The following is a 54,738-nucleotide window of genomic DNA, read 5'->3' on the forward strand; positions in this document are numbered from 1 at the left end:
CAAGCTGAGCTGGGAAGAGTGCGAGACGGAATACAACAACGCCAAGGGTGTGGAGTGCTATGAGCGCCTGAAGGCGAAGAACGCCACCACCAAGGGAACCGCCTATCACTCGATGTCGACGGGCATCTCGTACGCGCTGGTCGACAAGACCGCCGCCGACAAGGTGCCGCTGGTGATGATGGGCTACGGCCGCACCGATGCGGTGGATGGCTCGGTGTTCCCCTATGCCTTCCCGCTGGTGACGACCTACCAGATGCAGGTGTCGGCCATCGTGAAGTACCTGGCGACCAAGAATGGCGGCTCGCTCGCCGGCAAGAAGATCGTCTACCTGTACCACGACTCGGCCTATGGCAAGGAGCCGATCGTCGCGCTGCAGGCTGAAGCCAGGCTCGGCAAGTTCAACCTGGTGGAGATCCCGGTGGCGCACCCGGGCAACGAGCAAGGCGCGCAGTGGCTGAAGATCCGCCAGGAGAACCCTGACTACGTGATCTTCTGGGGCTGGGGCGTGATGAACCAGACCGCGCTGAAGGCGGCGCAGAAGGTGGGCTTCCCGCGTGACAAGATGATCGGCTCGTGGTGGGCAGGCTCGGAAGAGGACACCGTGCCGGCCGGCGAAGCCGCCAAGGGCTATATGAGCGCCACCTGGAACGTGGCGGGCCGCGGCGTGCCGCTGATCGCCGATATCGACAAGGTGGTGTACGGCCCGGGCAAGGGCAATATGCAGGACAAGAACAAGGTCGGCTCGGTGCTCTACAACCGCGGCGTTTCCGCGGCCGTGGTGACGGTTGAAGCCGTCCGCGTGGCGCAGGAGAAGTTCGGCAAGGGCAAGCCGATGAGCGGCGACCAGATGCGCTGGGCCTTCGAGAACCTGAACCTGACCAACGCGCGCCTGCAGCAGCTTGGAGCGACCGGCTTGCTGCCGGAGATCAAGACCAGCTGCGAGAACCATGAAGGTTCGGGCAAGGTGAAGATCCAGCAGTGGGACGGCACCAAGTGGGTGGTCGTGTCCGACTGGATCGAAGGCAACAAGAACCTGATCCACCCGCTGTTCAAGGCGACCGCGGCGCAGTACGCGAAGGAGAAGGGGATCACGCCGGGGTGCATGAAGTCGTGATGCTGAACGCATCCTGACGGTTGCCTCCTCTCCCCCGAGGGAGGGGAGGCAACCAGATGGAACGCGAAGTCCCGAGTTATCGCAACGCCAATACGAGCCGTACCATGACCCTCCTCTGCGTCAACAACATCGAAGTCATCTACGATCACGTGATCCTGGTGCTCAAGGGCGTGTCGCTCGAAGTGCCGGAGGGCAAGATCGTGGCCCTGCTGGGGGCCAACGGCGCGGGCAAGACCACCACGCTCAAGGCCATCTCCAACCTGCTGCACGCGGAGCGCGGCGATGTCACCAAGGGCTCGGTCGAATACCGCGGCGACCGCGTCGACCAGCTCACACCGAACGACCTCGTCAGGCGCGGCGTGATCCAGGTGATGGAGGGCCGGCACTGCTTTGCCCACCTCACCATCGAGGAAAACCTGCTGACAGGCGCCTATACGCGCGGCCTGTCGCGTGGCGAGACGCGGGACGAGCTGGAAAAGATCTACGACTACTTCCCGCGCCTGAAGACGCGCCGCAAGTCGCAGGCGGGCTACACCTCGGGCGGCGAGCAGCAGATGTGCGCGATCGGCCGGGCCATGATGGCCAAGCCCGCCATGATCCTGCTGGACGAACCGTCGATGGGCCTGGCGCCGCAGATCGTCGAGGAGATCTTCGAGATCGTGCGCGACCTGAACACGCGCGAGAAGGTGAGCTTCCTGCTGGCCGAGCAGAACACCATGGTGGCGCTGCGCTATGCCGACTACGGCTACATCCTGGAGAACGGCCGCGTGGTGATGGATGGCGACGCCGAGTCGCTGCGCACCAACGAGGACGTCAAGGAGTTCTACCTTGGCGTGGCCGCCAACGACGCCGACGGCGCGGCGCGCAAGTCGTTCCGGGACGTGAAGAGCTACCGCAGGCGTAAACGCTGGCTCGCCTGAGAAGGGCGCATAGACCTGCTGCGCGAACCGTATCGGGCCCTGCGATGCTCGCCGTACCGATGTACGGCTGCGCTTCTCGGACCCGCTACGGCCCGCTCGCGACGGTCTCTGCATCCTTCTCGGATGCGCCTGACCATGAAAACAGACACTTGCCACTCACGGCAACCCTGACCATGCCCGAATACTTCGATTCGCTCGAAACCCGTGCGCCGGAAATCCGCGAGCAGGCGCTGCTCGCCGCGCTCTCGCGCCAGGTCGCCCATGCCAGGACGCACGCGCCATACTTTGCCGAGGCGCTGCGCGACGTGGACCCGGCCGCGCTGACGTCGCGCGACGCGCTGGCCGCATTGCCGGTGACGCGCAAGTCGGACCTGAGCGCGCGGCAGAAGGCCATGCCGCCGCTGGGCGGACTCAATGCCACGCCGATCGGCGGCCTGCGCCATATCTTCCAGTCGCCGGGCCCGATCCACGAACCGGACGGCCACGATGCCGACTGGTGGCGCATCGCGCGCGCCATGTTCGCGGCCGGCTTCCGCTCGGGCGAGCTGGTCTACAACACCTTCTCCTACCACTTCACGCCGGCCGGCATGATGATGGAAACCGGCGCGCACAAGCTGGGCTGCTGCGTGTTCCCGGCAGGCGTCGGACAGACCGAGTCGCAGGTACAGGCGCTGGCCAGCCTGCAGCCATCCGCCTACGCGGGCACGCCGTCCTTCCTGAAGCTGCTGCTGGAACGCGGCGCGGAAATGGGCACGCCCTGCCGCAGCCTGTCCAAGGCGCTGGTCTCGGGCGAGGCGCTGCCGCCTTCGCTGCGCGGCTGGTTCCAGGAGCGCGGCATCCGCGTGCAGCAGATGTACGGCACGGCCGATGTCGGCCTGATCGCCTATGAAACCGAAGGCGGCGACGGCTGGGTGGTGGACGAAGGCGTGCTGGTCGAGATCGTCGAGCCGGGCGGCACGCGGCCGATGTCGGAAGGCGAGACCGGCGAGGTGGTGGTCACGGTGCTCGGCAACGGGGACTATCCGCTGATCCGCTTCGGCACCGGCGACCTGTCGGCCATCGTCGCGGATTCCTCGCACCGCGCCAGCCCGTGCGGGCGCACCAATATCCGCCTCAAGGGCTGGCTGGGGCGCGCGGACCAGACTACCAAGGTCAAGGGCATGTTCGTGCATCCGGGCCAGGTGGCCGACGTACTGCGCCGCCATCCGGAGATCCGTGCCGCGCGGCTGGTCGTGAGCGGCACCATGGGCGCCGACGTGATGACGCTGCATTGCGATGCCGCGCGCGACGATGATGGCTTGCGCCAGGCCGTGGCGGAGTCGCTGCGCGAAGTGATGCGCCTGCGCGGCGAGGTGGCCTTCGTGGCGTCGGGGTCGCTGCCGCAGGACGGCAAGGTGATCGAGGACGCGCGCCGCTACGACTAGCGGATCAATTGCCGTGCCCGCCCGGTGCCCGGGTGGGCAGGCGCAGCATCCAGATGCTCACCGCCGCCGCGCACGCAATCAGCGCGGCAGACGCCAGCGGCCGGCCGCGCATGAACCAGGCCGTGGCCCCCATCGACGTCCACATCATCACGAGTGCCAGGCACTTCGCGCGCAGCGGGATGCTGTGATGGCGCTGCCAGTCGCTGACCAGCGGGCCGAAGCGCGGATGCTCGAGCAGCCAGCCGTGGAAGCGTTCCGAGCCGCGCGCGAAGCAGCCCGCCGCGAGCAGCACGAACGGCGTGGTCGGCAGCACCGGCAGGAAGATGCCGATGATGCCGAGCAGAAGACTGGTCGCCCCCAGTGTCACCCACAGCGCGCGCAGCAGCCGCTGCCGGCGGCTGAGTTCGACCGTGGCGGCAGGTTCGGAAGTGTCGCGCTGCAGGGATGTCAATGGCGGCAAGCGGGCTTAGCGCGCTTAGCGCACGATCCCGAGCCGCGCCTTGGCCGCGTCGTACTCGGCCTTCATGCGCGCGACGATCTCGCCGGCCGGCGGGATATCGTGGATCTGGCCCACGCCCTGGCCGGCGCCCCAGATGTCCTTCCAGGCCTTGGCCTTGGAGCTGCCGCTGGAGAAGTCCATCTTGCTCTTGTCCGCCACGGGCAGGTTCTCGGGGTCGAGACCGGCACCCACGATGCTCTCGCGGATGTAGTTGCCGTGCACGCCGGTAAACAGGTTGGTGTAGATGATGTCGGCGGCGGCCGAGTCTGTGATCGACTGCTTGTACGACTCGTTCGCATGCGCTTCCTGCGAGGCGATGAAGCGCGTGCCCACGTAGGCGAAGTCGGCGCCCATGGCCTGCGCGGCCAGCACGGCATCGCCAGTCGCGATCGAGCCCGACAGCGCGATGGGACCGTCGAAGATCTTGCGGACCTCGCCGACCAGCGCGAACGGCGACAGCATGCCGGCATGGCCGCCGGCGCCGGCGGCCACCAGGATCAGGCCGTCCACGCCGGCTTCCAGCGCCTTTTCGGCATGGCGCAGGTTGATGACGTCGTGCAGCACGATGCCGCCGTAGCTGTGCACGGCATCGATCATTTCCTTCATCGGCGCGCGCAGCGAGGTGATGAAGACCGGCACCTTGTGGTCCACGCAGACCTTGATGTCATGTTCGAGCCGAGCGTTCGACGCATGCACGATCTGGTTCACCGCGATCGGGCCGACCGGCTTGCCGGGATTGGCCGCCTGGAAGCTGGCCAGTTCCGCCTGTATCTGCGTGAGCCATTCGTCGAGCAGCTCCGCCGGACGCGCGTTCAGCGCCGGGAACGAACCGACGATGCCGGCCTTGCACTGCGCCAGTACCAGTTCCGGATAGCTGACGATGAACATCGGCGAGGCAATGACGGGAAGAGCCAGGTTTTGCAGCACCTGGGGCAGCTGTCGGGCGGCGGGCATGGAGTCTCCTGAACCACGTGCGGGCGCCGGTGGCACCCTGAAATGAACGGTCGTTCGATTATAGGGATTTTCGGATTGCGCAGGCTAGAACCCTCAATCTACGCCATTTCGGGGAATCGTCGGTTCCGACGAGGCCTGCCGGATGAGCCGGCCGCAAGAATCGCGTCAGGCACGCAAGCGGCTGCCGCTTTGCACGGCGGCCCGACAACCTCATGGAGACAGTCATGCCCGCAGCTAGCCGCCGTACCTTTGCCGTCCGATTGGTTGCCGTCTGCCTTGCCGGGATGCTGCCGTGCCTGGCCGGCGCGCAGTCCGCCGGGAGCTATCCGGCGCGGCCGGTGCGGCTGGTGGTGCCGTACCCGCCGGGCGGCCCGACCGATACCGCGTCCCGCATCATCGGCCAGAAGCTGAGCGAGGCGCTGGGCCAGCCGGTGGTGATCGACAATCGGCCCGGGGCATCCGGCACCATCGGTGCCGAAGCGGTGGCGCGCAGCGCGCCGGACGGCTACACGCTGCTGGTCATGACCAACCCGACGCTGCTGGCGCCGCACCTCACGCATCGCAAGAGCTATGACCTGTTCAGGGACTTCGCGCCGGTGGCGTCGGCCTATGACCTGCCCATTGTCATGGTGGTCAATCCGAAGGCCTTGCCGGATGTGACCACGCTGCCCCAGTACATCGCCTACGCCAGGGCGCACCCGGGCGCCAACAACTACACCAGCGCCAGCAACGGCAGCTTCGGCCATATCTCGACGGAGCTGCTCAAGAGCCTGGGCCATTTCGATGCGCAGCACGTGCCATACAAGGGCAGCGCACCGGCCATGGCGGATGTGCTGGCGGGGCAGGTGCCGATGATGTTCTCGGACATGATCGCGGCGCTGCCGCATATCAGGGCCGGCAAACTGCAGCCGGTCGCGATGGGCTCGGCGCGGCGCGTGAGCTTTGCGCCGGACGTGAAGACCATCGCGGAACAGGGCTTCCCGGGGTTCGACGCGACGTCGTGGGCGGGCATCGTGGCGCCGGCCGGCACGCCGCCGGATATCGTCGCGAAGCTCAGTGGTGAGCTGAAGCGCGTGCTGGCCGACCCGGCCGTGCAGGAGAAGCTGCAAGGCGCCGGGACGCTGGCGGCCTACATGCCGCCCGAGCAGTTTGCCGCGCGCATGCGGGACGAGTATCGGAAGTGGGGGAAGGTGATCGAGGACAACGGGATCCGGGCGGATTGACTTCAGCGCCCGCAAGGCACGACCAGCCGGTCATCGCCAGCAACAGCCCAAAAAAATGCCCCGCACAGGCGGGGCATCAATTACCACGAAGACTGATAAAAGAAGCAAGCAGTCAGGGCACCTGCCAATGCCGCAACCGCACACAAAATATAGTCGCCGATTGTGACGTTGCCATGGCAGCCTGGTGAAAACCCTGAGGTACGCTATGCAGCGGGTTGCCTATGGACGATCGCCCCATAACCTATAGCCCGTAGCGCTTGATCTTGTCGTACAAGGTTGCCTTCCCCACCTGCAGCAGGTCCGCCGCCTGGCTGACGGCGCCGCCGGTGCGGGCCAGCGCATCGGCGATGACGGCGCGTTCGAAATGCTCCATGCGCTCGCGCAGCGGTGCGGTCTCGTCGGGTGCCGCAGCGGCCGCGCCGGCCTGGCCGCCTTCGGGCACGCCCAGTACCAGCCGGTCCGCGGCATTGCGCAGTTCGCGCACGTTGCCGGGCCATGGCCGCTGCGCCAGCGCCTGGCGTTGCGACTCGGACAGGATGGGGGCAGGCCGCTGGTACCGCACCGCGGCGATCAGCATGAAATGCTCGAACAGCGGCACGATGTCCTCGCGCCGCTCGCGCAGCGGCGGCAGCGCAATGGTGACGACGTTGAGGCGGTAGTAGAGATCCTGCCGGAAGACGCCCTGTGCGACCAGCGCGTCCATGTCGCCCTTGGCGGCCGCCACGATGCGCACGTCGATCTTCACCGATGCATTGGACCCGAGCCGTTCCAGCGTCCCTTCCTGCAGTACGCGCAGCAGCTTGACCTGCAAGGCAAGCGGCATGCTTTCAATCTCGTCGAGGAACAGCGTGCCGCCCGAGGCGTGCTCGAGCTTGCCGATGCGCCGCTTGCCGGCGCCGGTGAAGGCGCCGGCCTCGTGGCCGAACATTTCGCTTTCGAAGATCGACTCCGGCACCGCGCCGCAATTGAGTGCGATGAACGGCCCGTCGGCGCGGTTCGACAGCGCATGCAGGCTGCGCGCCACCAGTTCCTTGCCGGTGCCGGTCTCGCCGTTGATCATGACCGGCACGTCGGTCGCCGCGACGTTGGCCACCAGCGCACGCACCTGATCGATCGCATGCGAGCGGCCGATGATGCGTGTGCCCGCCGCCGGGCCCGCCAGTTCGCGCCGCAGCGCCTGGTTCTCCAGTTCGAGGCCGCGCCGTTCGATGGCGCGCCGCACGGTGTCGGTCAGGCGGTCGGCGCCGAAGGGCTTCTCGATGAAGTCATAGGCGCCTTCGCGCATGGCCTGCACGGCCATGGTGATATCGCCGTGGCCGGTCACCAGGATCACCGGCACGCCGGGCGCGGCGTTGCGGCAATGCTGGAGCAGGTCCAGCCCGCTGGCGCCGGGCAGACGCACGTCGGTGACCAGCACGCCGGGGAAACCGGCGCCCAGGTGGGGCAGGGCGGCTTCGGCCGAGGGCAGCGCCAGCACGGAGAAGCCGGCCAGCTCCAGGCTTTGCGCGGTGGCCTGGCGCACCAGCGGTTCGTCTTCGACGAAAAGGACGCGCAAACCGTCTTGCATCGGATGCCTCAATGTGTCTGGCTGGCCGGCGCACCGGCTTCCGCCGGGGCGCGCGCCAGCACGATGGTGAATACCGCGCCGCCGCCATCGGCATTGGCGGCGCTCAGTTGTCCGCCGAACTCGCGCACGATCGACGACGTGATGGCCAGGCCGAGGCCCAGTCCCTGTCCGGTTTCCTTGGTCGTGAAGAAGGGCTCGAACAGGCGCGGCAGGTCTTCCGGCGGGATGCCGGTGCCATTGTCACGCACCTGGATCGTCACGGTGCCTGCCTCGGCGCGCACGGACAGGTCGATGCGGCCCTGCGCGGGCGCGGCGCTGGCGATGGCGTCGAGCGCGTTGCCGACCAGGTTGACCAGCACCTGCTCGAGCTTGAGTTCGTCGGCGCGCACGGCGATGCCGGGCAGCGCGTCCAGGCCATCCACATGCAATGCCACGCCGGACAGCCGCGGGGCCAGCAATGCGAGCACGTGTTCGATCGCGGCGCGGACCTGCACCGAGCGGCGCGGCGGCCGCGCCTTGCCGGCAAACAGCTTGAGCTGGCCGGTGATCTTGCCCATGCGTTCGGTCAGGTCGGCAATGGCCGACAGGTTGCCTTCGGCCGCGCCGAGCTGGCCGCGCTCGAGCAGCACGCGCGTGTTGTCCGAGAACGTGCGCAGCGCCGCCAGCGGCTGGTTCAGCTCATGCGTGATGCCGGCGGCCATCTGTCCGAGCGCGGCCAGCTTGCTGGCCTGCACGAGTTCGTCCTGGGCCGCGCGCAGCTCGCTCTCGGCGCGGGTGCGCTCGGCGACTTCTTCCTCCAGCTTTTCGTTGATGGCCATCAGGTCGGCCGTGCGCGCTTCCACGCGCCGCTCCAGCTCGTCATAGGCGGCCTCCAGCAGGCGGCGGCTGTACAGCATGTCGCGCGCGCGCTGGCGGCGCTGGCGCCAGTTGACCAGCAGCAGGCAGATGCAGGCATAGGCCAGCGCCGCGGCCACGGTGGCGTTGCGCGCGTTGGCCAGCACGGGGTCGAGCGGCGCCATCACCTGCATGGTCCAGTCCGCCGGGCCCACCTTGCGGCCGAGTTCGAGGTAGCGGTCGGCACGCTCGCTGCCGTCGCGGTTGGTGCCGTTGGCGCGCACGCGCACCAGGCGCGCGCCGGGGTCCAGCGCGGTGGCGGCCAGCCACTCGGTCACCGGCGAGGTCAGCGGCTCCAGCGGCAGCGGTGTCACGTCGCGGTCGTGGTACTGGCGGGTCTTGCCGAGTTCGTCGTGCAGTTCGGGCGGCAGCGGGCCCAGCGTGCGGTACTGCCAGCCCGGCACGGAAGACAGGAAGATCACCCCGTGGTCGTCGCTGACCATGAGCGGCTCGGCGCTGCCGCCGCCGGCGCGCTGGAACCACTCCAGGTTGAGCTTGACCACCGTCACGCCGATCACCTTGCCGCCCGACTCGACGGGCTGGGCGATGTAGTACCCGGGTTCGTCGCTGGTGATGCCGATGGCGTAGAAGCGCCCCATCTCGCCGCGTGCGGCAATCTGGAAATAGGGGCGGAAGCGGTAGTCGGTGCCGACGAAGCTGCCGGGCTCGCCGGCGTTGCTGGCGGCAAGCGCGATGCCATTGGTGGCGATCACGTAGGTGGCCGACGCGTGCGAGCGCCGGTTGACCTCGGCCAGGTAGTGGTTGGCCGCGGCCACGCGGGCCGGGTCGCCAGGGGCCTGCAGCAGGCCGCGCACGAACGGGTGCAGCGATACCAGCGCGGGCAGGAATTCGTAGCGGTCGAGCGTGCTTTCGAGCGTGGCGGCGTAGCGGTCGGCGCGCGTGGCGGTGGATTCCTGCAGGGCCGCCAGGCCACGCTGCACCGATACCAGCCAGGTCAGCGCGCACAGCAGCACCAGCCCGGCCGCCAGCGCTACGGCAAAGCCCCACCAGCGGCGGTTCTCGCTGCCGGGCTCGTGCGCCGCCTGGACGGCGGCGGGGTCATGTACGGCGAGGAAGTCGTCGGAATGGGGCATCGGCGCGCGCGGAGGCTGTCGCGCCGATGATACTCGCTGCGGGGCGGCCGGCCCACCGCGCCGGCCAGCCCCGCGCGCGGCGTCAGACGTTCTGTCCGGCGTCGGCGAGCTTTTCGTCATCGTCAGTGCTCTGCTGCAGCGCCTGGCGGAGCTTGACCCGGTCGAGTTCGCGTTCCCAGGCCGAGACCACCACGGTGGCCACGCCGTTGCCGATGATGTTGGTCAGCGCGCGGCACTCGCTCATGAAGCGGTCGATGCCGAGGATCAGCACCATGCCGGCCACCGGGATGGTCGGCACCACCGCCAGCGTGGCGGCCAGCGTGATGAAGCCCGCGCCGGTCACGCCGCTGGCGCCCTTGGACGTGAGCATGGCCACCGCCAGGATGGTGAGCTGCTGCATCAGCGTCAGCTCGATGCCGGTGGCCTGCGCGATGAAGATCACCGCCATGGTCATGTAGATGTTGGTGCCGTCCAGGTTGAACGAGTACCCGGTCGGAACGACCAGGCCCACCACGGACTTGGAGCAGCCCAGCTTCTCCAGCTTTTCCATCAGGTGCGGCAGCGCGGCCTCGGAGGAGCTCGTGCCCAGCACGATCAGCAGCTCTTCCTTGATGTACGCGATAAAGCGCAGGATGTTGAAGCCGGTCAGGCGCGCGATCGTGCCGAGCACGAACACCACGAAGATGATGGCCGTGAAGTAGAACGTGCCGATCAGCTTGAGCAGCGGCACCAGCGAGCCCAGGCCGTACTTGCCGATGGTGAAGGCCATCGCGCCGAACGCGCCCAGCGGTGCCACCTTGGTGATGACATGCACGATGTGGAAGAACACCTTCGACACCTGTTCGATCAGCTGCACGACGATGCGCGCGCGCTCGCCGATGGCCGCCAGGGCCGCGCCGAAGAACATCGAAACCAGCAGGATCTGCAGGATGTCGCCGTTGGCGAAGGCGCTGATGATCGTGTCCGGGATGATGTGCATCAGGAACTCGACCGTGCTCTGGCCGTGCGCCTTGGACACGTACTGCTCGATCGCCTTGGCATCGAGCGTGGCCGGGTCGATGTTGAAGCCCACGCCCGGCTTGAGCAGGTGCGCGGCACCCAGCCCGATCAGCAGCGCGAAGGTGGAGACGATCTCGAAGTACAGCAGCGCCTTGCCGCCGACGCGGCCGACCTTCTTCATGTCGCTCATGCCGGCAATGCCGGTCACCACGGTACAGAAGATGATCGGCCCGATGATCATCTTGATCAGCTTGATGAAGCCATCGCCCAGGGGCTTCATGGCCACGCCCGTCTCGGGCCAGAAATGGCCCAGCAGGATGCCGACAAAGATGGCGAACAGCACCTGCACGTACAGGATCTTGTAGAAGGGTTTCTTCATGATGTCGTCCTCGGTTTCTTGGCCATACCCACCGGCGCGGCGGGCGCACGCCGTCGCGGATGCGGCGCGTCTGGGACCAAGGGATTGCAATCGATGTGCCAGCGTGTGGACTTTCGTTAACCCATTGATTTGAAAGGGGGCAGGCTAGCGCGGGCAGGGTCCGGCACTCCGGATTTCCGGAATTCCGGAATCGCCGGCTCCGGGGATTCGGAACGGCGGAGCCGCCTGGGGTGCCCGATATGGCACATCGGTGGGCCGGTTTGGGCGCGGTGCGTGCCGGCGATGCCGGTCGGGGTCCGGATTGCCTTAGTCCTGCCCCCGACACACCGTATAATTCCGAGCTTCCACCAATGCCGCCGGACGCGTCGCAACCCCGGGCCGGTGCGGCACGCCTTTTCCCCAGCACGCATGAGCAGCTACTACCAGCACCACGTTTTTTTCTGCCTCAACCAGCGCGAGGACGGCGAGAACTGCTGCGCCCAGCACAACGCCAGGGCCATGCAGGAATACGCCAAGAAGCGTTGCAAGGAGCTGGGCATCGCCGGCGGGGAAGGCCGCGTGCGCATCAACAAGGCCGGCTGCCTGAACCGGTGTGAACTCGGTCCGGTGCTGGTGGTCTACCCCGAGGCCGTCTGGTACACCTACGTCGACGAGCACGATATCGACGAGATCATCGACAGCCATCTGCTGCACGGCAAGCCGGTGGCGCGGCTGATGGTGGACCACTGACGGTGGCACCTGCCAGTGCGGCCGCAGTGGGCGGCAGCTCCGGCATCAAGGATGTCCCCGAGGTTTTCCGGTATTTCCCGTAGCAGTGCCGCTTCAGCCCGAGCGCAGCGGCAGCGTTTCCATTGCCCCCAGTTGCATCGTCCATTGCCATCATGAACGCGCATACCCAGGTACTGACCATTGCCGGCCCGGCCGGCGCGATCGACCTCTCGGTCGACCTGCCGCAAGCGGCGCCGCGCGGCCTGGCGCTGGTGGCGCACCCGCACCCGCTGTTCGGCGGCACCAAGGACAACAAGGTGGCGCAGACCCTGGCGCGCTGCTTCGTGCAGCTTGGCTACGCCACGGTGCGCCCGAACTTCCGTGGCGTGGGCGACAGCGCCGGCGTGCATGACAACGGCGTGGGCGAGCAGGACGACCTGCTGGCCGTAATCGCGTGGATGCGCGAACAGACCGCGTGGTCGCCCGATGCCGCCACGCTGCCGCTGGCCTTGGGCGGCTTCTCGTTCGGCAGCTTCGTGACCACGCACGTCGCAAAGCGCCTGGCCGATGCCGGCACGCCCGCACAGCGCCTGGCGCTGGTCGGGACCGCCGCGAGCCGCTGGCAGGTGGCCGACGTGCCGGCCGATACCATCGTCATCCATGGCGAGCAGGACGAAACCGTGCCGCTGCAGAGCGTGTTCGACTGGGCCCGCCCGCAGGAGCTGCCGGTCATTGTCATCCCCGGCGCCGATCATTTCTTTCATCGCAAGCTGCACCTGATCAAGCAGCTCGTCGTCAATGCGTGGGACCGGTGAGGCCGGACGGCACGCCGTCCGGGGTGCCATGCCGGCACCCGCAACCGTTCTTCGCGAAACTTATCTTGTCGGAAACTGAAACATGCTGAACAGAGCCACGCCGCGCCTTGCGTCCGTCTTTGCCCCCGCCGCCATCGTCGCGGCAGCCACGCTCGCGGCCGCGCCCGCTGCCGTCCTGGCCCAGGGCGTGCCGATGCCGCAGGTGGCGGCCAAATCCTGGATGCTGTACGACGTGACCAGCGGCCAGGCCCTGGCGTCGCAGAACGCGGACCTGCGTATCGAGCCGGCGTCGCTGACCAAGCTGATGACCGCCTACCTGGCGTTCGAGGCGCTCAAGGAAAAGCGCCTGACGCTGGACCAGGCCGTGGTGCCGACCACGCTGGTGCTGAAGGTCAAAAGCGATGAATCACGCATGTTCATCGAGCCCAACAAGCCGGTCACCGTGCAGGACCTGCTGCTGGGCCTGATCGTGCAGTCGGGCAACGACGCCGCGCTGGCGCTGGCCGAAGCCGTGGGCGGCTCGGAAGAGGGCTTCGTCGCGATGATGAACCGCGAAGCCCAGCGCATGGGCATGAAGAACAGCCACTTCACCAACACCGACGGCATTCCCGACCCGAACCACTACACCACGGCAGTGGATCTGGCGACGCTGACCACGCGCCTGATCCAGGACTTCCCCGAGTACTACGGCATGTACTCGCAGAAGGAGTTCACCTATAACAAGATCAAGCAGCCCAACCGCAACCGCCTGCTCTACATCGACCCGACCGTGGACGGTGTCAAGACCGGCCACACCAAGTCGGCCGGCTATTGCCTGATCTCGTCGGCCAAGCGTCCGCTGGCCAATGTGCCGAACGGCTCGCGCCGCCTGGTGTCGATCGTGATCGGCACCACCACCGAGCAGGTGCGCACGCAGGAAAGCCTGAAGATCCTCAACTACGGCTTCCAGTTCTTCGACACGCTGCGCCTGTATGACAAGGGCCAGGTGCTGGCCACGCCCGATATCTACAAGGGCAAGAACAGCACGGTCAAGATCGGCGTGCAGAACGAGACCTTCGTCACCGTGCCCAAGGGCACGGGCGGTCGCCTGAAGCCTGTGCTCGAGCGCCAGGAACTGCTGATCGCCCCGATCGCTGCGGGCCAGCAGGTGGGCACGGTGAAGCTGATGGACGGCACCAGCAAGGTGGCGGAGTTCCCGGTCGTGGCGCTGGAAGAAGTGCCCGAGGCCGGCTTCTTCGGCCGCCTGTGGGACACCATCCGCCTGTGGTTCAAGCGCAAGTGATGTGATGGAGCGGCCCGGCACGCCATGCGTGCGCCGGGCTGCCGGAGAAACCGAAATGACAGCCGACAACCATGGCGGCGGCAAGCCGGGCGACATCCCGCCCGAGCAGTCGCTGATCGAGTACCCCAGTGATTTCCCCATCAAGGTGATGGGCGCGATGCAGGACGGCTTTGCCGAAGCCATCGTGACGCTGGTGCAGGAGTTCGACCCTGGCTTCCACGCCGGCAAGATGGAGATGCGTCCGTCGAGCAAGGGCAACTACCTTGGCCTGACCGTCACGGTGCGGGTCACCAGCCGCGAGCAGCTCGACGATCTCTACCGCGCGCTGACGGCGCATCCGATGGTGAAGGTGGTGCTGTAAGGCATCGCGCTTCCGAAGTCGATTTGTTTTCTCCTCTCTCCCGCTGGCGGGAGAGAGGCCGGGGGAGAGGGCAGGCGGGGACATACAGACGCCTGTCACTTCGTTGACACTCCGGCCCTCACCCCAACCCCTCTCCTGCCAACGGGAGAAGGGAGCCGCGCCGCAGCGTACGAACGCCGCGGCTTCGGCAAGTTTTCCCCATACCGACATGAACACCATCACCCTCAAGCCTGGCAAGGAAAAGTCCCTGCTGCGCCGCCACCCGTGGATCTACGCCACCGGGATCGCCACCACTGAAGGCCGCTGCGAGCCGGGCGCGACCGTCATCGTGCGCGCCGCCGACGGCCGTTTCCTGGCCAAGGCCGCCTACAGCCCGGAATCGCAGATCCGCGCGCGCGCGTGGACCTTCGACGAGAACGAGCCGGTCGACCACGCGCTGTTCAAGCGCCGCGTGGCAGCGGCGATCGCCTATCGCCGGCAATGGGTGAAGGACAGCGATGCGGTACGCCTGATCTTCGGCGAATCGGACCGCCTGCCGGGCCTGATCGTCGACTACTACGGCAACGGCGCCGATGGCCAGCTGGTGTGCCAGTTCAATTCCGCCGGCGTGGAGCACTGGAAGACCGCCATCGTGCAGGCGCTGGTCAGGGAAACCGGCTGCCCGAACGTGTACGAACGCTCCGACGCCGCCGTGCGCCAGCGCGAGGGGCTGGAGCTGGTGACCGGCGTGCTGGCCGGCGCCGAGCCCGATCCGGCGCTGTCGGTGACCGAGCATGGCGTGCGCTACTACGTGGACGTGCGCAACGGCCACAAGACCGGCTTCTATGTCGACCAGCGCGACAACCGCAAGCTGGTCGGCGACCTTGCCGCCGGGCGCGAGGTGCTGAACTGCTTCTGCTACACCGGTGGTTTTTCGCTGGCGGCGCTGCGTGGCGGTGCCACCTCGGTGACGTCGATCGATTCCTCGGGCGAGGCGCTGAAGATCGCCGCGGGCAATGTCGCGCTCAATGGCTTCGACGAGAACCGTGCGACCTGGCTCGACGCCGACGTGTTCAAGACGCTGCGCGAGTTCCGCGCGGAAGGGCGCCAGTTCGACCTGATCGTGCTCGACCCGCCCAAGTTCGCGCCGTCGGCCCAACACATCGACCGCGCCGCGCGCGCCTACAAGGAAATCAACCTCGTCGGCACGCAACTGCTGCGTCCGGGCGGGCTGCTGTTCACGTACTCGTGCTCGGGCGCGATCAGCATGGAGCTGTTCCAGAAGATCGTGGCCGGCGCGGTGACGGACGCGCGCGCCGATGCGCGCATCCTGCGCCGGCTGTCGGCGGGTACGGACCATCCGATGCTGTCGGCGTTCCCGGAAGGGGAGTATCTGAAGGGCTTGCTGCTGGAGAAGGTGGCCTGAAGACGGCCGGGCCGGCCGCGTTCAGCGCCACATATTGCGCATGCGGCTGGCCAGATCCACCGGCGCCAGCGTCGCCTTCGAAGGCGACGCTCCCGGCATCGGCGGAGGCGGCCAGGACCGGCTGTAGAAATTCGGCATCACCCGGTTCGGCAGGAAACGCGTGCGCGACGCATACACGTGGCGATCGCCGAACCCCGGCTGCTGGTGCACATAGAAGCGCTGCGGCACTACGACGTCCAGATGGTCCCTGGCGCGCGTCATGGCCACATACAGCAGCCGCCTTTCCTCTTCGATCTCTTCCGTGGTGCCCGTCGCCAGGTCGGACGGCATGCAGCCGTCCACGGCATTGAGCACGTACACCGCCTTCCATTCCTGGCCCTTGGCCGAGTGGATCGTCGACAGGATCAGGAAATCCTCATCGCGCAGCGGCACGCCCGATTCATCGCTTGACGCACTGGGCGGGTCCAGCGTCAGTTCCGTCAGGAAGCGCTCGCGCGAGGCATAGGTCGCGGCAATGCGTTCGAGCTGCTGCAGGTCGGCCATGCGCGCGGCGGCATCGTCGTGGATGCGCTCCAGGTGCGGCTGGTACCAGGCGATGACCTGCTCGAACTCCGACGGCCACGGCGACGCCGGCCCGAGCAGCGTGCGGGCCAGCGCCAGCAGGTCGGCCCAGGCCGGTGCGGCGGCTGGCGGCGCCTCGAATGATTCCAGCGCGAACAGCGGCTCGGTGGCGACCGCGAGCGCGTCGAGCACGCGCGCGGCGGTCTTGGGCCCGATGCCGGGCAGCAGCTGCAGCGTGCGGAAACCCGCGATGCGGTCGAGCGGATTCTGGAGCCAGCGCACCACGGCCATCGCGTCCTTCACGTGCGTGGATTCGAGGAACTTGAGGCCGCCGAACTTCACGAACGGGATATTGCGCCGGGCCAGTTCGATCTCGAGCTGGGCGCTGTGGTCGGCAGCGCGGAACAGCACCGCCTGCGCCATCAGCGCCAGGCCCGCCTCGCGCCGCTCGAGCACGCGCTCGACCACGTAGCGGGCCTGGTCGGCCTCATCGTTGACGACGACCACGCCCGGCTTCTCGGCCGACGCGCGCTCGGACCACAGATCCTTCGTGTAGCGCTCGGCGGCGAGCCCGATCACCGCGTTGGCGGCCTGCAGGATCGGCTGCGTCGAACGGTAGTTCTGCGACAGCGTGACCTGCTGCGCGGGCGGCGTGAACTGCGCGGGGAAATCGAGGATATTGCGCACGGTGGCGCCGCGGAACGCATAGATCGACTGCGCGTCGTCGCCAACCACCGTGAGGCCGCAACCGTCGGGCCGCAGCGCCAGCAGGATCGACGCCTGCAGCGCGTTGGTATCCTGGTATTCGTCGACCAGCACATGGTCGAAGCGCGCGCCCATGTCCTGCGCGATGGCGGGTTCGGTCAAGGCCTGCGCCCAGTACAGCAGCAGGTCGTCGTAGTCGAGCACCTGCTGTTTCTGCTTGGCCTCCACATAGCCCGCGAACAGCGCGCGCAGCGCATCGACCCACATGGTGTAGCGCGGGAACCAGAGCTTGAGCACGTCTTCGAGCGGCGCCTGCGTGTTGACCACGCGCGAATAGATCGACAGGCAGGTTTCCTTCTTCGGGAAGCGGCTGGCCTGCTCGGACAACCCCAGGTCGTGCCGCACCACGTGCATCAGGTCGGCCGCGTCGCCGCGGTCGCAGATGGTGAAGGCCGGTGACAGTCCCAGCGTTTCCGCATATTCGCGCAGCAGGCGCGCGCCGATCGCGTGGAAGGTGCCGGACCACTGCAGCGCGGCCCGGCCGGCGCCGGTACTGGTGCCGAGCGCCTGGTCGACGATGCGCTCCACGCGCCGCCCCATCTCCGCCGCCGCGCGGCGTGAAAAGGTCAACAGCAGGATGCGGCGCGGATCGGTGCCATTGAGCACCAGGTGCGCGACACGATGCGCGAGCGTATTGGTCTTGCCGGAGCCCGCGCCCGCGATGATCAGCAGCGGTCCGTCGCTGTGATGCTCGACCGCCGTGCGCTGCTCCGGATTGAGCCGTGCCAGGTAGGCGGGGACGTCATCGTCCGGCGAGGCTGGTTCGGCAAGGGCGGAAGGCGATTCCGCAAGGGGGGCAAGATCCAGTGACACGGGCGGGCGGTTCGGGTGTGTGGCCGCCGTCGATGGCGGGCAGGAAGACTGGCGCAAACTGTATATCCATACAGGCCATGGGCGCAAGCCGGTCGAAGCGCGCGCGGCACCGGTCCAACAAAAAAGGTGCTCGATGAGCACCTTTTCGCAGCCGTTGCCGGGAATTCGTCAGGCCGCCTGGCCCAGCGCGCCGTCGAGCAGCTTGTGCAGGGCGTCCCATTCGGGCTCGCCGACATAGCGCTTCAGGATGCGGCCGTCCTTGTCGACGACGAAGGTGGTCGGCGTCAGCTGCACATTGCCGAAGGCCTTGGCGGCGGCACCGTCCGAGTCCATCGCGACCTTGAACGGCAGCCCGCGTGTCTTGGCGTAGTTCATCACGTACATCGGCGGATCGTAGTTCATGGCCACGGCCACAAATTCCAGGCCCTTGCCCTTGAACTGCTCGTAGGTGCGGACCATGTCCGGCATTTCCTTGACGCAGGTGGCGCAGCTCGTGGCCCAGAAGTTGATCAGGTAGACCTTGCCCTTGAGGTCGCCCGTACTGACCTTCTCGCCCGAGAGCAGCGTGAAGGTGGCGGCGGGTACCTGGCTCGAAGGCGACAGCGCGCGGTAGCCGAACCAGCCCAGCGCGGCGAGTACGACGACGACCACGGCGATGGGCCACAGCTTGCGGGGTTTGGAGGTGGCGGAGGCGGCGTTTGTCATGGCAATGCGGTCCGGCATGGGCCGGGCCCGTTCAACTGGCAACAGCGCATTCTAAACCCGGGCGCGGCGCGATGCCGTAATGCTTCGCCTGCGTCAATCCGCCGCAGCCGGCGTGCTCAGCGTGCAGTGGCGACGGCAGCACGTGCCTGGCCCAGCGCCTGTTCAAGATAGGCGCCGTAGAAATCGGGCTGGAGGCCGCGCAACGGGCCGGCGGCCTGCCGCCCGTCGCGATCGAGGAACAGCACGGTCGGGGCCACGCGTACCTGGTGGGCCCGCGCCCACGCGCGCGCGGTGGTCATGGTGCCGTCGGTGTCGCGCAGCGGCGTGTCGGCGGTCATGTCGACTTCGCGCACCGCTATCTCGCCGGCCGCTGCCTGCGGGCCGAGATAGCTCTTGCGCACGGTGTCGCAGTAGCCGCAATCGGGCAGCGAAACCAGCACCACGAGCGGCTCTCCGCGGCGCGCCGCGTCGGCGGCGTGGGCGGCCAGGTCGGTTGCACGCGGCAGGTGCGGCAGGTGTGGCGTACCCGCGCCGGCGCGGCCGGCGAGCGTGGCCAATGCCAGCAGTGCGGCTGCCGCAAGACGAACGGAGGGGCGACGGGTCGGGATGAGCGGGGGCATGGTGTGAAGCGCAGCAAGCACGGGCCGGCGGCTTCCCGGATAATACCGGTTTCCGCCCGGCGGCGAGGCGCCTGCCCGCCGTCGTCCCCGGCCCAGACAATAAGCGCCGCACCGTACGGCCACGTCCCCGATGCCCCTTGCTCAGGTCTGTCAGTGGTTCTCCCGGCTCAGCGTGGTGCTGCCGGCCATGCTCGCCGTGGCCTGGCTCGGCGCGTGTTCGCCGCGCTATGACTGGCGCACGATCCAGTCGGGCGAGGGCGGCTATGCCGCGCTCTACCCGGGCAAGCCCACGAGCGCCGCGCGCGACGTCGCGATTGCCGGGCACAAGCTGCCGATGACCATGGAGGCGGCGCGCGTCGACGACATGTTGTTCGCGGTCGGCGTGGTCACATTGCCGGCCGACGATGCCGCGCTGCGCCGCGAGGCGCTGGCCGCCATGCAGTCCGGCCTGCTGGCCAACCTTGGCGTGCATGCCGGCGAGCCCGCGCGCACGCGCGCGGTGACGATCCAGTCCGCCGACCAGCCGGCGCGGCCGCTCGATGGCATCGAGGTCGAGGCGAGCGGGGTGTCGCCGCAGGATCAGTTGCCGCGCCGCCTGACCGCGCGGCTCGTGGCCGTCGGCACGCGCGCCTACCAGGCCGTGGTGCTGGAGTCGGGCGATGGTGCGCGCGACCAGCGCCACGCGGAGCAGGTGGAGCAGTTCCTGGGCGGGTTCCATCCATATTGATCCGCCCCCGATGGTTTTGTCTGAAGGAGAGAAGTGATGCGTTGGGAAGTCTGGCTGGCCTATTTCGCCGCGTGCTGGGTCATTGCCGTGTCGCCCGGTTCGGGCGCGGTCCTGTCGATGAGCCATGGCCTGTCGTACGGCGTGCGCAGGACGTCGACCACGATCTTCGGCCTGCAGGCCGGGCTGGTCATCATCCTGCTTGTCGCCGGTGGCGGGCTGGGGGCGCTGCTGCTGGCGTCGGAGCATGCGTTCGCGGCGGTCAAGACCGTGGGGGCCATGTACCTGATCTACCTGGGCCTGCAGCAATGGCGCGCGCGGGTCGAGGAGGGGAGTGCAACGAACGGCAACGAAGCCGTGCGCGTGACGCTCATGAGCCCGCGCCGGCGCTTCGCCACCGGCCTGCTGACCAACGTGACCAACCCGAAGGGCATCATCTTCATGGTCGCGGTGCTGCCGCAGTTCATCGATCCCACGCATCCGCTCGCGCCGCAGCTGGCCATCCTCGCCGCGACGATGTGTGGCGTGGATCTGGTCGTCATGCACGGCTATGCGCTGCTGGCTTCGCGCATGCAGGGCCTGTTCCGCAATGCGCGCGCCGTGCGCTGGCAGAACCGTTTCTTCGGCAGCGTGCTGATGGCGGTCGGCGCGGCGCTGTTCTTCGTGCGGCGCCAGCACGCCTGAAGCCGGCTTGCCGGGCGCGTGCTGGCGGCAAGCGGCCCGGTTTGCTTCAATGAGGAGGAAACCCTCGCCGCGGAGATCCCCCTGATGCCGACTTTCCCGCTTGTGCATGCCGGTACGTCTGCGCGCCCCGCGCATACCGTGCCGCCTGTCGACGACCCGCTGCCGCCGGGTATTCCCCCCGATCTGCCCCTGCCGCCGGAAGAGGATCCGGTGCCGCCACCCGTGGATCCGCCTGTCGGCGTGCCGCCGCGGCGCTGAACGCATCCCGGGGACATCAGCCGGGAGTGCGCAGGGCACGCCGGTACTGGATCGCCTCGCCCACGTGCGCGGTGGTGAGGACCTCGGCGCCTTCCAGGTCGGCGATCGTGCGGGCCACCTTGAGCACCCGGAAGTAGGAGCGCGCCGACCATGCCAGCCGGGCCATGGCCCCGCGCAGCAAGGCCTGGGCGGTCGGCTCCAGCGGGCAGTGGTGGTCGATCTCGCGTCCGGCCAGGTCGCTGTTGGGTTTGCCCTGCCGCGCCAGCTGGCGTTCGCGCGCAGCCAGCACGCGTGCGCGCACCATTTCGCTGGGTTCTCCCGCGGGGCCGTCCAGCATCTCGCCCTGGTCCTGGGCCGGTACCTCGATCTGGAGGTCGATCCGGTCGAGCAGCGGCCCCGAAATCTTCGACTGGTAGCGCCGGATCTGGTCCGGCGTGCAGCGGCACGCGCGCTCCGGATGGCCAAGGTAGCCGCAGGGGCAGGGGTTCATGGCGGCCACGAACTGGAAGCTGGCCGGGAAGTCGGCATGGCTCGCGGCGCGGGCGATGGTGATGCGGCCCGATTCCAGTGGTTCGCGCAGCACTTCCAATACCTTGCGGTCGAACTCGGGCAACTCGTCCAGGAACAATACGCCGTGGTGTGCCAGCGAGATCTCGCCAGGGCGCGGGTTCCCGCCGCCGCCGACCATGGCCGGCGGCGAGGCGGTGTGGTGAGGCGACCGGCATGGCCGCACGCCCCATCGCGACGGCTTGAAGCCGCCGGGTGTCAGGCTGAGCACGGCGGCCGATTCCAGCGCCTCGTCGAGCGACATGGGCGGCAGCAGTCCGGGCAGGCGCTGGGCCAGCATGGACTTGCCGGTGCCGGGCGGCCCCACGAGCAGGGCCGAATGCTGGCCCGCGGCAGCCACTTCCAGCGCCCGCCGCGCCTGCGCCTGGCCGCGTACGTCGCACAGGTCCGGGCCGGGTTCCGGCACTAGCGCGAGCGTGGCCGGGACGGCGCGGGCAATGCGCTGGTCGAGCGGCGGCGCGAAGTGGCTGCAAACCTCGCGCAGCGTGGCGGCGCCGTGGACGGTCAGGTCTTCGATCAGTGCCGCCTCGGCGCCGTTGCCGGCCGCCACCAGGAATGCGCGCGGCGTGCCGCCGCAGGCCCGGTGCACGGCGTTCTCGCGTGCCAGGCGCATGGCCATGGCCAGCGCGCCGCGAACCGGCCGCAGGTCGCCCGACAGCGACAGCTCGGCGGCGAACTCATACTGATCCAGCTCTGCCGAAGGAATCTGCCCGCTTGCCGCCAGGATGCCCAGTGCGATCGCCAGGTCGAAGCGGCCCGACTCTTTCGGAAGGTCCGCCGGCGCCAGGTTGACCGTGATCCGGCGGTTGGGGAATTCGAAGCCGCTGTTGAGGATGGCGGCGCGCACGCGCTCGCGGCTTTCGCGCACGCCGGTGTCGGCCAGTCCGACGATGGTGAAGACGGGCAGGCCATTGGCCAGGTGGGTTTCGACGCGCACGGGCGGCGCTTCGATGCCGGTGAGCGCACGGCTGTGCAGGACGGCAAGGCTCATGTCTCGAAAGTCGCTGTGACGCGGTTGTGATGGAAGCCGGTTGTGGAAACGTTAACGAAAAAGGCCGCCGTGGAACGGCGGCCTTTCGGCAAAGGGTCGGGCCAGCGGCCTGGGCGTCATGCGCCCCCGGTGGTGTCCACTGCGCCGGGGCCGGGCGGAATGCCGGCGCGGCGCTCCAGCTCGGCCACGCGTTCTTCCAGTTCTTCCAGGCGCGCGCGCGTGCGTGCCAGCACCTGCGACTGCACATCGAATTCCTCGCGCGTGACCAGATCCAGCCGGGCGAAGCCCTGGGTCATCATGCTGCGCACGTTTTTTTCGATATCCCTTGCCGGCGAGTTGCGCAGTGCCTCGCTGACCTTGTTCTGCAGGTCGTTGAAGAGATCGGTCGGTTTCATGGTTTCTCCTTCGTGCACCTTGGTGGTGCCAATGCTGGGAATGACCTGCCGTATGCCTCGCTTTCGCACAGGAATTGGGCGCCCTTATTGCGGGCGGCCCGTCCGCTGGCGTGTCGGCCGGTCATCTTCAGGCTTCGATTATCGCCCTTCAGGCACGTGGGTGAAAGGACTGGCGCGCGGCCGTTCACACCTTTTGACGCGATCTGGCTTTGCTGCAAGGCAGATTCAAGCCGGGTTTTGATCACCCTTCGTCCTGCGGGCATTCCCGGATGTCCGATTCCCGGATAGCTGGCACGGCAGTTGCAGTAGTGAGTTCGCCTGCATCACCGAAACCGAAAAAACCGAAACCCGAGCCAAAAAGGAAAAGGAGAAGGAATCCATGAAGAAGTTGGCCCTTGCAGTCAGCGCGGTCGTTCTCTGTAGTTCCGCTGCCACCGCATTCGCCCAGAGCGCCGCGGATGCGGCAGCGCCAGCCCCGGCTGCCGCTGCCGCCGAGCCCGCGTCGCCGCATACGTTCACGGCGAACGTCGCGCTGGTGTCGGACTACCGCTATCGCGGCCTCAGCCAGACCAACCGCCGTCCGGCCATCCAGGGCGGCTTCGACTACGCGCACGAGAGCGGCTTCTACATCGGCAACTGGAACTCCAGCATCAGCTGGATCTCGGACGCCGACAAGTCGGTGTCGGCACCGATCGAGATGGACTTCTACGGCGGCTTCAAGAACACCTTCAAGGCCAGCGACCTGGAGTTCAACTATGACGTCGGCGTGCTGCAGTACTTCTATCCGGGCGGCTACAGCCAGCCGCGTCCTTACACCACCGAGCTCTACGCCGGCATCGGCTACGGTCCGGTATTCCTGAAGTACTCCCAGGCGCTCACCAACCTGTTCGGCATCGCCAACAGCCAGTACAGCAGCTACATCGACCTGAGCTTCAATTACCCGCTGAATGTGTGGGACCTGACGCTGAATGCGCATGTCGGCTACCAGAACGTCCAGCACATCAGCGCGGCTTCCTACCTGGACTGGAAGCTCGGCCTGACCAAGGACCTGGGCAAGGGCTTCGCCGTGGCGGTGGCCTATATCGGCACCAACGCGAAGGACTCGTTCTACACCAACAGCTATAACCACAACGTCGGCAACAACACGGGGTGGGTGTCCCTTTCCAAGACTTTCTAATCGAGCGTCAGTCAGGGCAGGCCGCAGACGGCGTGCCCACAGGAGAAATCGATGAAACTGATCATCGCAGTCATCAAGCCCTTCAAGCTGGACGAGGTGCGCGAAGCACTGTCGGACGTCGGCGTGTCGGGCATTACCGTGACCGAAGTCAAAGGCTTCGGCCGCCAGAAGGGCCACACCGAGCTGTACCGCGGCGCCGAGTACATCGTCGACTTCCTGCCCAAGGTGAAGATCGAGGTAGCCGTGCCCGACGATGTGGTGGAACGCGCCATCGAGGCCATCGAAAAATCGGCCCGCACCGGGAAGATCGGCGACGGCAAGATTTTCGTCGCGCCGATCGAGCAGGTCATCCGCATCCGCACCGGCGAGACCGGCAGCGATGCCCTGTGACAGCACAACGACTAGAGGTTAAGCAAATGAAAACCTGGTTCAAACGAATCCTGACGGCGGGCGCGATGGCGCTGGCCATCGGCACGGCCGGTGCAGGCCTGTCCACCCATGCTGTCGCGCAGGACAAGCCGGCGGCCGAGGCGTCCGCGCCGGCCGCATCCGCTGCTCCCGCGGCGGCACCTGCAGCCGCCCCAGCCGCCGCTGCTGCCGCTGCGCCGGCCGAAGCGGCTGCCGCGCCGGCTGCGCCCGTGCCCAACAAGGGCGACACCGCCTGGCTGCTGGTCAGCACGGCCTTTGTGATCCTGATGACGCTGCCGGGTCTGGCACTGTTCTATGGCGGCCTGGTGCGCTCCAAGAACATGCTGTCGGTGCTCATGCAATGCCTGGTGATCTTCTCGGTGGTTGCGCTGCTGTGGGCCGTCTATGGCTACAGCTTCGCCTTTACCGAGGGCAACGCGTTCTTCGGCGGCACCGACCGTCTGTTCATGAAGGGGCTCACGGTTGACGCCGTGGCGGCCACCTTCAGCAAGGGCGTGGTCGTGCCGGAACTGGGCTACTTCGCCTTCCAGTGCGCCTTTGCCTGCATCACCTGCAGCCTGATCATCGGCGCCTTTGCCGAGCGCGCCAAGTTCTCGGCCGTGCTGGTGTTCGTGGTGCTGTGGTTCACCTTCGCCTACATCCCGATGGCTCACATGGTCTGGTTCTGGCCGGGTCCGGATGCCTACGCCGATGCCGCCGCGGGTACGGCCGCAACGGCGAAGTCCGGCTGGCTGTTCCAGAAAGGCGCGCTCGACTTCGCCGGCGGTACCGTGGTGCACATCAACGCCGCCATGGCCGGCCTGGTGGGTGCCTTCTTGTTCGGCAAGCGCATCGGCTTCGGCCGCGAGGCGATCCGTCCGCACAGCCTGACCTTCACCATGGTTGGTGCTTCGCTGCTGTGGTTCGGCTGGTTCGGCTTCAACGCCGGTTCCGCGCTGGAAGCCAACGGCTCGGCCGCGCTGGCCTTCGTCAACACGCTGCTGGCCACCTGCGCCGCCGTGCTGGCATGGACCTTCGGCGAATGGATCGGCAAGGGCAAGCCGTCGATGCTGGGCGGTGCCTCGGGTGCGGTGGCGGGCCTGGTGGCCATCACCCCGGCTGCCGGCTTCGTCGGCCCGATGGGCTCGATCGCGATCGGCCTGCTGGCCGGCCTGCTGTGCCTGTGGGGCGTGACCGGCCTGAAGCGCATGCTGGGCATGGACGACTCGCTCGACGTGTTCGGCGTGCACGGCGTTGGCGGCATCCTGGGTGCGCTGCTGACCGGCGTATTCGCCGCGCCGAGCCTCGGCGGCACCGGCATCTACGACTACGTAGCGAACAAGGTGGCGGACGACTACTCGATCGCCGGCCAGGTCTGGATTCAGTTCCAGGGTGTGCTGACCACCATCGTGTGGTCCGGCGTGGTGGCCTTCGTGGCCTACAAGCTGGTGGACATGCTGATCGGCCTGCGGGTGCCGGAAGAAGAAGAGCGCGAGGGCCTGGATATTACCTCGCACGGTGAAACCGCTTATGAGGTCTGATCGTAAAGGTGTTGTGCTGGAGAGCTGATTTGGGAATCGACTCTCAGGAGTTTTGCCCGGCCGCGTGCCGGGCTTTTTTCTGAGATAAAGTCAATTGTGGTGTACGGGGGGTGATCGTGGCCGGTCGTCAGGCGGCGAGTTTCTGCTGAACCGGCAGATTGTCATGCGCCGGAGTTCCGTCCTTGAAGGGAACACCCTTCAAGAGCAGTTCGATGTGTTCGGCGCCATTGATGCGGCGCCATGTTTTCTCGGCTTCCTCGATCAGCTTGAAGGCCAGGCCAAGGAAGGTTGCTCGTGACACACAATTGCGCGTGCGCGTCGTGCGGTGACGCACGGTCGCGAAGGTCGACTCAATCGCGTTCGTCGTGCGGATGTGCTGCCAGTGCTCGGCCGGGAAGTCGTAGAACGTCAGCAGGCTGTCTCGATCTTTGGTGAGTACGCCGGTGGCCTTGGGGTACTTGGCGCCGTAGATCGTCACAAAGCGATCGAAGGCGGCATAGGCATCTGCCCTGGTGGCTGCCATCCAAATCGCCTGCAGATCTGCCTTGGCGCGGCCATGCTGGGATTTTGGCAAGGCGTTCAGGACATTGCCCATTTTGTGGAACCAGCAACGCTGGGTACGCGTGGCCGGGAACACCTCCTCCAGGGCAGCCCAGAATCCCATGGCGCCATCGCCGACCGCCGCCAGCGGGCCAGCCTGCAGACCGCGGGATTTCAGGTCCAGTAGTACTTCTGCCCACGATGCCTTCGATTCCCGATAGCCGTCACCGATCGCCACGCGCTCCTTCCTGCCGTCGGGCGTGACACCGATGATCACCAGCAGGCATTGCCCGTCCGAGCCCTCGCTGCGCAGACCCGTGTGGATGCCGTCCACCCACCAATACACATAGCGCGCCGCCGACAGATCGCGCTGATTCCAGCTCGCGTGCTCGTCTGCCCACTGCGCCTTCAATCGGCTCACCACGTTGGCCGATAGCCCTTTGGCATCCTCGCCCAGCAGCACCGACAGCGCCTCGCTCATGTCGCCTGTCGAGACTCCCTTCAGGTACAGCCAGGGCAGCGCCGCACTCACCCGCGGCGACTTCCTCACATACGGCGGCACGATCGCCGAGTTGAACTTCACGCCGGAACCGGACCGGTCGCGCACCTTGGGCACCTTCACGGCAATCGGTCCAGCGCCCGTCAGCACCTCGCGCTCCGGGAGGTAGCCATTGCGAACCACGGCGCGCTGCCCGCTCAACGTCTTGACGTTACTGAACTGCTCAAGCAGCTCTGCCAGCTCCACTTCAATCGCCTCCTGGATGACCCGCCGGGCCCCGCGCCTGATCAGCTCCTCAAGCCCAAGCCCGATTTCCGATAGACCGACTGCTTCTTTCCCTTTATCCTTGCTCATGGTGGACCTTTCTTGTGCTGGTTTCCGATCTCGACAATCAGATTCTCAGCGGAAAGCTCCACCGCCCTCTACTCCGCGCCTCAAATTCCCCGTCCGTACACCAGTTTCGACTTTAGCTCCTTTTTTCTGTTGCGCCGCCAGCCCAGGCCTGGTGCGGCAAGCGGCTGCTGTTCGCCGAGTGCTTAAATCCGATCTTAAAAAGCTTCAATTGTGTTTAGGGGGGAGCGCCCTTACATTGCCATTGAGGCAGTTTCCTCCACCTGCAGAACGCTCCCCGTATCTGTCAGGCCATTTGAAGGCGCGGCAATGCCGCGCTTCTTTTTTTGTGCTGCCGCCGGGGTTTACATCGGCGGGGACGTCCCCATATCCACATCCCTTATGCTGCGCCGGGCATATCCTTATAAAGGGCGTGCCAGCAGCCAATTGGCCGTTCCTCTACAATCTGGGCGAACGATTAAGACGACCAATAGATCAACAGGATGGATATGGTCCCGCATCTCATCACCGCGCTGAACGGTCCGCTGCTCGAACTGGAGAAGAAAATCCTGGACGCCACGCCGTCCATCGAGCGCTGGTTCAGGCTGGAATGGCAGGAACATACGCCTCCGTTCTATTGCTCGGTGGACCTGCGCAATGCCGGTTTCAAGCTGGCGCCGGTCGACACCAACCTGTTCCCGGGCGGCTTCAACAACCTGGCACCCGAAATGCTGCCGCTGGCGGTCCAGGCAGCCATGGCCGCGATCGAGAAGATCTGCCCGGATGCCAAGAACCTGCTGCTGATTCCCGAGCGTCATACCCGCAACATGTTCTACCTGCAGAATGTGGCGCGGTTGTCGCTGATCATGCGCCAGGCGGGGCTGAATGTGCGCCTTGGGTCGTTGTCCGAAGAAATCACCGAGCCGACGCCGATCGAGCTGCCCGACGGGCAGACCCTGGTGGTCGAGCCGCTGGCGCGGCTGGGCACCAAGGACCGCCGGCTCGGGCTGAAGGATTTCGATCCCTGCTCGATCCTGCTGAACAACGACCTCTCGGCGGGCATTCCGCCGATCCTCGAGAACATCAACGAACAGTACCTGCTGCCGCCGCTGCATGCGGGCTGGTCGACGCGCCGCAAGACCAGCCACTTCGCCGCCTATGACGAGGTGGCGAAGAAGTTCGCCAAGCTGATCGATATCGACCCGTGGATGGTCAACCCGTACTTCGCGCGCTGTTCGGGCGTGAACTTCCACGAGCGCATCGGCGAGGAAGAGCTGGCTGACTCGGTGGAGGCCGTGCTCAAGAAGGTGGCCAAGAAGTATCGCGAATACGGCATCAAGGAAACGCCATACGTGGTGGTCAAGGCCGATGCGGGCACCTACGGCATGGGCATCATGACCGTGCGCGACCCGTCCGAGGTCAAGGGCCTGAACCGCAAGGAACGCAACAAGATGAGCGTCGTGAAGGAAGGCCTTGAGGTCAGCGACGTCATCATCCAGGAAGGCGTGCATACCTTCGAGAAGGTCAACGAGGCGGTCGCCGAGCCGGTGGTCTACATGATCGACCGCTACGTGGTCGGCGGCTTCTACCGCGTGCACACCGGCCGTGGCAACGACGAGAACCTGAACGCCCCGGGCATGCATTTCGTGCCGCTGGCGTTCGCGCCCAATGGCATTCCGGACAGCCACGCCAAGCCGGGCGCGGCGGTACCGAACCGCTTCTACATGTACGGCGTGGTGGCGCGGCTGGCACTGCTGGCGGCCTCGCTCGAACTCGAAAAGACCGACCCGAACCCGATTCTCTGACGAGCCACCATGCGCATCCTCTTCATCACCGACCCGCTGGAGACCTTCAAGACCTACAAGGACTCCACCTACGCCATGATGACCGAGGCCGCCGCGCGCGGCCACCAGCTGTTCTGGTGCCTGCAGTCGCAGCTGTCGCTGTTCGGCGACCAGGTCGAGACGGTGGCGACGCCGCTGCAGCTCACGGGCGACAGCCATGACTGGTTTCGCGAGGGCACGCCGGCACTCACGTCCCTGAAGGACTTCGACGCCGTGCTGATGCGCAAGGATCCGCCATTCGACATGGAGTACGTCACCAGCACCTGGCTGCTGGAACTGGCCGAGTCCCAGGGCGCGCGCGTGTTCAACAAGCCGAGCGCCATCCGCGACCATTCCGAGAAGCTCGCCATCGCGCAGTTTCCGGAATTCATCACGCCAACGCTGGTGACACGCGACATCGCGCGCATCCGCGACTTCCATGCCGAGCACCGCGACATCATCGTCAAGCCGCTGGATGGCATGGGCGGCATGGGCGTGTTCCGCGTCGGCGCGGACGGCATGAACCTGGGTGCGATCGTCGAAACGCTGGGCGAGGACGGCCGCCGCACGCTGATGATCCAGCGCTATATCCCGGCGATCAAGGACGGCGACAAACGCATCCTGCTGATCGGCGGGGTGCCCGTGCCGTACTCGCTGGCGCGGGTGCCGATGGCCGGCGAAGTGCGCGGCAACCTGGCCGCGGGCGGTACCGGCCGCGCCCAGGAACTGAGCGTGCGCGACCGTGAGATAGCCGAGGCGCTGGCGCCGGGGTTATGGCAGCAGGGCCTGCTGCTGGTGGGCCTCGATGTGATCGGCGATTACCTCACGGAAGTCAATGTGACGAGCCCGACGTGTTTTCAGGAGATCACCCAGCAGACCGGCTTCCAGGTGGCGGCGATGTTTATCGACGCGCTCGAACACGCCGTGGAAGCAACGGGCGCCTGAGCGGCGGAAAGCCGCCGCGACGTATTGGGCAAGAATGGTCCGAAAGCCTGCAGAAGGCGGGAGGGAGCGCGGAAGAACCGGGGGGGGCGCCTGCTACAATCGGGCCATTCCAACGCATTCACCACCATGGCAGGCATTCTGATCATCGCGCACACCCCCCTGGCTTCGGCCTTGCGCGATTGCGCCACCCACGTCTACTGCGGCAAGCCGCAGCGGCTGGAGGCCATCGACGTCCTGCCGGACGCGGATCCCGCTGTCGTCCTTGCCGAAGCCAGGGAACGGCTCGATGCCGTCTGCGAAGAAAACGGCGCGCTGGTGCTGACCGACATCTTCGGGGCCACGCCGGCCAATATCGCGGCGCGGCTGGCAGAACCGGGCCGTGTCCGGGTCCTGGCCGGCGTCAACCTGCCGATGCTGGTGCGCGCCATCTGCTATCGCGGGGAAAAGCTCGACCAGCTGGTGGCCAAGGCGCTTGCCGGCGGATCGCAGGGCGTGCTGCAGGTCGGCACAACAACCGTACAAAACCAAACAGCCAACCATCCCGACCGATATGCTGCAGAGGGACACCACCATAATCAATAAGCTCGGGCTGCATGCCCGCGCATCGGCAAAGCTGACGCAACTGGCCGGCAGCTTTGCCAGTCAGGTCAAGATGTCCCGCAACGGGCGCCAGGTCGATGCCAAGAGCATCATGGGCGTGATGATGCTCGCGGCGGGAATCGGGTCCACCGTGACCCTCGAGACCGACGGGCCGGACGAGCAGGAGGCGATGGACGCGCTGCTGGCGCTGATCGCCAACCGCTTTGGCGAGGGTGAGTGAGATCCGCCGCGCCACGACGCTTCCCTGAACGTTCCTGACGGAGCGGCACATGTCATTTGCCCTGCACGGCATCCCGGTCTCCCGCGGCGTCGCCATTGGCCGCGCCCACTTGCTGGCGCCCGCGGCGCTGGACGTTTCACACTACCTGGTTGATGAGGACCGGCTCGACGGCGAGGTCGAGCGCCTGCGTTCGGCGCGCGCCGCGGTACGCGCCGAGCTGGCCGCGCTCAAGCGCGACCTGCCGCGCGAAGCACCCGAGGAGTTGGGGGCGTTCCTGGACGTGCACACGATGATCCTCGATGACGAGGCCCTGTCGCGCGAGCCGGAAGCACTGATCCGCGGGCGCCGCTACAACGCGGAATGGGCGCTGACCACGCGGCTCGAAGAGCTGATGCGCCAGTTCGACGAGATCGAGGACGAATACCTGCGCGAGCGCAAGGCCGACATCCATCAGGTCGTGGAGCGGATCCTCAAGGTGCTGGCCGGCGCTCCGGTGCTGGCGCCCGCGCCCGTCCCGGCCCTGGCTGCCGACGGCGAGCCGGCGCCGGGCGTGATTGTGGTGGCCCACGATATCGCGCCGGCCGATATGCTGCAGTTCCGCCACACCGTCTTCCACGGCTTCGTGACCGACCTCGGCGGCCGTACGTCGCACACCGCCATCGTCGCGCGCAGCCTGGATATCCCGGCTGCGGTTGGCGTGCAGAGCGCCAGCGAGCTGATCCGGCAGGACGACTGGATCATCATCGACGGTGACGCCGGGCTGGTGATCGTCGATCCGTCGGCCATCATTCTCGAGGAATACCGCCACCGCCAGAGCGAGCGAGTGCTGGAAAAGAAGCGCCTGCAGCGCTTGCGGCACACGCCGGCGGTCACGCTGGATGGCCAGGAGATCGACCTGCTGGCCAATATCGAGATGGCCGAGGACGCCGGCTCCGCGCTGGCGGCTGGCGCCGTGGGCGTTGGCCTGTTCCGCTCGGAATTCCTGTTCATGAACCGCCGTGGCGAGCTGCCCGACGAAGACGAGCAGTTCGCCGCCTACCGCGGGGCCGTAGAGGCCATGCATGGCCTGCCGGTGACCATCCGCACCATCGACGTCGGTGCCGACAAGCCGCTGGATGGGCGCGGCGATGAATTCGAGACTGCGCTGAATCCGGCGCTCGGGCTGCGTGCGATTCGCTGGTCGCTGTCCGAACCGGCCATGTTCCTGACGCAGCTGCGCGCCCTGCTGCGCGCCTCGGCCTTCGGGCCGGTGCGGCTGTTGGTACCGATGCTGTCGCATGCGCGCGAGATCGACCAGACCCTGGAACTGCTCGCGCAGGCCAAGCGCCAGCTCGACGAGCGCGGTGTGCCCTACGATCCCGGCCTGAAGGTCGGTGCCATGATCGAGATCCCGGCTGCGGTGCTGCTGTTGCCGATGTTCCTGAAGCGCATGGATTTCCTGTCGATCGGCACCAACGACCTGACGCAGTACACGCTGGCCATCGACCGGGCCGACAATGCCGTGGCGCACCTGTTCGATCCGATGCACCCGGCCGTGCTGCAGCTGATTGCCCGGACCATCCGCGAAGCCAACCGGGCCGGCGTGCCGGTGGCGGTCTGCGGCGAGATGGCCGGCGACCCGGGCGCGACGCGCCTGCTTCTGGGCATGGGCCTGCGCGAATTCTCGATGCATCCGGCGCAGCTGCTACGGGTCAAGCAGGAAGTCCTGCACGCCGATTGCACCCGTCTAGAGCCACTCGTCGACCAGGTACTCAGCGCCTACGATCCCGACGAGCAGGAAGCCGCGCTGCGGCAACTCGCTAAGCCCTAAAAGTTGAAGGGTTTTTCAGCAAATCCGACACGCAATCGTCACTTTCAGACGAGAAATGTGCGTCAAAATCTGCTTGCAGCGAAGCGAGAGGTGACGCAAATCCCACCTTTGCACATGTGGCTTAATGGGAATTGTTATCATTTTCGATCTTTGGTATTCTGACGTTCATTCGAGCGGCATGCCGGTGCCGCCAGCTCCAAGGAGGGAGTTGTGTACGTCTGCATCTGCAACCAGATCACCGATCGTGAAATCCATGGCGCCGTTCAGCTTGGCGTCGAGACCCTCGACGAACTGGCCGAGACGCTTGGCGTCGGGACCTGTTGCGGCCGGTGCCGCGAGTGCGCCCACCAGGTGTTGCAGGAAGGCGTGGCAGCCGCGCGCAATGTGGCCGCGGCCACGATCGCGGGCATCCAGGTTGTGGAGATTTCTACCTGTTCCGTGTCCACCGCATGTACCATAATGGACACTCGGGACCCGGCAGTCGCGAACGACCAGCGTCAGGCGCTGGTGGCTTGAACGCGCCCATGAACTGAAACGCGGTTCACGGCGCGTGTTCGCGCATTCGCATCTTGATTCGACTGCAAACGGCGCCTCTGGCGCCGTTCGTGTTTTTGCGCGGGCCCGATGCCACAGGAGCCACCATGAAAGGTGACAAGAAGGTCATCCAGCATCTGAATGCCCAGCTCAAGAACGAGCTGACCGCGATCAACCAGTATTTCCTGCACGCACGCATGTATCGCCACTGGGGCCTGAAGAAGCTCGGCGACGTGGAGTACAAGGAATCGATCGGCGAAATGAAGCACGCCGACCGGCTGATCGACCGCATCCTGATGCTCGACGGCCTGCCCAACCTGCAGGACCTGCACAAGCTGCTGCTCGGCGAAGATACGCCGGAAATGCTCAAGTGCGACCTGAAGCTGGAGCAGGGCGCGCACGCCACCGTCAAGGAAGGCATTGCCTACTGCGAATCCGTCGGCGACTACGTCAGCCGCGAGATCCTCGTCGATATCCTCACCGATACCGAGGAGCACATCGAATACCTGGAGACGCAGCTGGACCTGATCGACAAGGTCGGCCTGCAGAATTACCTGCAGTCGCAGATGGAGCCGGGCGAGCAGTAAGCCGCCGCTTCCTGCCGGGCTGCCTCTTGTGGGTGGCCGGCACCCCGCGTGGCGCATCCGGGCGCCGCCGATTCGCTTGCCCGCCTGCAGTAACCCTTCTCATTCCAATTCCTTTCTCCATCCAGATCGCCGTACAGGAGCCATGACCATGGCCGAATCCATCCGTCTGACGCAATACAGCCACGGGGCTGGCTGCGGCTGCAAGATTTCCCCCAAGGTGCTCGACGTGATCCTCGCCGGCAGCGGCGCGCAGAACCTCGACCCGCGCCTGTGGGTCGGCAATGCCTCGCGCGACGACGCCGCCGTCTATGCCATCGACGGCGACGACAGCGGGCGCGGCGTGGTGTCCACCACGGATTTCTTCATGCCGATCGTCGACGACCCGTTCGACTTCGGCCGTATCGCCGCCACCAATGCCATCAGCGATATCTACGCCATGGGTGGCGACCCGCTGATGGCCATTGCGATCCTGGGCTGGCCGGTCAACGTGCTGCCGCCCGAGGTCGCGCGCGAAGTCGTTGCGGGCGGCCGCAAGGCGTGCGATGACGCGGGCATTCCGCTGGCGGGCGGACATTCGATCGATGCGCCCGAGCCGATCTTCGGGCTGGCGGTGACCGGCATGGTCGATCGCGTACACATGAAGCGCAACGACACCGCCACGGCGGGCTGCCGTCTCTACCTGACCAAGCCCATCGGCATCGGCGTGCTGACCACCGCGGAGAAGAAGGGATTGCTGCGGCCCGAGCACGCCCACGTGGCGCGCGACTGGATGTGCGTCCTGAACCGGCCGGGCAGCACCTTCGGGCGGTTGCCCGGCGTGCGCGCGATGACGGACGTGACCGGCTTCGGCCTGCTTGGCCATCTGGTCGAAATGGCCGACGGCAGCGGCCTGAGCGCCCGGCTCGACTTTGCGGCGGTGCCGGTGTTGCCGGAGATCCTGCGCTATATCGACGCCGGCTGCGTGCCAGGAGGCACCCAGCGCAATTTCGAAAGCTACGGGCACCGCATCGGCGCGCTGAGCGCCGGGCAGCGTGCGCTGCTGTGCGATCCGCAGACCAGCGGGGGCCTGCTGGTGGCCGTGGAGCCGTCGGGCGAAGCGGCGTTCCTTGAGGCTTGCAGCCGGCTGGGCCTGGCACTCGCCCCGATCGGCGAACTCGTCGCGCGCGGGGAGTTCGCGGTTGAGGTTGCCTGATGCGTGAAGACACCGACGACTTCCGGCGGCTGTTCCTGAGCGGCGCACCGATGATGGATGTGCGCGCGCCGCAGGAATTCGCGCGCGGTGCCTTCCCCGGCACCGTCAGCCTGCCGCTGATGGATGACGAGGAGCGGCACCAGGTCGGCCTGTGCTATGCACAGGCGGGGCAGCAGGCGGCGATCGAGCTGGGTCACCGGTTGGTGTCGGGCGAGGTCAAGGCCGCGCGGATCGCGCAATGGGCCGCATTTGCCCGCGCGCATCCGGACGGCTACCTGTACTGCTTCCGCGGCGGGCTGCGCTCCCAGATCGTGCAGCAGTGGCTGCGCGACGAGGCGGGTATCGCGTATCCGCGCGTGACTGGCGGCTACAAGGCCATGCGCAGCTTCCTGATCGACGTGACGGAGGATGCCGCGGCCACGCGCGAGGTCTGCGTGCTGGGCGGCCTGACCGGCACCGGCAAGACCGACGTGATTGTCGCGGTGCCGGCGGCCGTGGACCTGGAAGGGCTGGCCCGCCACCGGGGCTCCGCGTTCGGGCGCCGGGCGCAGGCGCAACCGCAGCAGGTCGATTTCGAGAATGCGCTGGCCATTGACCTGCTGCGGCGGGCCGACGCCGGCTACCGCGCACTGGTGGTCGAGGACGAGGGCCGCTTCATCGGGGCGCGCGACCTGCCCAAGATGCTGTGGCAGCGCATGCAGGCGAGCCCGCTGGTGTGGCTGGAGGCGTCATTCGAGGAGCGCGTCGAACGCGTCTTGCGCGACTATGTGCTGGGCCTGGCTGCCGAGCACATCGACCAGCTTGGTCCGGTCGCCGGGTTTGACGCGTATGCGGCGCGCTTGCGCGACGCCATGGCGGCAATCTCGCCGCGCCTGGGCGGCGAGCGCTACGCGCGGCTGTCTACGCTGCTCGAACAGGCCCTGGCGCGCCAGTCGGAACAAGGCGAAACCGGCCTGCATCGCGGCTGGATCGAAGTGCTGCTGCGCGACTACTACGACCCGATGTACGCCTACCAGCAGCAGAGCCGCGTGTCGCGCATCGTGTTCCGGGGCGACCGTGCGGCGGTGACCGAGTGGCTGCGCGAGCGCTCCGCGCGTTGATGTCGCCCGCCCGGATGTCGCGCTAGTGTCCCGAGCAGACCGGGCAGTCCGGCGTGCGCGCAAGCTGCATCGTGGTCCACTCCATCGTCATCGCATTGACCATCAGCAGCCGGCCGGCCAGGCTCTGGCCCACGCCGCTGAGCAGCTTGAGCGCTTCGGCCGCCTGCACGGTGCCGACCATGCCGACCAGCGGCGCGAACACGCCCATGGTGGCGCAGGCCACTTCGGGGGCCGGCTCGGACGGCGGAAACAGGCACGCGTAGCACGGTGCGTCGTCCTGGCGCCGGTCGAAGACGCTGATCTGGCCATCGAAGCGCAGTGCCGCGCCGGATACCAGCGGCACGCGGTGCCGTACGCAGGCACGATTGACGGCCTGGCGCGTGGCGAAGTTGTCGCAGCAGTCGAGCACCACGTCGACCTGCGCCACGAGCTGGTCCAGCTCCGCATCGCCGACGCGGGCGGCGATGACTTCCACCTGCACGCCCGGGTTGATGCGCAGCATGCCTTCGCGTGCCGATTCCACCTTCAGGCGGCCGACGTTTTCCGTGGTGTGGATGATCTGGCGCTGCAGATTGGTCAGGTCCACCTGGTCGTTGTCGACAACACTGATCCGCCCGACGCCGGCCGAGGCCAGGTATGGCAGGGCCGCGGCGCCCAGGCCGCCGGCGCCGATCACCAGCGCGTGGGCGCCCAGCAGGCGTTCCTGGCCTTCAATGCCGAGTTCATCGAGCAGGATATGGCGCGAGTAGCGCAGCAGTTGATCGTCGTTCATGGCGTCAGGGCTCAGGACAGGGCGTGCAATGTAAAAAGCGGCCCCGCAGGGCCGCTTCTGGTCAGGGTGCCGCTCAGGGCGCCTTGCCCGTCGGCGTGCCCAGTGGCTCGCCGATCGGCGCGCTGGCCGGCGGCTGCTTGCCGGGGGCCGGTGCGGCGGGCTTGGCGGCCGGGGCGCTGGGGCTCTTCTTCGCCGGCGCGGCTTTGGCCGGCTTGTCGGCGGGCGGGTTGGTTTCGAGCTTCGACTTGGAACGCTTGACCGGCTGGCCGTCGAGCTGGGCGATGGCCTGCTGCAGCATGAAGTCGTCGGCCGAGCCGAATTCGATCGGCTTCTTGCGGCGTTCCTTCTCGCGCTCTTCCGGCGTCTTCTTCGCGTTTTCCTCTTCCAGGCGGCGCAGCTCTTCCACGCGGCGCTGTTCGCGCTCGTTCATTTCCGGCTCTTCCGATTCCTGCTTGTTGTGCAGGTGGCGCTCGGTGTCGATCTCGCGGGTGATCAGCGCGTCGTCCGGATCGCCTTCCGGGTTCTGGTCGACCGGGATGTCCGGGCGGATGCCCTTGGCCTGGATCGACTTGCCCGTCGGCGTGTAGTAGTACGCGATGGTCAGCTTGATGCCGGTGTCATTGGTCAGCGGCCGCACCGTCTGCACCGAACCCTTGCCGAACGTGGTCTTGCCCATGATCAGCGCGCGGTGGTGATCCTGCAGCGCGCCGGCCACGATCTCGGACGCCGACGCCGAGTAGGCGTTGGTCAGCACGATCATCGGGATCTTCTTGTACAGCGCCGGCAGGTCCTTGAGCGGATCGTCCTCGATCGACGACAGGCGGTAGTTGTTGAACGTCGCCTTGTACACGCGCTTGGCGTCGGGCACCTGGCCGTTGGTGGAGACCACGGTCGAGTCTTCCGGCAGGAACGCCGCCGCGACGCCGACCGCGCCTTGCAGCACGCCGCCGCCGTTGTTGCGCAGGTCCAGGACGATGCCCTTCAGGCCCGGGTACTTCTGGGACATTTCGTTCAGCCTGCGGCCCAGGTCCGACACCGTGCGTTCCTGGAAGCTGGTCAGGCGCACCCAGCCGATGGTGTTGTTGTCCAGCATCTTGGTCTTGACCGACTGGACGCGGATCTCGGCACGGGTGATGGAAATCGGGAAGGTCCGCTCCTCGCTCTTGCGATAGATGGTCAGCGTGACCTTGGTGCCCGGCTCGCCGCGCATGCGCTTGACTGCCTGTTCCAGCGGCAGGCCGCGTACGGGCTTGTCGTCGATACGGGTGATCAGGTCGCCGGGCTGGATGCCGGCGCGGAACGCTGGCGTGTCCTCGATCGGGTTGATGACCTTGACCAGGCCTTCTTCCTGGGAGATCTCGATACCCAGGCCGGCAAAGCGGCCGCGCGTGCCTTCCTGCAGTTCCTTGAAGTCCTTTTCGTCCAGGTAGGCCGAGTGCGGGTCGAGGCTGGCGACCATGCCCTTGATGGCTTCGGTCAGCAGCTTCTTGTCATCGACCGGTTCCACATACTCGCGCTTGATCTGCCCGAAGATGTCGGCCATCAGCCGCAACTGGTCCAGCGGCAACGGGCCGGAAGAATTTTGCGCGGTTGCCGAAATCTGCAGCGTGGCCAGCACGCCGGCGACAAGTCCGACCGAAACGAGGCTGATGTTCTTGAGCGTCTTACGCATGAGGGCTGCCTGAACGTGTACGTAGAGGGATTATGCCGGCTGCAGCCGCCACGCGCTGGTCGCGGGGCGAGTTGTCCGACAGTATAAGTGGGGGTGGAGAAAAAGGCCTGTCACGTACCGGCGGAGGGTGGGCGGCCGCACCTTGGCAGGTGGCTGCCGCCCGGACGGCCTTCAGCGGGCCTTGCCCTGGCTGGCCACGGCTGCCAGCGAGGCGGCGATGGCTTCCTGGTCGCCCAGGTAATAGTGGCGCAGGGGGCGCAGGTTGGCGTCCAGCTCATAGACGAGCGGGGTGCCGTTGGGGATATTGAGGCCGACGATATCGTCATCCGAGATCTGATCCAGGTATTTCACGAGGGCGCGGATGCTGTTGCCGTGGGCGGCAATGACCACTCGCTTGCCCGATTGGATGTCGGGAGCAATGGATTCGTTCCACAGCGGCAGCACGCGGGCCACCGTGTCCTTCAGGCACTCGGTAAGCGGGATCTGTTCGCGCGGCACGCTGGCGTAGCGCGGATCGTCGTAAGAGGCACGCGGATCGGTCGGTTCCAGCGCGGGCGGCGGGGTGTCGTAGCTGCGGCGCCACACCAGCACCTGCTCGTCGCCGAACTTGGCGGCGGTTTCCGATTTGTTCAGGCCGGCCAGCGCGCCGTAGTGGCGTTCGTTCAGGCGCCACTCGTTGCGCACCGGGATCCACATCTGGTCCATTTCGTCCTGCACGTGCCACAGCGTGCGGATCGCGCGCTTGAGCACCGAGGTGTAGGCCACGTCGAAGGCGAAGCCGGCTTCCCTCAGCAGCTTGCCGGCCAGGCGGGCCTGCGCTGCGCCCGTGTCGGTCAGGTCGACGTCGACCCAGCCGGTGAAGCGGTTTTCGAGGTTCCACGTCGATTCGCCGTGGCGGATGAGGACTAGCTTGTACATGCTGCTGCTTCCAGAGAGTAGGTAACCTGCGTGCGCCGGTGCCGCCGCTTCGGTCCCGCCATGTGCCAGCAAGGCGACAATGACGCGGCAATGAGGCGACAATGGCCGCTGTGGCCTGGGCGGCTGAGGCCCGGACACCAAACCGCGTATTTTATAATGCCGCCGACCCAACCCAACGGAATGCCAACGTGAATTTCTTCGCCGACTATAACAACCTTGCCCTGATCGCCCTTGCGGTGGTCTCCGGCGGACTTCTCGCGTGGCCCACGATCGCCCGCGGCACCGGCGGAAAAGCCGTCAATACGGTGGCCGCCACCCAGCTGATCAACAAGCGCGGCGCCGTGGTGGTCGACATCCGTGATGCCGCCGAGTACGCCAAGGGTCACCTGCCGCAGGCCAAGAGCGCGCCGCTGGCCGACCTGGCCTCGCGCGCGGCCGGCCTTGCAAAGGACAAGGCTGTCCCCATCATCGTGGTATCGCAGACCGGCCAGGGCTTGGGCAAGGCTCAGGCAGCCCTCAAGGAAGCCGGGTACAGTGAGACCTACGCCCTGGAGGGCGGCCTCGCTGCCTGGCAGCAGGCCGGGCTTCCGGTCGTCAAGTAAGCCGCGCCAGCCTGGCCGGCCTTTCCGTCACATCGCGCCGGATCCCGCTTGCCGCGGGGCCGGCCGCAATCGAGTATCGAAGGAGATTCAGCATGGCCCGCGTCGTCATGTACAGCACGGTGGTGTGCCCTTATTGCGTGATGGCCGAGCGCTTGCTCAAGGCCAAGGGCGTGGGGGCGATCGAGAAGATCCTGATCGACCGCGAACCCGGCAAACGCGAGGAAATGATGTCGCGCACCGGCCGCCGCACCGTGCCCCAGATCTATATCGACGACACCCATGTTGGCGGTTTCGACGACCTCTCCGCGCTCGATCGCCAGGGCGGCCTGACGCCGCTCCTGGCCGCCTGAGCCGGCTGGCCCGAAGGCCGCCGCCCGGGTGATATTGGCACCCGGGTCATGTACCATATGCGTTTTCGTGCGACACGCACTCTCGTGTCCGGGTAGCTCCAACGTAAGGAGCATCGACCTTGTTGGGACAAGGGGAAGGCCTCGGCCTGAACCGTCCAATCCCAACCAATTACTTGCTTAGACGAGCCTGGCCGGTAAAGCCATGGGGAGTCCGATGTGTTGTGAGAAGGCCGGCGTATTGGCTGACTTGCAGCTTGCTTTCGCTGGATGAATGTCCAGCCATTGCCCAAGGGCGGGGACGCTCGCCTTTGGGCGAGTTTCTCTGTAAACGCCCCCTCTTCGGAGTGGGCGGGTGGATGTGCAGCGGTAGATTTGTTGTGCAGAAGCTATATGGCATTCAAACCGGTCCGGATGGGCCGGCGCTACGCGCTGGGGCGGGGGTTTGGACTCGCAAGGGTTCGCCACCGTCAAGCGCCCGCTTGCATAGGGGCACATGAGTAAGTAAATGAGACCCGGAGCGTAAGCTCTGCGCGTTATGGTTCGATCGAACACGTCTGTGAAGGCGCTTCGACAGAGAACCTGCTATGCGACTAGCAGTAGCCTAGGGAGACATGCGTCACTGGTAACGGTGGGGTGTGAAGCTCTCCTGACAACGTAGCCCCCGCAAGGGTGCTCAAGGACCGTGAGGTCCGTGGGCAGCAGACCGAAGTAGCATCGGTCGAGGAGCTAGGCTGGCTGGCATGGGCAACATATGTGAACTGCTGATAAACGTCGTGAATATGACGGTGCTTAAGCTACTAAGTGGCACTAACCAAAATGGTATGTGGTCGGTTATCCCGCTGGAAACTCGGGATACGTCGTCAATTGACCGCCGGCGAAGAGGCAGGCCCTAACCCAGTCGTGTAATGCGCAGGGAACGTGGTAAGCCCGTATGGCCGCCAGGGTGCAGTTCGGCTCAGGCAGGCGGACCGTAAGGAACGCTGTTGGCTGTGCGGGTATGGGAGGTTGGAGAAAGCGAATGCCGGGCTGTAATGGTTCGGATAGGGGTTGAAACATCATCCCACGCGAAAGCGGGCAGACTTCCAACTGGTCTTCTCGTCGCAAGACGGCTGACTGAACTCGCTTGTTTAATTTTTCTTCCCTTGTGGGACAACACGTCCCGCAAGGGGCATGTTGTCTCTCGATGTTGGGGAAGATCCTCAGGATAGGAGGGCAGCATGGAAGCATTGATCCGCAAGGGTGAATCTGCGCCTTCCGGCGTGCCGGAAAGATGGGGCGACATTAACTGGCGCCGCGTCGATCGGAACGTTCGAGTAATGCAGATTCGAATTGCGAAGGCAACACAGGAAGGGGATTGGCGCAGGGTGAAAGCCTTGCAGAGGTCCCTGACCCGCTCGTGGTCCGCCAAGGCATCGGCGGTGCGGCGAGTGGCGATGAACCAAGGTGCGCGGACGGCGGGAGTCGACCGCGTGAAGTGGGAAACGCCTGAAGCTCGGTGGGAAGCCATCGGGCGGTTGAGGCGCCGGGGGTACAGGCCACTGCCATTACGGAGGGTCTACATCCCCAAGGCGAATGGGAAGAAGCGCCCACTGGGCATTCCGACCCTGCACGACCGAGCCATGCAGGCGCTGTATCTGCTGGCGCTGGAACCGGTGTCCGAAGGGACGAGCGATCCAAACTCTTACGGGTTCCGGATCAATCGCTCAACTCATGACGCCATGTCACAGCTATTCGTCTCCCTGTCCCGACGTATTTCGGCGTCTTGGGTATTGGAGGCGGATATCAAAGGGTGCTTTGACCATATCAGTCACGACTGGCTGGAGCGCAATGTCCCAATGGACAAAGTAATCCTTCGGAAGTGGTTGAAAGCTGGCGTGGTATTCCAGGGCCAGTTTCAGGCAACCGACGCCGGAACACCACAGGGGGGCATCATTTCCCCGACTCTGGCAAATGTGGCGCTGAACGGATTAGAGACGCAACTGACGGAGTTTCTCAAAGCGAAGTTGGGTGTCAATCGAACCCGGAAGTTGAAGGTCAATGTGGTGCGCTATGCGGACGACTTCGTGATCACCGGAAACACACCGGAGGTGTTAGAAAACGAAGTGAAACCGTGGGTGGAGCAGTTCCTCGCCATAAGGGGGCTGACGCTATCGACGGAAAAGACGCGGATCGTGAACATGGCCCAAGGCTTCGACTTTCTAGGGTGGAATTTCCGGAAGTACTCGGGGAAGCTGCTCATCAAGCCAAGCAAGAAGAACGCGCAAGCGTTCTATCGCAAGGTCAAGGAGGTTATTGGTGCTAACAAAGGGGCCAAGCAGGAGAAGTTGATTCGACTGTTAAACCCGATGCTAAGAGGCTGGGCGCAGTATCACTGCCCGGTGGCAGCGAAGGCGGCGTTCACCCGAATGGGGAACCTGATTTTCAGGGCTCTGTGGAGGTGGGCAAAACGGCGACATCGAGGAAAGAATTCCGAATGGGTGCGACAGAAGTACTTCGCCTCAGTCGGGGATCGGAACTGGGTATTCGGAACCACAGCAGTGAATAAGGCCGACGAACGCTACTGGATGGAGTTGTACTCGATACCGGGTACGCTGATTCAGAGGCACAAGAAGGTGCGAGCGGAATACCATCCCTTCGACCCGGCGCAAGAAATGTATGGCGAACAATTGCGTCAGGAACGCATGGCTGAACGCATGTCGTACCGAAAGCAATGGGCAAAGCTGTACGTTTCTCAGCGAGGCTTGTGCGCGGTGTGTCAAGGCGCGCTTACCGATGAGACTGGATGGGATGACCATCACATCGAACCCCGCATTCTCGGGGGATCAGATGCTCTAGGAAATCGCGTATTACTGCACCCCGATTGTCATGTCCAAGTTCATCACTACGGCAAAATTGCGGTGAAACCGGTGTTTGAATAAGTTCAATCGCTTTGTAAGGGCTTGAGCCGTATGCGGGGAAACTCGCACGTACGGTTCTTAGGGGGGAGTGTTGCCAGCAATGGTATACTCCTACCCTCCCAACCGGGCGCAGGCTCGTGCCGCCACCGGCCGCCACGCCCAACGCCCATCCCGGAAGCCTTTCATGAGCGACCAGCAAAACACCCAGCAGGAAGACCAACCCTTCTTCAACATCCAGCGCGTGTACCTCAAGGACATGTCGCTCGAGCAGCCCAATTCGCCGGGCATCTTCCTGGAATCGGAGGCGCCGTCGGTCGAAGTGCAGGTCAACGTGGCCGCTTCGCAGCTGCAGGAAGGCATCTTCGAAGTGGTGGTGACGGGCACCGTGACGACCAAGGTCCAGGAAAAGGTCGCCTTCCTCGTGGAAGCGCACCAGGCGGGCATCTTCGACATCCGCAACGTGCCGGTCGAGCAGCTTGATCCGCTGCTGGGCATTGCCTGTCCGACCATCCTGTATCCGTACCTGCGCGGCAATATCGCCGACGTGATCACGCGCGCCGGCTTCCAGGCCATCCACCTGTCGGAAATCAACTTCCAGGCCCTGTACGAGCAGCGCCTGCAGGCCGCCATGGAAGAAGCCCAGGCCGCCGGCGGCGGCAACAGCGGCATCGTGATGCCCGACGGCAGCCAGGCTCGCCACTGATCCGGCAGTCCCGCACTGCCTGACGAAACGGGGCTGCGGCCCCGTTTTGCCTTTCCGGGGCACGCGCACCGGATTACCATCGATTGCGCCGATCCACCGTTCGAGCCGCCATGAAACTGACCTTCCTCGGTGCGGGTGCCTGGGGCACCGCACTCGCCAGCCATGCTGCCGCCAACCATGACGTGATCCTGTGGGGGCGCGATCCCGCCCAGCTTGCCGTGATCGGGGCAAGCGGCAGCAACGAGGCCTATCTGCCGGGCGTACGGTTGTCGGAGCGGCTGCGTGTGGACGCCGATTTCGAGAAAGCGGTCGCTCATGCCGCCGACGATCCTGAGGGCCTCGTGGTGGTGGCCACGCCGGTGTCGGGCCTGCGCGAGATGACCCGCAGGCTTGCCACGCGAGGCGAAGGCCATGTCCGCATGCTGTGGCTGTGCAAGGGCTTCGAGGCCGGCACGCACGCGCTGCCGCACCAGATGGTGCGCGAGGAGCTCGATGCCGCCGGCCGCACCAGCGGATTCGACTACGGCGTGCTGACCGGCCCGAGCTTTGCCCGCGAAGTGGCACTGGGTTTGCCTTGTGCGCTGACGGTGGCCGCCAGCGTGCCCGCGCTGGCCGACTGTGCGCAGGCGGCCTTCCACCACCACGCCATGCGCATCTACGGCAGCGACGACCTGACCGGCGTCGAGGTCGGCGGTGCCGTGAAGAACGTGCTGGCGATCGCCACCGGCGCCAGCGATGGCCTGGGCCTGGGCCTGAACGCGCGCGCCGCGCTGGTCACGCGCGGCCTGGCCGAAATGACGCGGCTCGGCCTGGCGCTGGGCGGCCGCGTGGAAACGTTCATGGGCCTGGCCGGCGTGGGCGATCTGATCCTGACCGCCACCGGCGACCTGTCGCGCAACCGCAAGGTCGGCCAGCAACTCGCGGCCGGGCAAAGCCTGGAGCAGGTCCTGGCGGGCCTCGGCCACGTCGCCGAAGGCGTGCGTTGCGCGCAGGCCGTGGCCGCGCTGGCCGCAGCCCACAAGGTCGAGATGCCGATTACGCGCGCCGTGTGCGCGGTGCTGTTCGAAGGCCTGGGCGCCGCCGATGCCGTCGCGCAGCTGCTGCAGCGCGATGCGCGCGACGAATAGCCTCATTCCTGTCCCCGAACCGGTTTTCGCATGACTTCCCGTCGCCACGCGCTGATCGCGCTTGCCTGCGCCTGCGCCGCCGGCGCTGTTTCCCCGGCCTGGGCCGACACCTGGCCGTCGCGGCCGCTGCGCATGGTAGTGCCGTTCCCGGCAGGATCATCGCCGGACCTGATCGCGCGCATCCTCACGGAAAAACTGGCGGCGACGCTGGGCCAGCCGGTGGTGGTGGAAAACCGCCCCGGCGCCGGCGGCAATATCGGCACCGGCATGGTGGCGAAGGCGGCGCCCGATGGCTACACGCTGCTGTTCACGATCAACGGGCCGCTGGTCACGGCGCCATCGTTGTCGCGCAACCTCAGCTATGACCCGTTCCGCCAGCTTGCCCCGGTCACGCTGGTGGCGACGTCGCCCAATGTGCTGGTGGTCGATGCAAGGCTGCCCGTGCATGACGTGCGCGAATTCGTGGCGCTGGCGAAATCAAGAGCCGGCGCGCTGAACTATGGCTCGGTCGGCAACGGCAGCGCCGCGCACCTGGCCATGGAGCAGCTCAAGGCCATGGCCGGTATCGACCTGCAGCACGTGCCGTATCCGGGCTTCCCGCAGGTCACCACCGCCATGGTGGGCGGGCAGATCCAGGCGGGTTTCATGGTGCCTGCGATTGCGATGCCGCTCGTCAATGCGGGCAAGCTGCGCATCCTGGCAGTCACCACTACCGGCCGCACGGCGGTGCTGCCCTCCGTGCCGACCGTCGCTGAATCGGGCTATCCCGGTTTCGAAGCGATTTCGTGGCAGGCGGTGCTGGCGCCCGCGGGCACGCCGCCCGCGATCATCGACCGGCTTTATCGCGAGCTGGTCGCTATCATCGGCAGCGCCGACGTGCGCGAGAAGATGCGCGCGCAATATTTCGTGCCGGCGGGTACGGCGCCGGCATCGCTGCGCCAGACCATGGCGAGCGAGAAGGTGCGGTGGGACAAGGTGATCCGCGCCGCGGGCGTGCAGCCCGAATAAGGGCGCGCTGACGGTCGCGCTCAGGCGCCGCCGGCAAAGCCGTTCTGGCGCCAGGCTTCGAAGACGACCACTGCCACCGTGTTCGACAGGTTCAGGCTGCGGTTGTTGGGCCGCATCGGCAGGCGGATGCGCTGCGATGCCGGAAACCATTCGCGCCGTTCCGGCGCGAGCCCGCGGGTCTCGGAGCCGAACACGAACCAGTCGCCGGCCCGGAAGCTGACCTGCCCGAACGGCGTGGAGCCATGCGTGGTGAGCGCGAACATGCGCGTCGGGTCGGGCTGTTCGCTGGCCATCAGCGCGTCCCAGTTCTCGTGCACGCGCATGCTGGCGTACTCGTGGTAGTCGAGTCCCGCGCGCCGCATGCGGGCATCTTCCAGTGGAAACCCCAGAGGCTTCACCAGGTGCAATTGCGCACCGGTGTTGGCGCACAGGCGGATCACATTGCCGGTGTTGGGCGGGATCTCCGGTTCGACCAGGACGACATGGAACATGGGGGGATTTCCTTGGCAGGGCGGGGCAGCAAGTCCCCGGCATCGAAAACGGTGCGCAGCTTACCGCGCGACTGCGGCGCTGTCATCCGCTCAGTGTCCGCTCAGTGTCCGCTCACGGCGTGCGCAGCGCGACGATCACGCTGACCCGCGCCGCGCCGTGCGCTTTCAGCGTGCGGGCCGCTTCGTCCAGCGTCGCGCCCGTGGTCATCACATCATCGACCAGGCCGATGTGCCTGCCCGCGAGCGGCTGCTGGCCGGCCACACGGAACGCGCCGCGCACGTTCATTTGCCGATGCGCCAGGTCCAGCAGGTGCTGGGTAGCGATATCGCGCGACCGCTCAAGCAGTACGGGGTCGCCGGGCACGCCCAGGCGGCGCGCGAGCGGCCGGGCGATCTCCCAGGCCTGGTTGAAGCCGCGATCGGCCAGCCGTTGCGGCGACAGCGGAATCGGCGCGAGCAGGTCCGGCAGCGGCGCGCCGCTGCGCAACCCACCCTGCATCCGGTCCGCCAGCGCGGTCGCGAGCCAGCTGGCCAGCGGCAGCACCTTGCCGTACTTGAGGGCCAGCACCAGCGAGTCTTGAGGAAAAGCGTAGTCGCCCAGCGTGACCGCCTGGTCGAAGCCGGGGCGGTGCCGGGCGCAGGCCGGACACGGCTGGCCGGGCGCGCGGCCCATTGCGCAGACCGGGCAGCGCGACACCGGGTAGAGCAGGTCGGCGACGCAGTCACCGCAGACCACTTCGTCCTGCACGACGCCGCAGAGCGCGCAGGCGCACGGCAACAGTGCACGCGCCAGCCTGCGCACGTGCCCGGCGGCTTTCGCGGCGCGCGCGTATACTTGCCGTCCGGCCGCCCGCCAAGGCGCGCGGCTGCCATGCGCGGTGTGTGTTGCCGCGGCTTTCCCGTCTTCCTGTTGCCTGGTTTTCCCGTGTCCCTGCATGCCGCCGACTCTCCTGATGCCTTCCTGCCGCCCACGCGGCTGACCCGGCTGGCCTTCGACCGGCGCAGCGCCGCGTTCGGCCAGCTCGACTTCCTGCTCGGCGAAATCGGCCGCCGCATGCAGGAACGCATGGAAGTCGTGCGCCTGTCGCCGCAGCGCGCGCTGGATCTTGGCTGCGGGCATGGGCAGGGCCTGGCGGGCCTGCGCGCGCGCTTTCCCGATGCGCAGATCGCCGGCCTCGACATCTCCGGCGCGATGCTCGCCGAGGCGGGGCAACGCGATCCGCAGCGGCGGCCCGGATGGGTCGGGCGCCTGCTCGGCAAGCGCCCGCTGTTCGATCTGGTCCAGGGCGATCTTGCCACATTGCCCTTTGCGCCCGGCAGCTTCGACCTGCTGTGGTCCAACCTGGCGCTGCACTGGCATCCCGAGCCGCACCGCGTGTTCCCCGAATGGCATCGTGTGACACAGAACGACGGCCTGGTGATGTTCTCGCTGTTCGGGCCCGATACGCTGCGCGAACTGCGCGCGGCCTTCGCCGAAGTCGATTCCGCACCCCATACGTTGCGCTTTGTCGACATGCACGACATTGGCGACATGCTGGTCCACAGCGGCTGGTCGACGCCGGTGATGGACATGGAAACGCTGACCGTGACCTACGAATCGCCCGAGACGCTGCTGCGCGAGGTGCAGGCCTTCGGTGGCTTGCGTGCGCACCCGGACGCGCGCCATGCCGGCCTGCATGGCCGGCGCTGGCACGAGGCGGTGTGCGCGGCACTGGCGCGCCGGCGCAACGCCGACGGCGTGATCCCGCTGAGCTTCGAGATCGTCTACGGCCACGCATGGAAACTGGCCCCGCGCGGTGCGCAGCAACTGGATGACCAGGGCCATGCCGTCGTGCCGCTGGACAAGATCGGCAGGGCAAGACCGCGCCGCTGAGCGCGGCTTCAAATGGTCAGGAAAGCGGTTAGGACTGTATTGACTTTCGTGTAGCGGCAGGACGTGCCGATCACCCGCAAAGCCGCGCTGGCATTGGCTTTTCGGGTGATGTCATTGATGGCGTCTAAGCATAAATCCTTACGGTGCGCAAGCACCATGGTCAATGTGCGGCCTTGTCCGTGTATGCGAAGCGCCCTATAATGCGCCAGTTTGTCGCAGTGGTCCCCTGGCACAAGAACGTCCTGGAGTTGCACTCGCATGGTGCAGTCTGGGCGCAATCGTCCCGGGTGTGCATCCAAATGCAGAGTGGTTGGCGATGCAAGACTTGGGTATCGCATTCCAGACGGCAAGTGGTGACTCCGGCGGAAATCTCGACGGACCTCCTCCCGCGCCCCACGACTGGCTGATGAAGCGGAATTGTTCGCTTTCCCCACGCCAGGTCGGCTGGTTTTACCTCTCGATCTTCACTGTCTCGCTTGCCATCGCGTTGTTTTTCGCGGTGCAAGGGTCCTGGCTCGTGCTGCCATTTGCCGGCCTGGACCTGCTCGGACTGGGGATTGCTCTGCTTGTGTATGCGCGTCATGCGACGGACTATGAGCGTGTCAGCATCAACGATGGCGTGCTGGTCGTGGAGACAGCCAGCGCGCAGCGGTTGACGCGCGAGGAATTCAACCCGCACTGGGTGCGGGTCGAACTGGGGGAATCGTCCCGCGCGCTGGTGACGCTGCGTTCGGGCGGGCGCGTTGTGCGGGTGGGGTGCTATCTGGACCTGCACAAGCGGCGCAAGTTCGCCCAGGAGCTCGCAGCGGCCCTGCGCCGCCTCTGAGAGGTGGCGGGGGCGGAGGCGGGGACAGATTTGAATCTGTAAATTGGGTAGATAACAAATGAAAATGTGGAAGAAGGCATCCGCAGTTTGTCTGGCGAGCGCATCCCTGCTTGCCAGCCAGGCGGCCCTGGCGGTCAGTGACATGCCCGGCGGTCCCGCCGTGCGTCAGCTGAACCTGACCGAGCCGGTCACCAAGATCGCCGAGCAGATTCACTGGCTGAACTGGATGATGCTGATCATCTGCACGGTGATCTTCGTCGCGGTGTTCGGCGTGATGTTCTATTCCGTGTTCACGCACCGCAAGTCCAAGGGTGCCAAGCCCGCCTCCTTCCACGAAAGCATCACGGTCGAAGTGGTCTGGACCATCGTCCCGTTCCTGATCGTGATCGCCATGGCCCTGCCGGCGACGAAGACCGTCGTGGCCATGAAGGACACCACCAATTCCGACGTCACCATCAAGGCCACCGGCTACCAGTGGAAGTGGGGCTACGACTACCTGAAGGGCGAGGGCGAAGGCATTTCCTTCGTGTCGACCCTGACCACCCCGCGCGAGCAGATCAACAACGAAGCGCCGAAGTCCAACACCTACCTGATGGAGGTGGACAACGAGCTGGTGGTGCCCGTCAACAAGAAGGTGCGCATCGTCACCACGGCCAATGACGTGATCCACGCCTGGATGATCCCGGCCTTCGGCGTCAAGCAGGATGCGATCCCCGGCTTCGTGCGCGACACCTGGTTCAAGGCCGAGAAGATCGGCGTGTACCGCGGCCAGTGCGCCGAGCTCTGCGGCAAGGAACATGCCTTCATGCCGATCGTCGTGCGCGTCGTGTCCGACGCCGACTACACCAAGTGGGTCGACGGCAAGAAGAAGGAAATGGCCGCCAAGGCCGATGATCCGAACAAGACCTGGACGCTGGACGAAATGAAGGTCCGCGGCGAGAAGGTCTACACCGCCAACTGCGCGGTCTGCCACCAGCCCAACGGCAAGGGCGGCGGCGCGTTCCCGGCGCTGGACGGTTCCAAGATCGTGAACGGCCCGAAGGCCGGCCAGATGCACATCATGCTGGAAGGCAAGAACGCCATGCCGTCGTGGAAGCAGCTGTCCGACACCGAACTGGCTGCGGCGATGACCTATGTGCGCAACAGCTGGAGCAACCACACCGGCGAAGTGATCCAGCCCAGCGACTTCGTGAATGCCCGCGCCGGCAAGTTCCCCGAGGGCGGCGGCGCTGCAGGCGGCGACGCACCGAAGGCGGACGCGAAGCCCGCCAAGGACCAGGGCAGCAAGCAGGCCAGCATCGCGGGCAACCGCACCGCGGGCTGACCGGCTGAAGACAGGACAGGATTAGAGGAGCATTTGCGATGAGTACTGCTACCCCCGACGCAATCGGTCATCCGCACGATCACGCGCACGACGACCACGCGCATGATCACCCGCATGGCTGGCGCCGCTGGTTGTTCGCCACCAACCACAAGGACATCGGCACGCTGTACCTGCTGTTCGCCTTCATCATGCTGCTGAGCGGCGGCGTGCTGGCGCTGCTGATCCGCCTGGAGCTGTTCGAGCCGGGCCTGCAGTTCTTCCGCCCCGAGCTGTTCAACCAGTTCACCACGCTGCACGGCCTGGTGATGGTGTTCGGCGCGATCATGCCGGCCTTCGTGGGCTTCGCCAACTGGATGATCCCGCTGCAGATCGGCGCATCCGACATGGCGTTCGCGCGCATGAACAACTTCAGCTTCTGGCTGATGCCGCCCGCAGCGCTGCTGCTGGCCGGCTCGTTCTTCGCCCCGGGCGGCGCCACCGCCGCCGGCTGGACGCTGTACGCGCCGCTGTCGGTGCAGATGGGTCCGGGCATGGACATGGCCATCTTCGCCATGCACATAATGGGCGCTTCATCGATCATGGGCTCGATCAACATCATCGTGACCATCCTCAACATGCGCGCCCCGGGCATGACGCTGATGAAGATGCCGATGTTCTGCTGGACGTGGCTGATCACCGCCTACCTGCTGATCGCGGTGATGCCCGTGCTGGCCGGCGCCATCACCATGGTGCTGACCGACCGGCACTTCGGCACGAGCTTCTTCTCGGCCGCCGGCGGTGGCGACCCGGTGATGTACCAGCATATCTTCTGGTTCTTCGGCCACCCCGAGGTGTACATCATGATCCTGCCGGCATTCGGGATCATCTCGCACGTGGTGCCGGCCTTCGCCCGCAAGCGCCTGTTCGGCTACAGCTCGATGGTGTACGCGACGGCTTCGATCGCCATCCTGTCGTTCATCGTCTGGGCGCACCACATGTTCACCACCGGCATGCCGGTGACGGGCCAGCTGTTCTTCATGTACGCGACCATGCTGATCGCGGTGCCGACGGCCGTGAAGATCTTCAACTGGATCGCCACCATGTGGAAGGGCTCGATGACCTTCGAGACCCCGATGCTGTTCTCGATCGGCTTCATCTTCGTGTTCACCATCGGCGGCTTCACGGGCCTGATGCCGGCGGTGGCCCCGATCGACATCCAGTTGCAGGACACCTATTTCATCGTGGCGCACTTCCACTATGTGCTGGTGGCCGGCTCGCTGTTCGCGCTGTTCGCGGGCTTCTACTACTGGGGTCCGAAGTGGAGCGGTTTCATGTACAACGAAACCCGCGGCCAGATCCACTTCTGGGGCTCGATCATCTTCTTCAACGTCACCTTCTTCCCGATGCACTTCCTGGGTCTGGCCGGCATGCCGCGTCGCTATGCCGACTACCCGACCCAGTTCGCGGACTTCAACGCGATTGCTTCGATCGGGGCACTGGGCTTCGGCCTGATGCAGGTGTACTTCTTCTTCTTCGTGGTGCTGCCGTCGTACCGTGGCGGCGAGAAGGCCGCGGACAAGCCCTGGGATGGTGCCGAGGGCCTGGAGTGGACCGTGCCGTCGCCGGCGCCGTTCCACACCTTTGAAGTGCCGCCGCAAGTCCGCTAGGCACTGAGCGCAACAAGGCACGGAGGGCGCCAGACGCCCTCCGTGCCGGCAGGTAACAAGACAATGCAGGCTCCACAAAAAAACCCATCGCAAGCAGACCAGAAGGCCGCCAACCGCCGCCTGGGGCTGATCCTGTTTTCCATCGTGGTGGTTTTCTTTCTGGGGTTCTTCGCCAAGATGGTGTTCCTTGGCTGAAGCTGCGGGGTAGCGGGATGAGCGTCGATCAGCAGGGGCAGGGCCAGGAAGCCGACAAGCGGTTCAACCGCGGCATGATGCTGCGGCTGGTGGTGATCGTCGGTGTGATGTTCGGCTTTGGCTACGCGCTGGTGCCGCTGTACAAGAAGATCTGCGACCTCACCGGGCTGAACGTGGTGACCACGCGCGAGCTGTACGGCGGCTCGCTCAAGAACACGCAGGTCGACACGAGCCGCACCATCACGGTGGAGTTCGATTCGAACGCGCGCGGTCCTTTCGCCTTTCGTCCGGTGAAGAACAGCATGGAAGTGCATCCGGGCGAGATGGTGACGATCGTCTACGAGGTGGCCAACGGGCAGTCGCGCGATATCTCGGCGCAGGCGATCCCGAGCTACGCGCCCAAGCAGGCGACCGAATACTTCAAGAAGCTCGAGTGCTTCTGCTTCAAGCAGCAGACGCTCAAGGCCAAGGAAGCGCGCGAGATGCCGGTGGTGTTCGTGATCGACCCGAAGCTGCCGAAGGATGTGAAGAACATCACGCTGTCGTACACCTTCTTTGAAGTGGGTACGCCGGTGGCGCAGGCACCGCAGGGCGAGCTGGAAAGCCCGCCGGCGGCGCGCAGCGGCGGCTGAGGCAGGAGGAAATGCCGTGGACGAGCTGAAGGACGCGGTCAAGCGCAAGATGTCGTTCGCGCAGACCATGCGTGCGGTGTTGTGGTCGTTCATCGGCCTGCGCAAGGGCGCTGAGCACGAGAGCGACATGGCCAGGCTGAACCCGGTGCATGTGGTCATTGCCGGGGTGATCGCGGCGGCGGTATTCATCGCGATCCTGATTGTGATCGTACGGGTCGTGGTCAGTTCGGCCGCGGCCTAGCAGGGCAGGTAGGGTAGACAGAAAAGCAGTGCCGCCGGCGGCCTGGGAGGCAAGGCCGCCGGATGTGCCGATAACGATTGAACCAAGACTCTGAGCTGGAGATAAAAGAATGAGTGCGAATCGCGCAAACGCTCCGTACTACTTCGTACCGGGACCGTCGCGCCACCCGATCACGGCAAGCTTCGGCCTGCTGATGACCGGCGCCGGCGCTGCCGGCTGGGTGAACGGACAGCACTGGGCGCCGTACCTGTGCGGCTTCGGCCTGCTGTGGTTCCTGTTCGTGCTCAAGAGCTGGTTCAGCGACGCCATCGGTGAATCCGAAGGGGGCATGTACGGCAAGAACATCGACCTGTCTTTCCGCTGGTCGATGGGCTGGTTCATCTTCTCCGAAGTGATGTTCTTCGCCGCGTTCTTCGGCGCGCTGTTCTACGCCCGCACCATCGCCATGCCGTGGCTGGGCGACCTGGACAACAAGATCCTGTGGCCCGACTTCGCCGCCGTATGGCCCAACACCGGCCCGGCCGGCGTGGTCGAGACCTTCCAGACCATGGGTCCGTGGCCGATCCCGACCATCAACACGGCACTGCTGCTGATGTCGGGCGTGACGCTGACCTGGGCGCACCATGCGCTGCTGGCCGGCAAGCGCAGCCAGTTGATCCAGGGCCTGGTGCTGACCATCCTGCTGGGCGCGATCTTCATGTGCTTCCAGGCGTACGAGTACATGCACGCCTACTCGGAACTGAACCTGAAGCTCACCTCGGGCGTCTACGGTTCCACGTTCTTCCTGCTGACCGGCTTCCACGGCTTCCACGTGACCATGGGCGCGATCATGCTGACCGTGGTGCTGATCCGCGTGCTCAAGGGCCATTTCACGCCCGAGCATCACTTCGCGTTCGAAGGTGCCGCCTGGTACTGGCACTTCGTTGACGTGGTATGGCTCTTCCTCTACATCGTGGTGTACTGGCTGTAAGCAGCAATTTGTCGTACCCGCGGAAGGCCTGAAGCGCCTTCCGCAGCGGGACCACAAAACAGAAGCGCCGCAGGAGGGGAACCAGCCTGCGGCGCTTGTTTTTTGCGGTTTCGAGTCTCGGAAAGAGGCCGGCTATGGATTCATGCGGATGCCGGTGCTGTGGATCCAGCCCATCCAGTTCGAGAACAGGATGAACAGGAACAGCGCCACCGAGAAGCCCACGCGGAGCATCAGCGAGCGCATCATGTTCGGCGTCCTGCCGCGGTCGCGCATCATGAAGAAGAGGGCCGAGGCCAGACTGCCGATGATCAGGAGAAAGGCGACGATGATGACAAAGCGCATGGCGGGGCAGGCTGGCCGCGATACGTGCCGCGGGCTCGTGGGCAGAAAGTGCCATTATCGCACCGCCCGCCTCGCGCCGTATGCGCCGGGAGGCAGCCGATGAAGCTCTGGCGCGCCCTGAG

The 54,738-nt window shown here is 66.0% G+C and carries 57 protein-coding genes (2 of these 57 running past the window's edge); 39 read left to right on the forward strand and 18 right to left on the reverse strand.

Annotation, left to right across the window (positions count from 1 at the left end):
• The 3 genes from KHO22_RS10215 to KHO22_RS10225 all read left to right on the forward strand — a co-directional run.
• Positions 1-1,114, forward strand: the 3' portion of a protein-coding gene (locus tag KHO22_RS10215) for an ABC transporter substrate-binding protein (protein WP_211947017.1). The gene continues 224 nt to the left of window position 1, outside the view; the window shows 1,114 of its 1,338 coding nt (coding positions 225-1,338); the start codon falls outside the window, past its left edge; its stop codon occupies positions 1,112-1,114.
• A 104-nt stretch (positions 1,115-1,218) separates the two neighbouring features.
• Entirely contained in the window at positions 1,219-2,034 is an 816-nt protein-coding gene (locus KHO22_RS10220; protein WP_211947018.1) for an ABC transporter ATP-binding protein, read from the forward strand.
• Positions 2,035-2,207: 173 nt separating this feature from the next.
• Positions 2,208-3,458 (forward strand): phenylacetate--CoA ligase family protein, encoded by a 1,251-nt coding sequence (locus KHO22_RS10225; RefSeq protein WP_211947146.1) that lies wholly within the window; start codon positions 2,208-2,210, stop codon positions 3,456-3,458.
• A gap of 4 nt (positions 3,459-3,462) precedes the next feature.
• Here KHO22_RS10225 and KHO22_RS10230 read toward each other — a convergent pair whose 3' ends face one another.
• Positions 3,463-3,900, reverse strand: coding sequence for a YbaN family protein (locus tag KHO22_RS10230; RefSeq protein WP_420839587.1), 438 nt, complete (start codon positions 3,898-3,900; stop codon positions 3,463-3,465).
• A 33-nt stretch (positions 3,901-3,933) separates the two neighbouring features.
• Positions 3,934-4,911: an NAD(P)H-dependent flavin oxidoreductase gene (locus KHO22_RS10235; protein ID WP_211947019.1), complete on the reverse strand. Its 978-nt coding sequence runs from the start codon at positions 4,909-4,911 to the stop codon at positions 3,934-3,936.
• Between the two features lie 224 nt (positions 4,912-5,135).
• On the opposite strand from KHO22_RS10235, the gene KHO22_RS10240 reads away from it, so the two are divergent.
• The gene (locus KHO22_RS10240) at positions 5,136-6,134 is read left to right on the forward strand and encodes a Bug family tripartite tricarboxylate transporter substrate binding protein (protein ID WP_211947020.1); all 999 of its coding nucleotides are present in this window, start codon (positions 5,136-5,138) and stop codon (positions 6,132-6,134) included.
• Positions 6,135-6,375: 241 nt separating this feature from the next.
• Here KHO22_RS10240 and KHO22_RS10245 read toward each other — a convergent pair whose 3' ends face one another.
• The 3 genes from KHO22_RS10245 to KHO22_RS10255 form a co-directional block, all read right to left on the reverse strand.
• Positions 6,376-7,701: a sigma-54-dependent transcriptional regulator gene (locus KHO22_RS10245; RefSeq protein ID WP_211947021.1), complete on the reverse strand. Its 1,326-nt coding sequence runs from the start codon at positions 7,699-7,701 to the stop codon at positions 6,376-6,378.
• Positions 7,702-7,709: 8 nt separating this feature from the next.
• Positions 7,710-9,689 carry a sensor histidine kinase gene (locus KHO22_RS10250; RefSeq protein ID WP_211947022.1) on the reverse strand — a complete coding sequence of 660 codons (1,980 nt, stop codon included), beginning with the start codon at positions 9,687-9,689 and terminating at the stop codon, positions 7,710-7,712.
• An 82-nt stretch (positions 9,690-9,771) separates the two neighbouring features.
• Positions 9,772-11,067 (reverse strand): dicarboxylate/amino acid:cation symporter, encoded by a 1,296-nt coding sequence (locus KHO22_RS10255; RefSeq protein ID WP_211947023.1) that lies wholly within the window; start codon positions 11,065-11,067, stop codon positions 9,772-9,774.
• A 408-nt stretch (positions 11,068-11,475) separates the two neighbouring features.
• Here KHO22_RS10255 and KHO22_RS10260 point away from each other — a divergent pair, with 408 nt between their 5' ends.
• From KHO22_RS10260 to KHO22_RS10280, 5 genes are all read left to right on the forward strand, one after another.
• Positions 11,476-11,796, forward strand: coding sequence for a (2Fe-2S) ferredoxin domain-containing protein (locus tag KHO22_RS10260; RefSeq protein WP_211947024.1), 321 nt, complete (start codon positions 11,476-11,478; stop codon positions 11,794-11,796).
• A 152-nt stretch (positions 11,797-11,948) separates the two neighbouring features.
• The gene (locus KHO22_RS10265) at positions 11,949-12,590 is read left to right on the forward strand and encodes an alpha/beta hydrolase (protein WP_211947025.1); all 642 of its coding nucleotides are present in this window, start codon (positions 11,949-11,951) and stop codon (positions 12,588-12,590) included.
• Positions 12,591-12,672: 82 nt separating this feature from the next.
• Entirely contained in the window at positions 12,673-13,872 is a 1,200-nt protein-coding gene (locus KHO22_RS10270; RefSeq protein ID WP_211947026.1) for a D-alanyl-D-alanine carboxypeptidase family protein, read from the forward strand.
• Positions 13,873-13,927: 55 nt separating this feature from the next.
• Positions 13,928-14,233, forward strand: coding sequence for a YbeD family protein (locus KHO22_RS10275; protein ID WP_211947027.1), 306 nt, complete (start codon positions 13,928-13,930; stop codon positions 14,231-14,233).
• Positions 14,234-14,441: 208 nt separating this feature from the next.
• Positions 14,442-15,638 (forward strand): class I SAM-dependent rRNA methyltransferase, encoded by a 1,197-nt coding sequence (locus tag KHO22_RS10280; RefSeq protein ID WP_211947028.1) that lies wholly within the window; start codon positions 14,442-14,444, stop codon positions 15,636-15,638.
• A gap of 21 nt (positions 15,639-15,659) precedes the next feature.
• Here KHO22_RS10280 and KHO22_RS10285 read toward each other — a convergent pair whose 3' ends face one another.
• The 3 genes from KHO22_RS10285 to KHO22_RS10295 all read right to left on the reverse strand — a co-directional run bounded on the left by KHO22_RS10285 (position 15,660) and on the right by KHO22_RS10295 (position 19,102).
• Positions 15,660-17,777 (reverse strand): ATP-dependent helicase, encoded by a 2,118-nt coding sequence (locus tag KHO22_RS10285; protein WP_211947029.1) that lies wholly within the window; start codon positions 17,775-17,777, stop codon positions 15,660-15,662.
• A 168-nt stretch (positions 17,778-17,945) separates the two neighbouring features.
• Positions 17,946-18,482, reverse strand: a complete 537-nt coding sequence (locus KHO22_RS10290; protein WP_211947030.1) for a TlpA disulfide reductase family protein — start codon at positions 18,480-18,482, stop codon at positions 17,946-17,948.
• A 116-nt stretch (positions 18,483-18,598) separates the two neighbouring features.
• Positions 18,599-19,102, reverse strand: a complete 504-nt coding sequence (locus KHO22_RS10295) for a SoxW family protein (protein ID WP_211947031.1) — start codon at positions 19,100-19,102, stop codon at positions 18,599-18,601.
• Between the two features lie 130 nt (positions 19,103-19,232).
• Here KHO22_RS10295 and KHO22_RS10300 point away from each other — a divergent pair, with 130 nt between their 5' ends.
• The 3 genes from KHO22_RS10300 to KHO22_RS10310 all read left to right on the forward strand — a co-directional run bounded on the left by KHO22_RS10300 (position 19,233) and on the right by KHO22_RS10310 (position 20,768).
• The gene (locus tag KHO22_RS10300; RefSeq protein WP_211947032.1) at positions 19,233-19,829 is read left to right on the forward strand and encodes a hypothetical protein; all 597 of its coding nucleotides are present in this window, start codon (positions 19,233-19,235) and stop codon (positions 19,827-19,829) included.
• Positions 19,830-19,865: 36 nt separating this feature from the next.
• Positions 19,866-20,510: a LysE family transporter gene (locus tag KHO22_RS10305; protein ID WP_211947033.1), complete on the forward strand. Its 645-nt coding sequence runs from the start codon at positions 19,866-19,868 to the stop codon at positions 20,508-20,510.
• 84 nt (positions 20,511-20,594) lie between these two features.
• Positions 20,595-20,768 (forward strand): hypothetical protein, encoded by a 174-nt coding sequence (locus tag KHO22_RS10310; RefSeq protein ID WP_211947034.1) that lies wholly within the window; start codon positions 20,595-20,597, stop codon positions 20,766-20,768.
• Between the two features lie 16 nt (positions 20,769-20,784).
• Here KHO22_RS10310 and KHO22_RS10315 read toward each other — a convergent pair whose 3' ends face one another.
• Entirely contained in the window at positions 20,785-22,326 is a 1,542-nt protein-coding gene (locus KHO22_RS10315; protein ID WP_211947035.1) for a YifB family Mg chelatase-like AAA ATPase, read from the reverse strand.
• A gap of 116 nt (positions 22,327-22,442) precedes the next feature.
• Positions 22,443-22,721 (reverse strand): accessory factor UbiK family protein, encoded by a 279-nt coding sequence (locus KHO22_RS10320; protein WP_041679795.1) that lies wholly within the window; start codon positions 22,719-22,721, stop codon positions 22,443-22,445.
• A gap of 379 nt (positions 22,722-23,100) precedes the next feature.
• Between KHO22_RS10320 and KHO22_RS10325 the strand changes: the two genes are divergently transcribed.
• Genes KHO22_RS10325 through KHO22_RS10335 form a run of 3 tightly spaced genes read left to right on the forward strand, consistent with a single transcriptional unit; the run spans position 23,101 to position 25,847 of the window.
• On the forward strand, positions 23,101-23,898 hold the full coding sequence (locus tag KHO22_RS10325) for a TorF family putative porin (RefSeq protein ID WP_211947036.1): 798 nt from the start codon (positions 23,101-23,103) through the stop codon (positions 23,896-23,898).
• 51 nt (positions 23,899-23,949) lie between these two features.
• Positions 23,950-24,288, forward strand: a complete 339-nt coding sequence (locus KHO22_RS10330; RefSeq protein WP_011296481.1) for a P-II family nitrogen regulator — start codon at positions 23,950-23,952, stop codon at positions 24,286-24,288.
• Between the two features lie 26 nt (positions 24,289-24,314).
• Positions 24,315-25,847, forward strand: coding sequence for an ammonium transporter (locus KHO22_RS10335; RefSeq protein ID WP_211947037.1), 1,533 nt, complete (start codon positions 24,315-24,317; stop codon positions 25,845-25,847).
• A 127-nt stretch (positions 25,848-25,974) separates the two neighbouring features.
• Here the strand turns inward: KHO22_RS10335 and KHO22_RS10340 are convergent, their stop codons facing one another.
• A complete protein-coding gene (locus KHO22_RS10340; protein ID WP_211947038.1) occupies positions 25,975-27,240 on the reverse strand; it encodes an IS256 family transposase in 1,266 nt (421 codons plus the stop codon).
• Positions 27,241-27,725: 485 nt separating this feature from the next.
• Between KHO22_RS10340 and gshA the strand changes: the two genes are divergently transcribed.
• From gshA to mnmH, 9 genes are all read left to right on the forward strand, one after another.
• Positions 27,726-29,021, forward strand: coding sequence for a glutamate--cysteine ligase (gene gshA, locus KHO22_RS10345; protein ID WP_211947039.1), 1,296 nt, complete (start codon positions 27,726-27,728; stop codon positions 29,019-29,021).
• A 9-nt stretch (positions 29,022-29,030) separates the two neighbouring features.
• Positions 29,031-29,984: a glutathione synthase gene (gene gshB, locus KHO22_RS10350; protein ID WP_211947040.1), complete on the forward strand. Its 954-nt coding sequence runs from the start codon at positions 29,031-29,033 to the stop codon at positions 29,982-29,984.
• Between the two features lie 126 nt (positions 29,985-30,110).
• Positions 30,111-30,566 carry a PTS sugar transporter subunit IIA gene (locus tag KHO22_RS10355; RefSeq protein WP_211947041.1) on the forward strand — a complete coding sequence of 152 codons (456 nt, stop codon included), beginning with the start codon at positions 30,111-30,113 and terminating at the stop codon, positions 30,564-30,566.
• Positions 30,535-30,804, forward strand: a complete 270-nt coding sequence (locus KHO22_RS10360; protein ID WP_211947042.1) for an HPr family phosphocarrier protein — start codon at positions 30,535-30,537, stop codon at positions 30,802-30,804. The genes KHO22_RS10355 and KHO22_RS10360 overlap by 32 nt, the downstream gene beginning before the upstream one ends.
• Positions 30,805-30,853: 49 nt before the next feature.
• Positions 30,854-32,614, forward strand: coding sequence for a phosphoenolpyruvate--protein phosphotransferase (ptsP, locus tag KHO22_RS10365; protein WP_211947043.1), 1,761 nt, complete (start codon positions 30,854-30,856; stop codon positions 32,612-32,614).
• 210 nt (positions 32,615-32,824) lie between these two features.
• Entirely contained in the window at positions 32,825-33,130 is a 306-nt protein-coding gene (locus tag KHO22_RS10370) for a (2Fe-2S)-binding protein (protein WP_211947044.1), read from the forward strand.
• 125 nt (positions 33,131-33,255) lie between these two features.
• Positions 33,256-33,735: a bacterioferritin gene (bfr, locus tag KHO22_RS10375; RefSeq protein ID WP_211947045.1), complete on the forward strand. Its 480-nt coding sequence runs from the start codon at positions 33,256-33,258 to the stop codon at positions 33,733-33,735.
• Positions 33,736-33,883: 148 nt separating this feature from the next.
• On the forward strand, positions 33,884-34,927 hold the full coding sequence (gene selD / locus KHO22_RS10380) for a selenide, water dikinase SelD (RefSeq protein WP_211947046.1): 1,044 nt from the start codon (positions 33,884-33,886) through the stop codon (positions 34,925-34,927).
• The gene (gene mnmH / locus KHO22_RS10385) at positions 34,927-36,027 is read left to right on the forward strand and encodes a tRNA 2-selenouridine(34) synthase MnmH (RefSeq protein WP_211947047.1); all 1,101 of its coding nucleotides are present in this window, start codon (positions 34,927-34,929) and stop codon (positions 36,025-36,027) included. The genes selD and mnmH overlap by 1 nt, the downstream gene beginning before the upstream one ends.
• Positions 36,028-36,049: 22 nt before the next feature.
• Here mnmH and KHO22_RS10390 read toward each other — a convergent pair whose 3' ends face one another.
• The 3 genes from KHO22_RS10390 to gpmA all read right to left on the reverse strand — a co-directional run bounded on the left by KHO22_RS10390 (position 36,050) and on the right by gpmA (position 39,389).
• Positions 36,050-36,799 carry a HesA/MoeB/ThiF family protein gene (locus tag KHO22_RS10390; RefSeq protein ID WP_211947048.1) on the reverse strand — a complete coding sequence of 250 codons (750 nt, stop codon included), beginning with the start codon at positions 36,797-36,799 and terminating at the stop codon, positions 36,050-36,052.
• 73 nt (positions 36,800-36,872) lie between these two features.
• Complete coding sequence (locus KHO22_RS10395) at positions 36,873-38,471, reverse strand: S41 family peptidase (protein WP_211947049.1); 1,599 nt, start codon at positions 38,469-38,471, stop codon at positions 36,873-36,875.
• A 171-nt stretch (positions 38,472-38,642) separates the two neighbouring features.
• Positions 38,643-39,389: a 2,3-diphosphoglycerate-dependent phosphoglycerate mutase gene (gene gpmA / locus KHO22_RS10400; RefSeq protein ID WP_211947050.1), complete on the reverse strand. Its 747-nt coding sequence runs from the start codon at positions 39,387-39,389 to the stop codon at positions 38,643-38,645.
• Positions 39,390-39,577: 188 nt separating this feature from the next.
• On the opposite strand from gpmA, the gene KHO22_RS10405 reads away from it, so the two are divergent.
• From KHO22_RS10405 to KHO22_RS10430, 6 genes are all read left to right on the forward strand, one after another.
• The gene (locus KHO22_RS10405) at positions 39,578-39,991 is read left to right on the forward strand and encodes a rhodanese-like domain-containing protein (protein WP_211947051.1); all 414 of its coding nucleotides are present in this window, start codon (positions 39,578-39,580) and stop codon (positions 39,989-39,991) included.
• Positions 39,992-40,083: 92 nt separating this feature from the next.
• Positions 40,084-40,341, forward strand: coding sequence for a glutaredoxin 3 (grxC, locus tag KHO22_RS10410; RefSeq protein ID WP_211947052.1), 258 nt, complete (start codon positions 40,084-40,086; stop codon positions 40,339-40,341).
• A gap of 1,217 nt (positions 40,342-41,558) precedes the next feature.
• Positions 41,559-43,259 (forward strand): group II intron reverse transcriptase/maturase, encoded by a 1,701-nt coding sequence (gene ltrA / locus KHO22_RS10415; protein WP_211947053.1) that lies wholly within the window; start codon positions 41,559-41,561, stop codon positions 43,257-43,259.
• Between the two features lie 163 nt (positions 43,260-43,422).
• Complete coding sequence (gene secB / locus KHO22_RS10420; protein ID WP_211947054.1) at positions 43,423-43,941, forward strand: protein-export chaperone SecB; 519 nt, start codon at positions 43,423-43,425, stop codon at positions 43,939-43,941.
• A gap of 110 nt (positions 43,942-44,051) precedes the next feature.
• On the forward strand, positions 44,052-45,068 hold the full coding sequence (locus tag KHO22_RS10425) for an NAD(P)H-dependent glycerol-3-phosphate dehydrogenase (protein ID WP_211947055.1): 1,017 nt from the start codon (positions 44,052-44,054) through the stop codon (positions 45,066-45,068).
• Positions 45,069-45,098: 30 nt separating this feature from the next.
• A complete protein-coding gene (locus tag KHO22_RS10430; protein ID WP_211947056.1) occupies positions 45,099-46,076 on the forward strand; it encodes a Bug family tripartite tricarboxylate transporter substrate binding protein in 978 nt (325 codons plus the stop codon).
• 20 nt (positions 46,077-46,096) lie between these two features.
• Here KHO22_RS10430 and trmL read toward each other — a convergent pair whose 3' ends face one another.
• Together trmL and KHO22_RS10440 are read right to left on the reverse strand one after the other, a co-directional pair.
• On the reverse strand, positions 46,097-46,567 hold the full coding sequence (trmL, locus tag KHO22_RS10435; protein WP_211947057.1) for a tRNA (uridine(34)/cytosine(34)/5-carboxymethylaminomethyluridine(34)-2'-O)-methyltransferase TrmL: 471 nt from the start codon (positions 46,565-46,567) through the stop codon (positions 46,097-46,099).
• A 112-nt stretch (positions 46,568-46,679) separates the two neighbouring features.
• Positions 46,680-47,504, reverse strand: a complete 825-nt coding sequence (locus KHO22_RS10440) for a ComF family protein (RefSeq protein WP_211947058.1) — start codon at positions 47,502-47,504, stop codon at positions 46,680-46,682.
• Between KHO22_RS10440 and KHO22_RS10445 the strand changes: the two genes are divergently transcribed.
• The gene (locus KHO22_RS10445) at positions 47,439-48,440 is read left to right on the forward strand and encodes a methyltransferase domain-containing protein (RefSeq protein WP_420839586.1); all 1,002 of its coding nucleotides are present in this window, start codon (positions 47,439-47,441) and stop codon (positions 48,438-48,440) included. The genes KHO22_RS10440 and KHO22_RS10445 overlap by 66 nt on opposite strands.
• Before the next feature lie 8 nt (positions 48,441-48,448).
• Here KHO22_RS10445 and KHO22_RS10450 read toward each other — a convergent pair whose 3' ends face one another.
• On the reverse strand, positions 48,449-48,598 hold the full coding sequence (locus KHO22_RS10450) for a hypothetical protein (RefSeq protein WP_211947060.1): 150 nt from the start codon (positions 48,596-48,598) through the stop codon (positions 48,449-48,451).
• Positions 48,599-48,756: 158 nt separating this feature from the next.
• Between KHO22_RS10450 and KHO22_RS10455 the strand changes: the two genes are divergently transcribed.
• From KHO22_RS10455 to KHO22_RS10485, 7 genes are all read left to right on the forward strand, one after another.
• Complete coding sequence (locus KHO22_RS10455) at positions 48,757-49,266, forward strand: DUF2244 domain-containing protein (RefSeq protein ID WP_211947148.1); 510 nt, start codon at positions 48,757-48,759, stop codon at positions 49,264-49,266.
• A 58-nt stretch (positions 49,267-49,324) separates the two neighbouring features.
• The gene (gene coxB / locus KHO22_RS10460) at positions 49,325-50,590 is read left to right on the forward strand and encodes a cytochrome c oxidase subunit II (protein WP_211947061.1); all 1,266 of its coding nucleotides are present in this window, start codon (positions 49,325-49,327) and stop codon (positions 50,588-50,590) included.
• Between the two features lie 38 nt (positions 50,591-50,628).
• Positions 50,629-52,236: a cytochrome c oxidase subunit I gene (gene ctaD / locus KHO22_RS10465; RefSeq protein WP_211947062.1), complete on the forward strand. Its 1,608-nt coding sequence runs from the start codon at positions 50,629-50,631 to the stop codon at positions 52,234-52,236.
• Between the two features lie 63 nt (positions 52,237-52,299).
• Positions 52,300-52,431: a cytochrome oxidase small assembly protein gene (locus KHO22_RS10470; protein WP_211947063.1), complete on the forward strand. Its 132-nt coding sequence runs from the start codon at positions 52,300-52,302 to the stop codon at positions 52,429-52,431.
• Positions 52,432-52,448: 17 nt separating this feature from the next.
• A complete protein-coding gene (locus KHO22_RS10475) occupies positions 52,449-53,063 on the forward strand; it encodes a cytochrome c oxidase assembly protein (protein WP_211947064.1) in 615 nt (204 codons plus the stop codon).
• Positions 53,064-53,079: 16 nt separating this feature from the next.
• Complete coding sequence (locus KHO22_RS10480) at positions 53,080-53,304, forward strand: DUF2970 domain-containing protein (protein ID WP_211947065.1); 225 nt, start codon at positions 53,080-53,082, stop codon at positions 53,302-53,304.
• 109 nt (positions 53,305-53,413) lie between these two features.
• Positions 53,414-54,274 (forward strand): cytochrome c oxidase subunit 3, encoded by an 861-nt coding sequence (locus KHO22_RS10485; RefSeq protein ID WP_211947066.1) that lies wholly within the window; start codon positions 53,414-53,416, stop codon positions 54,272-54,274.
• 132 nt (positions 54,275-54,406) lie between these two features.
• Here the strand turns inward: KHO22_RS10485 and KHO22_RS10490 are convergent, their stop codons facing one another.
• Positions 54,407-54,616, reverse strand: coding sequence for a twin transmembrane helix small protein (locus tag KHO22_RS10490; RefSeq protein WP_211947067.1), 210 nt, complete (start codon positions 54,614-54,616; stop codon positions 54,407-54,409).
• 99 nt (positions 54,617-54,715) lie between these two features.
• Here KHO22_RS10490 and KHO22_RS10495 point away from each other — a divergent pair, with 99 nt between their 5' ends.
• On the forward strand, positions 54,716-54,738 hold the 5' end (the start) of the coding sequence (locus KHO22_RS10495; RefSeq protein WP_211947068.1) for an SURF1 family protein. It continues 733 nt past the right edge of the window; 23 of the gene's 756 nt are visible here — the first part of the coding sequence; its start codon is at positions 54,716-54,718; the stop codon falls past the right edge of the window.

It is taken from the genome of Cupriavidus yeoncheonensis, assembly GCF_905397275.1.
Classification (GTDB): domain Bacteria; phylum Pseudomonadota; class Gammaproteobacteria; order Burkholderiales; family Burkholderiaceae; genus Cupriavidus; species Cupriavidus yeoncheonensis.

Excerpts from the sequence above, each read along its gene's own strand:
- KHO22_RS10315 (WP_211947035.1), bottom strand. The coding sequence starts at position 22,326 with ATGAGCCTTGCCGTCCTGCACAGCCGTGCGCTCACCGGCATCGAAGCG.
- KHO22_RS10430 (WP_211947056.1), top strand. The coding sequence starts at position 45,099 with ATGACTTCCCGTCGCCACGCGCTGATCGCGCTTGCCTGCGCCTGCGCC.
- KHO22_RS10245 (WP_211947021.1), bottom strand. The coding sequence starts at position 7,701 with ATGCAAGACGGTTTGCGCGTCCTTTTCGTCGAAGACGAACCGCTGGTG.
- selD (WP_211947046.1), top strand. The coding sequence starts at position 33,884 with ATGGCCGAATCCATCCGTCTGACGCAATACAGCCACGGGGCTGGCTGC.
- gshA (WP_211947039.1), top strand. The coding sequence starts at position 27,726 with ATGGTCCCGCATCTCATCACCGCGCTGAACGGTCCGCTGCTCGAACTG.
- KHO22_RS10265 (WP_211947025.1), top strand. The coding sequence starts at position 11,949 with ATGAACGCGCATACCCAGGTACTGACCATTGCCGGCCCGGCCGGCGCG.
- ltrA (WP_211947053.1), top strand. The coding sequence starts at position 41,559 with ATGGAAGCATTGATCCGCAAGGGTGAATCTGCGCCTTCCGGCGTGCCG.
- KHO22_RS10240 (WP_211947020.1), top strand. The coding sequence starts at position 5,136 with ATGCCCGCAGCTAGCCGCCGTACCTTTGCCGTCCGATTGGTTGCCGTC.
- KHO22_RS10475 (WP_211947064.1), top strand. The coding sequence starts at position 52,449 with ATGAGCGTCGATCAGCAGGGGCAGGGCCAGGAAGCCGACAAGCGGTTC.
- KHO22_RS10290 (WP_211947030.1), bottom strand. The coding sequence starts at position 18,482 with ATGACAAACGCCGCCTCCGCCACCTCCAAACCCCGCAAGCTGTGGCCC.
- KHO22_RS10305 (WP_211947033.1), top strand. The coding sequence starts at position 19,866 with ATGCGTTGGGAAGTCTGGCTGGCCTATTTCGCCGCGTGCTGGGTCATT.
- KHO22_RS10360 (WP_211947042.1), top strand. The coding sequence starts at position 30,535 with ATGCTGCAGAGGGACACCACCATAATCAATAAGCTCGGGCTGCATGCC.
- gshB (WP_211947040.1), top strand. The coding sequence starts at position 29,031 with ATGCGCATCCTCTTCATCACCGACCCGCTGGAGACCTTCAAGACCTAC.
- KHO22_RS10450 (WP_211947060.1), bottom strand. The coding sequence starts at position 48,598 with ATGGTGCTTGCGCACCGTAAGGATTTATGCTTAGACGCCATCAATGAC.
- KHO22_RS10490 (WP_211947067.1), bottom strand. The coding sequence starts at position 54,616 with ATGCGCTTTGTCATCATCGTCGCCTTTCTCCTGATCATCGGCAGTCTG.
- KHO22_RS10335 (WP_211947037.1), top strand. The coding sequence starts at position 24,315 with ATGAAAACCTGGTTCAAACGAATCCTGACGGCGGGCGCGATGGCGCTG.
- KHO22_RS10275 (WP_211947027.1), top strand. The coding sequence starts at position 13,928 with ATGACAGCCGACAACCATGGCGGCGGCAAGCCGGGCGACATCCCGCCC.
- KHO22_RS10330 (WP_011296481.1), top strand. The coding sequence starts at position 23,950 with ATGAAACTGATCATCGCAGTCATCAAGCCCTTCAAGCTGGACGAGGTG.
- KHO22_RS10310 (WP_211947034.1), top strand. The coding sequence starts at position 20,595 with ATGCCGACTTTCCCGCTTGTGCATGCCGGTACGTCTGCGCGCCCCGCG.
- KHO22_RS10355 (WP_211947041.1), top strand. The coding sequence starts at position 30,111 with ATGGCAGGCATTCTGATCATCGCGCACACCCCCCTGGCTTCGGCCTTG.
- KHO22_RS10390 (WP_211947048.1), bottom strand. The coding sequence starts at position 36,799 with ATGAACGACGATCAACTGCTGCGCTACTCGCGCCATATCCTGCTCGAT.
- KHO22_RS10295 (WP_211947031.1), bottom strand. The coding sequence starts at position 19,102 with ATGCCCCCGCTCATCCCGACCCGTCGCCCCTCCGTTCGTCTTGCGGCA.
- KHO22_RS10340 (WP_211947038.1), bottom strand. The coding sequence starts at position 27,240 with ATGAGCAAGGATAAAGGGAAAGAAGCAGTCGGTCTATCGGAAATCGGG.
- KHO22_RS10470 (WP_211947063.1), top strand. The coding sequence starts at position 52,300 with ATGCAGGCTCCACAAAAAAACCCATCGCAAGCAGACCAGAAGGCCGCC.
- mnmH (WP_211947047.1), top strand. The coding sequence starts at position 34,927 with ATGCGTGAAGACACCGACGACTTCCGGCGGCTGTTCCTGAGCGGCGCA.
- KHO22_RS10300 (WP_211947032.1), top strand. The coding sequence starts at position 19,233 with ATGCCCCTTGCTCAGGTCTGTCAGTGGTTCTCCCGGCTCAGCGTGGTG.
- KHO22_RS10260 (WP_211947024.1), top strand. The coding sequence starts at position 11,476 with ATGAGCAGCTACTACCAGCACCACGTTTTTTTCTGCCTCAACCAGCGC.
- KHO22_RS10255 (WP_211947023.1), bottom strand. The coding sequence starts at position 11,067 with ATGAAGAAACCCTTCTACAAGATCCTGTACGTGCAGGTGCTGTTCGCC.
- trmL (WP_211947057.1), bottom strand. The coding sequence starts at position 46,567 with ATGTTCCATGTCGTCCTGGTCGAACCGGAGATCCCGCCCAACACCGGC.
- coxB (WP_211947061.1), top strand. The coding sequence starts at position 49,325 with ATGAAAATGTGGAAGAAGGCATCCGCAGTTTGTCTGGCGAGCGCATCC.
- bfr (WP_211947045.1), top strand. The coding sequence starts at position 33,256 with ATGAAAGGTGACAAGAAGGTCATCCAGCATCTGAATGCCCAGCTCAAG.
- KHO22_RS10395 (WP_211947049.1), bottom strand. The coding sequence starts at position 38,471 with ATGCGTAAGACGCTCAAGAACATCAGCCTCGTTTCGGTCGGACTTGTC.
- KHO22_RS10485 (WP_211947066.1), top strand. The coding sequence starts at position 53,414 with ATGAGTGCGAATCGCGCAAACGCTCCGTACTACTTCGTACCGGGACCG.
- KHO22_RS10220 (WP_211947018.1), top strand. The coding sequence starts at position 1,219 with ATGACCCTCCTCTGCGTCAACAACATCGAAGTCATCTACGATCACGTG.
- KHO22_RS10445 (WP_420839586.1), top strand. The coding sequence starts at position 47,439 with ATGCGCGGTGTGTGTTGCCGCGGCTTTCCCGTCTTCCTGTTGCCTGGT.
- gpmA (WP_211947050.1), bottom strand. The coding sequence starts at position 39,389 with ATGTACAAGCTAGTCCTCATCCGCCACGGCGAATCGACGTGGAACCTC.
- KHO22_RS10320 (WP_041679795.1), bottom strand. The coding sequence starts at position 22,721 with ATGAAACCGACCGATCTCTTCAACGACCTGCAGAACAAGGTCAGCGAG.
- KHO22_RS10250 (WP_211947022.1), bottom strand. The coding sequence starts at position 9,689 with ATGCCCCATTCCGACGACTTCCTCGCCGTACATGACCCCGCCGCCGTC.
- KHO22_RS10235 (WP_211947019.1), bottom strand. The coding sequence starts at position 4,911 with ATGCCCGCCGCCCGACAGCTGCCCCAGGTGCTGCAAAACCTGGCTCTT.
- KHO22_RS10280 (WP_211947028.1), top strand. The coding sequence starts at position 14,442 with ATGAACACCATCACCCTCAAGCCTGGCAAGGAAAAGTCCCTGCTGCGC.
- KHO22_RS10225 (WP_211947146.1), top strand. The coding sequence starts at position 2,208 with ATGCCCGAATACTTCGATTCGCTCGAAACCCGTGCGCCGGAAATCCGC.
- KHO22_RS10455 (WP_211947148.1), top strand. The coding sequence starts at position 48,757 with ATGCAAGACTTGGGTATCGCATTCCAGACGGCAAGTGGTGACTCCGGC.
- KHO22_RS10440 (WP_211947058.1), bottom strand. The coding sequence starts at position 47,504 with ATGCAGGGACACGGGAAAACCAGGCAACAGGAAGACGGGAAAGCCGCG.
- ctaD (WP_211947062.1), top strand. The coding sequence starts at position 50,629 with ATGAGTACTGCTACCCCCGACGCAATCGGTCATCCGCACGATCACGCG.
- KHO22_RS10425 (WP_211947055.1), top strand. The coding sequence starts at position 44,052 with ATGAAACTGACCTTCCTCGGTGCGGGTGCCTGGGGCACCGCACTCGCC.
- secB (WP_211947054.1), top strand. The coding sequence starts at position 43,423 with ATGAGCGACCAGCAAAACACCCAGCAGGAAGACCAACCCTTCTTCAAC.
- KHO22_RS10325 (WP_211947036.1), top strand. The coding sequence starts at position 23,101 with ATGAAGAAGTTGGCCCTTGCAGTCAGCGCGGTCGTTCTCTGTAGTTCC.
- grxC (WP_211947052.1), top strand. The coding sequence starts at position 40,084 with ATGGCCCGCGTCGTCATGTACAGCACGGTGGTGTGCCCTTATTGCGTG.
- ptsP (WP_211947043.1), top strand. The coding sequence starts at position 30,854 with ATGTCATTTGCCCTGCACGGCATCCCGGTCTCCCGCGGCGTCGCCATT.
- KHO22_RS10270 (WP_211947026.1), top strand. The coding sequence starts at position 12,673 with ATGCTGAACAGAGCCACGCCGCGCCTTGCGTCCGTCTTTGCCCCCGCC.